Source organism: Cohnella suwonensis (genome assembly GCF_042655365.1).
Taxonomy (GTDB): Bacteria; Bacillota; Bacilli; order Paenibacillales; family Paenibacillaceae; genus Cohnella; species Cohnella suwonensis.
Map to the genome: position 1 here is coordinate 1 of NZ_JBHSMH010000062.1, position 57,671 is coordinate 57,671.

Below are 57,671 nucleotides of genomic sequence, written 5' to 3' on the forward strand. Positions count from 1 at the left end.
GGACCGATTCACGTAAAATGCGCCGAACAAACTGCACTTTAGCATTTTGTTTGCGCGAATCATCGGTAAGGGGACGAACAAGATGTATCTATGCATTTTGTTTGTGCTACGGGGAGGAAAGGTAGCAAAGTGGAAACGGCACGAACGCAAAAAAGGCACCACTGAGGGTGCCAGACGCTTGATCACGTATGATAATACGAGACTTCCCGGGGTTCGAGGCGAATAACGCCGTCGCCCTTTTCCTTGCGCAGCTTCTTCAGCAGTTGAATGCGGGGCGTCAGCAGCCACAAGTGCCAGTAAACGAGAGCGATGACGAGAGCGGAGTGCGCCCATGGATAGAACAGTCCGGCGACGCAGCATCCGACGAGCGCAAGGTGGAAGTGCAGGCGCCTGAACAAGCGGAGCTGCGTATCCAGTATAGGCAATGGGCCGATCCAAGGCCAATCGCGGCGGAACGCCCATCTTTTGTCCGAGAGCTTGTCTACGCGCCTGAGCGTGATCCGCAGGACGAGCGCGTGCACGAGAAGCATGATGACGGCGCCGGTCGCGGCATAGGTCAAACCGAACCAACCGTAGATCAGATAAAGAAAACCTCCCGCCAGAAGAGCGGTCAGCATATAACTATATTTGCTCTCCGGCCGGAGAGCGATTTTGCGGATTAACGTATAATGATAGAAAGTGGCGTCGCGGCTATCAGGCGTTCCTGTTCCAGTATCCGTCAAGACTGCATGTCCTCCTTGCAAAATACGCGTTCTGTTCCTTACTATCGGTTAAAAATCGGAATTTTGTTAGAATGAGATCGTTTTGTCGCTAGGAACGCGTATATTTTCATAGAATTCGGGCATAATAGAGGCATCAATAGGAAAAGGCAGGGATGTTCATGGGAGAAGATGAACGCCAAACCTGCATGGTTTGCGGCGAGCCCAAGGTCGAAGGCATGACGATCGTCACGCAATTCATATGTACTTCATGCGAGAACGAAATGGTACGCACCGAAGTTGAAGAAGAGAAGTATTCGTTTTTCGTACGCAGAATGAGACAGTTATGGGTGAAGTTTCACGCTTGATAGGAACAGGGAACGAAGCGAAGGAGCAACGGCATATCGTTGTTCCTTTTTTTGCTATAATGATATCGATTCGGAAGGAGGCTTGCGGTGTTGACGGACAGACAACAAGCGCCGTTATTCGAAGCTCTTGTCGCGCATGCGAAGAGCGGCAGTACGGCATTCCACGTTCCGGGGCATAAGCAACGGGCGGAACAGGATCATGCATACGGCAATCATTCGTTTACGACGCATCCAGCATTCTATTATCGTTCCTTATTGCCTCTCGACGTGACGGAGTTACCCGATACGGACGATTTGCACCATCCGGAGGGTGCGATCGCTGAATCCCATGCGCTGGCCGCGACATGCTTCGGCGCGGAGGAGACGCGTTTTCTCGTCGGGGGGAGCACGGCTGGTAACTTGGCGATGATCATCGGCGTCTGCCAGCCCGGGGATCTCGTGATTGTCCAACGAAACGTCCATAAATCGATTATTCACGGTTTGATGATGGCGGGAGCGAGAGCGGTTATGCTACAACCGGTCATTGATAGCCTATCAGGATTGGCGCTAATGCCGGACGAGCAACTTCTCGAAAAAGCGCTGGAGCGCTACGGTAACGAGGCGAAAGCCGTTATCCTTTCCACGCCTAACTATTATGGGATGGCTGCAAAATTAGACCCTCTAGTGAAGATTGCTCACTGTTATAACGTTCCGGTACTCGTGGACGAGGCGCATGGCGCCCACTTTGGCTTTCATCCCGATTTGCCGGAGGCGGCGCTTCGGTCGGGAGCGGATCTTGTCGTTCAATCGACGCATAAGATGCTCTCGGCCATGACGATGGGAGCGATGCTCCACATGCAAGGCGATCGCTTGCCTAGGCAGGCGGTCAGGCAGGCGCTCGCGATGGTCCAAAGTTCGAGCCCTTCATACCCGATAATGGCTTCTTTGGATTTGGCCCGAAGAGAAGTGCACGCGGGAGGACCGCAAATATTCGCAGAGCCCCTAGCCGCCGCGTCGCTTGTCGTCGAAGGGCTTGAACGAACGTCGTTCAGGGCGCTAGGTTACGGAGCATACAAGTCTGAAGGGATCGCATACGACCCGCTAAAACTCATCCTGTTCGACGTCACCGACCGGATGAACGGGTTCCGACTGCGGGACGAGCTGGCCGAAAACGGGTGCGCGGCGGAGATGGCGGACGATCGATACGTCGTACTGGCATTCGGTACGGGATCGATACAAGCCGACGGAAGACGACTTCTAGATGCTTTGAAACGAATTTCCGAGGTTTTATTTTCGGAATCAGCCTCTTCCGGAGATATAACGTCACAGATTAAGGAAACCCTTGTATCAAAAGGACCACTTGTCTTGGACGTGTCGGATCCGATTCGATTCGGCAGGGAAACCTATCCGATCGAGTCGGTCGAGCTTGAGGAGTGCGAAGGACGCACGGCGGCGGAATGGGTCATTCCCTATCCGCCGGGCATTCCCGTTCTCTATCCGGGCGAACGGATTACGGCCGACGCCATGAAGGTCTTGCTCAAGTGGAGACAAGCAGGTTCGAGAATTCAAGGCGCAGCGGATACGAGATTGAGGACGATACAAGTCCGATTAGAGGCGCCGACGGAAATATAGAGGGACGGAACATGTTCAAGAGACGCATGAATGCGGATGTTAGGATATACGCGGCTTGGGGAGCCGGTGTCATCGCGATCGGGCTCATCATAAGCTTAATTATGATCCCGCCCATTATCGGCATGGCGGACAGCGGCGATTACGGGCGCGTCTTCGTCGGGACGGGTCTAGTTCCGCTGCATCCGAACGACTCCCGCGACGTGCTTTATTTTCAATATGCACACGAACGATTCGGTTATGGCCATTTCAACTTCGGGGGATACGTCTCGACGCATGTCCTCTTGGTCGCGATCGCTGGAGGCATCGGCCGGCTCTTCGACGCCGGTTCGTTCGACATCCGAATTCTCGGCGCCTGTTACGCGGCGTTATTCGCGTGGGCGACGGTCTTGTTCGTCAGGAACGCGCCTCGGACGGGCGGCCGCAAGGGCACGCTCTTCGTCGCGTTGACGCTGACGGCGGGCATCTTATTCGTATTCGGCGACATCGGGTACTTGGCTTATTTTCAATCGTTCTTCGGTGAGCCTTACGCGCTAACGGGCATGTTGCTCCTCTTCGCGTCGGCATTGGCCGTCGCGTCGGGCGAGCGCCCGTCCGGCAAGCTGATCTGGCTGTTCGTCGCGACGGCGCTCGCCGTAGCCACTTCGAAAATCCAGAACGCGCCGCTCGGCATCGCCTTCGCGCTTCTCGCCTGGAGAATGTCAGGGCTGCGTGCCGACAAAGAATGGAAGCGCCACACCCGAATCGGCGCGGCCCTGCTCGTCCTCGTCTCCGCGCTCATGGTCGTCGCGGCTCCGGACCGGCTTCGGAACACGAACCTGTACCAATCGATCTTCTACGGCGTGCTGAAGGATTCGCCGCATGTGTCGCAGGACATGAAGGAGCTTGGCATTCCGGAGCGTTATGCGGCGCTGGCGGGCACGAATTATTTTCAGGGCGATACGGCCATCCCGCAGAAGGACCCGGTCTTACGGGCGGAGGTGCTGGAGAAACGGAGTCATAAGGACATCGCTTTGTATTATTTGAGACATCCGTCTAGGTTCATGCAGAAGTTGGACCGCGCGGCGGAGAACGCGATGTTCATACGGCCGCATTATCTGGGCAACTACGATCCGTCCGCGGGCAAGCCGCCCGGTGCCCTCTCGTACGCCTACAGCGGGTGGAGCCGATGGAAGGAAACACATATGCCGACAAGCTCCGCTACATACTTTGCCTTGTTCGCGGCGTATTTCGCCGCGCTTGCCGTCGTATGGGGAACGACCGCTTCGCGAAGAATCCGCTTCGGCGCGGAGACGCTCGCGATCGTCGCCCTGGCGGGGATCTTCTCGTGCGTCATCCCGCTGATCGGGGACGGGGAAGCGGACTTGGGCAAGCATATGTTTATGTTTAATGTATGCTTTGATATGATGGTGGTAAGTATGGTGACGGCTGCGGCTTACGGGCTCGCAAGGCTTGTCGAAAGGGGAAGCGTTAGTGCGCGGCGGAATTTTCATAACGATTGAGGGCGGAGAGGGCGCGGGTAAGACGACGCTGATATCACGCCTGGATAAGAAGATTTATCATGAAACAGGTCGAAGAACACTTAGAACACGCGAACCGGGCGGAGTTCCAATTGCGGAGTCTATTCGCAAAATTATTCTCGATCGTAAAAACACCAAGATGGACGCTCGCACAGAAGCATTGTTATATGCGGCTGCACGAAGGCAACACTTAGTTGAGGTAGTACAACCTGCGATTGAACAAGGTAAAGTTGTCATTTGCGATAGGTTTGTGGATAGCAGCTTAGCGTATCAAGGATATGCGCGCGGGCTTGGCATTGAGAAAGTATGGGACATTAATCGATTTGCTACGGAAGATTGTATGCCTGATATTACACTTTATTTGGATATTGACCCTGAGGTGGGTTTAGCTAGAATAGAAGCAAACGAGCAACGAGAAGTAAACAGGCTTGATTTGGAAAGTATTAACTTTCACAAAATGGTTCGAGACGGATATCGAGAGGTCGCAAAAAGATTTCCAGAAAGAATAAAAGTGCTCGATGCTAATGTAGACCCAGATACACTGGAAGATGTAGCGTGGGCAATAATGAAGAAGAAATTGGTGAAATAAGAGCAGTAAAAAGGGTTTTGATGACCGAGTGTCCAATTTATATGAAGTAGACAGACCCCCCATTGCCCAAATAAGAGGAGGCCTGAACGATGAAACTTCTTATTGCCGTCATTCAAGATAAGGATAGCAATCGGCTGTCCAACGCGTTGATTAAAGAAGGATTTCGCGCGACGAAGCTGGCCAGCACCGGCGGATTCCTCCGCGCGGGCAACACGACGTTCCTGATCGGGATCGAGGACGATCGGATTCAGGGCGCGCTCGACGTCATTCGCGCCAATTGCAAAGTTCGCGACCAACTGGTGACGCCGGTATCGCCCGTCAGCGGCGCGGCGGACTCGTATATTCCGTTCCCGGTCGAAGTGCAGGTGGGCGGCGCGGCCGTATTCGTCCTTCCGGTCGAACGGTTCGAGCATTTCTAAAAAGTGCGAGTTCAAAAAGTTCGATGTTCAGCACCGAGAAGGTTGAAAGAAGCACGGGAATGAGGATCGGAGCGTAGGCAAACCTACGTGAGAACCGGAAGTCCCGTGCAGCATTCAAGATTCGACGTCGAATACACTTCCTGACTCACTTCGTGATCAACTTCGGACTTTTTGAACTACCTCTAAAGAAGGCGGGAGTTGAGCGGACTTGAAAATACAACCCGGATTCTATCCGATGAACAAAACGGTGCAGCGGGGAGAGACGCTTGCCCGCCCGACGCAGGCGCAAAATTTCGGCGATCTCATGCAACAACAGGAAGAGCAGCGGACGCACGAGGAACTTCAGCGCAAGCTGGAGGATATTCGGCTTCAGGGGGATCGTCTAACCCGTTCCATGACGGTAAGGGAGCTTGTGATCTATCGCCAGATGGTCAAGGGCTTCCTGGAGGATACGGTGAAGCGGGGCATCGCGCTTAAGGAAACGAGAGGCTGGGACCGGAGAGGTCGCGGCAAAAGATACAAGCTGCTCGAGGAAGTCGACGCCATGCTCGTCGGCATGGGCGAGGAGCTGCTTTCGAGCGAGGAAGGTCGTCTGGACTTGCTGCAGAAGGTCGGAGAAATTCGCGGCATGCTGATCAACTTGGTTTTCTAAGGAGTACGTTTCATGGGTTTTCAACGAATAATCGGGCAAGACCGGGCGAAGGCGCTGCTTCGGAACGCGCTGTCGTCCCGCCGGATCGCGCACGCGTACTTGTTCGCCGGGCCGGCGGGCTCGGGCCGCATGGAAATGGCGGGGGCGTTCGCGCAAGCGCTGTTCTGCGAGAAAGGCGGCAGCGACGCTTGCGGGGAATGCCTTGAATGCCGCAAAGTCGAACACGGCAACCACCCCGACCTTCACGTCGTCTCGCCGGACGGCGCGACCGTCAAGATCGAGCAAATACGCGCGCTGCAGAAGGAATTATCCTATCGCAGCGTCGGAGCGGGATATAAGGTATATATCATTGAAGGCGCGGAGACGATGACGGTTCAGGCGAGCAATAGCTTGTTGAAATTCCTCGAAGAGCCGCCGTCTCCCGTCGTCGCGATTCTGCTCGCGCCTAGCGCTCAAGCGGTTCTTCCGACGATATTGTCGAGAACGCAGCTCGTGGCGTTCGTGCCGGGCGACCGGGAAGCATTGGAAAAGGCGCTCGTGCAAGAGGGCAAATCTCCTCTTCTCGCACGCGCGGCGGTGAATCTGGCATCCGGTCTTAATTCCAGTCGAAAATTGGTAGAAGAGAATTGGTTTGCAGATATCCGAAACGTAGTGATACAATTAGGCAAGGAGAGTCCGGACCGGTTCGCCGCGGGTTTGATACAAGCCCAGCAGCAAGTATTCAAAACCGAACTCTCGGAACATGTCGAAATTTTGCTACAGCTGTTAGCTTTGTGGTATAGAGATATGATTTACGTCATGACCGGCCGTCAGAACCAGATGGTGTTCCCGGATCAAGCGGATTGGATCGCGAAGGCGGCCTGGGGCCGGCACATCCAATCTTGGGTCACGGTAATGGAATCGGCGCTTACGGCGGCAAGGCGCATCAAGGCTCATGTGGCGCCGCAGTTGGCGCTTGAGCAATTTCTGGTGAACGCGCGGGAGGGGTAGATTTGTACGATGTGGTGGGAGTCCGCTTCAAGAAGGCGGGCAAGATCTATTATTTCGATCCCGCCGAGCATCCGGTGTCCAAAGATCAGCATGTCATCGTGGAAACGGCGCGAGGCGTCGAATACGGCAAAGTCGTCGTAGGCCCGAAGACGGTAGGCGAGTCGGATGTCGTTCTTCCGCTTAAGAAAGTGATTCGCGTGGCGGGCGACCCCGACGCGAAGGCGGTCGAAGAGAACCGCAGCGCCGCGAAGAACGCTTTCGCCGTCGGACTGCAGAAAATCAAGGACCACGCGCTGAAGATGAAGCTCGTGGACGTGGAATACACGTTCGACCGGAACAAGATCATCTTTTATTTTACGGCAGAAGGCCGCGTCGATTTTCGGGAATTGGTCAAGGATTTGGCGGGCGTGTTCAGAACCCGCATCGAATTGCGGCAGATCGGCGTGAGGGATGAAGCGAAGATGCTTGGCGGCATCGGGCCGTGCGGCCGCGTGTTATGCTGCTCTTCGTGGCTCGGGGACTTCGAACCGGTGTCCATCAAGATGGCCAAGGACCAGAATCTGTCGCTGAACCCGACGAAGATCTCGGGCTTGTGCGGCCGGCTTATGTGTTGCTTGAAGTACGAGCACGACAATTACGAGAGCGCCAAGGAAGAACTGCCGGCCGTCGGCAAGACGGTCGTCACTTCGATGGGCGAAGGCAAAGTCGTCGGCGTCAATCCGGGAAGCCGAAGCGTGCACGTGCAGTTGTTCGACATGGGTAAGGTAAAAGAATTGCCGTTTGACGATGTCGTCCTGAAGTAGTCGGCATGCCGCGAACGGGCGATGAACGTCGTCGACGCAACCCGTCGCAGCGGTAATTCACGACATAATCGGATGCCTTGAGGTGGATAGTTGTTCATGAAAGATATTTTCCTTCGCATGGATGAGCTCGAATCGCATCTAGGGAACGTTCATTCCGACTTCGGGCATCTCAAGCTGAAGATCAAGGAGCTGCTGGAAGAGAACCAGCGGCTTCGCATCGAGAATCAACAGCTGCGCAAGGTGCTTAAGCGGGAATCGGAGCCCGCGGTCTCCCCGATCCAGGAAGCGGCGGAAGAACCGGCTGCCGTCAAGGGAGACCATTCGCTAGACAACGCCGCGGCGGCTTCGGCCGTCGGCGAGGGCTACGATAATCTGGCCCGGCTGTATCACGAAGGCTTTCACATTTGTAATGTGTACTACGGTCACTTGCGAATGGAAGGGGATTGCTTGTTCTGCTTATCGTTCTTAAGCAAATAGTATTCTTGTTTATTCATGGAGAGGGATGCCGCGACCGCGGCGTCCCTCTTTTGCTACGATTCCGCGAACACTGGCACTTAGGGGCAAAATCGAGTAAGCTAGTTGGCGTAGAGCGAAGGCCGGGCAATCGCCGGGCTTCGAAGAAATCGGAGGACCGCACCATGAGCGAATTCGGAAGTCCGTCGGAAGAAGGCGCTTTGCTGGCCGGAGAACGATTGGACGATCTGCTGACCCACGACTTGAAAATCATCCAAAGCGCCGAAGTGTTCAGCTTCTCGCTGGACGCGGTATTGCTCGCAAGGTTCGCCGGCGTTCCCCCCAGAGGTCGCGTGCTCGATTTGTGCACGGGCAACGGCGTCATCCCGATGCTGCTGACGACGCGCACCGAAGCGGCGATCGATGCGGTGGAAATCCAGCCGAGGCTGGCGGACATGGCGACGAGAAGCGTTAGGCTTAATCGCCTGTCGGAGCGAATCCGTATCGTAGAGGACGATTTGCGCTCGTGGAAGCCGGACGGCGATATTCGATACGACGCGGTAACCGTGAATCCGCCTTATATGCCGGTACGAAGCGGCGAGCATAAGGGAAACCTTCATCAAGCGATGGCCCGGCACGAAATCGGCTGCACGCTGGAAGAAGTCGTCGCGGCATGCGCGAGGCACGTCCGGGCCGGCGGCCGCGTGTCGATGGTTCATCGGCCGAGCCGCCTGGCGGATATTATCGACTTGATGCGCCGATACCGGCTGGAACCGAAGCGAATCCGGTTCGCCCATCCGCGAAGGGACGCGGAGGCGAACATGGTATTAATAGAAGCAACGCTGGGCGGCAAGCCCGAGATCCGTCTGCTTCCGCCGCTCATCGTCTACGAAGAAGACGGCGAATATACGCCGGAGCTGCTCGCGGTGTTCTACGGAAAAGCCGCGGAATTGCCGGGCTTCGTCCGGCCGAACGGCCGGACGGCGATCCCGAGGAAAGAGGACGACAAGGGAGGCGACGCGAAATGAAGACGCGGATAAGCGATAAGACCGAGGATGCGGCGCAAGGAGAGGCCGCGTCCGTGCAGAAGAGCTTCTCCGGCGTTCGGGAAGACGTCGGCACGTTGTATTTGGTGGCGACCCCGATCGGCAATCTCGAAGACATGACGTTCCGCGCGATCAGGATATTAAAGGAAGTCCAACTCATCGCGGCGGAGGATACCCGGCAGACGCGCAAGCTACTTACCCACTTCGAGGTTCAGAACAGGCTCGTCAGCTACCACGAGCACAATCGGGATGCGAGCGGACCGGAGCTGATCCGGCTGTTGCTAGAGGGACAGAATATCGCGCTGGTCAGCGACGCGGGAATGCCGGCGATCTCCGATCCCGGCACGGATCTCGTGCGGGACGCGGTCATCGAAGGCATTCCCGTCGTGCCGGTACCGGGAGCGAACGCGGCGCTGTCCGCGCTGATCATCTCCGGATTGCCGACGGAGCGGTTCCTGTTCCTCGGTTTCCCGCCGAGGGAGCGCAAAGGATTGAACAAGCTGCTCGACGGCGTGGAGCGGGAAAGCGGCACGCTTCTGTTCTACGAGTCTCCGCACCGGGTGAAGAAGACGCTCGCCGTCGTCGCCGAACGGTGGGGCGGGAGGAAGGTCGCGATCGTCAGGGAAATCACGAAACGGCACGAGGAAGCGATACGCGGGACGGCCCGGCAATGCTTGGCGCACGTCGAGACGACGCCGCCGATCGGGGAGTGCTGCATCGCGATCGAGGGGGCGCGGGAATCGGAGCCCGGAAGGTTGGCGGCGGACGGCGTTCCGGGAGCGGTCGGAGACGGGCAGTGGTGGGCCGAGCTGGAATTGGCGCGGCATGTCGCCCATTACGAGCAAGCCGGGCAAAGCCGCAAAGACGCGATGAAATCGGCGGCCGCGGATCGGGGCATCTCGAAGCGGGACGTCTATCAATCGCTCCTGTCGGTTGCGGAGGAAGCGGAAGAAGATTAAGCGGGTTATCCGGATGTGGATAACCCGATCTCGGGGAATGGACCGGCGCAACAACCCGTGAACAAAAAAAAGCCTCCCGGCATCAAGTCCGGGAGGGTGTGCAAGGAGTATAAAAAGGTTGGAATTAACAATTATTAGAATTACATATTTCATTATAAACTATTTTCTTTAATTTGTCACAGGTGAAGGTAAATCCTTCAAACATTCTCTGCAAACAATTTTTCCTTTGAAGTAAGTCACGTTCTCCGCGTTGCCGCAGAAGATGCATGCAGGCTCGTATTTCTTGAGCATGATGCGCTCTCCGTCCACGTAAATCTCAAGCGCGTCTTTCTCTCCGATACCGAGCGTGCGGCGGAGTTCGATCGGAATAACCACCCGGCCCAGTTCATCGACTTTCCGTACAATTCCTGTAGATTTCATCATTTTGGTAAATCTCCTCTCAAAAGGTTAAAATAATTACAAACGGACTTCAGTCGTGCGATAGCTTGTCCGCGTTCGTCAGCATTCGACAAAGTTCACTGTTTTCTGCCTACTATCGTACCAACGATTCCCAAAAAAGTCAACCTATCAAACTCAATTATAATCGACAAAAAAACCGATGAACCTTATAAATAAGGCAATTCGGAGAACTTCCCCGCTGAAATTCTGCTGAAAACGAATGAAAACAAAATTCGACATCAATCGACAAAGATCTACATTATCCGTCGACAATGTCGAAACATAAATATAGAGAGGTGATTGAGGATGCATGACGCGCTGCAAGAGGAGAAGGTATTCAAGGATCCGGTTCATCATTCCGTCTACGTTCAAGATCCGACAATCTGGAAACTCGTCAATACGCCGGAATTCCAGAGATTAAGAAGAATACGCCAGTTGGGCACGTCCTATCTCACTTTCCATGGGGCGGAGCACAGTCGGTTTTCCCATTCCTTGGGCGTATATGAAATTACAAGAAAAATCATTTCGCAATTTGAGCGTAATCGATATGCCGATTGGCCGCAAGAGGAAAAATTGCTGAGCCTATGCGCCTCCTTGCTTCACGATGTCGGGCACGGTCCCTTCTCCCACTCGCTGGAGCAGATTTTCGGAACCGACCATGAGCTATGGACGGCCGAGATCATTCTGGGCGACACGGAAGTCAATCGGGTGCTTCGGGAAGTCGAGCCCGGGTTTCCGGACAAGGTGGCAGCCGTCATTCGGAAGAAGTACGAGAAACCGATCGTCGTTAGCCTCGTCTCGAGCCAACTGGATGCCGACCGGATGGATTATTTGCTTCGGGACGCGTATTTCACGGGAGTGAACTACGGCACGTTCGATCTCGACCGCATTCTAAGGGTGCTTCGTCCGTACCAAGGCAACATCGTCGTCAAGGAAAGCGGCATGCACGCCGTCGAAGACTATCTGATGTCCCGTTACCAGATGTATTGGCAGATCTATTTCCACCCCGTGACACGCAGCTCGGAAATCGTGTTGAGGCAAATTTTCCGCAGGGCCGGCGAGCTGTTCCGTTCCGGATTCCGGTTCCGCTTCATGCTGCCTCCGATTCAAGCATTATTAGAAGGAAAGCTCACGCTCTCCCACTATTTGAAGCTAGACGAAGCGTTGGCGCAGACGGCTTTCGGCCAGTGGGCGGACGAGGACGACGAGCTGCTGTCGGATCTGTGCCGCAGATTCTTGAACAGGCAACTGTACAAATACGCGCCGCTCGGCCCGGAAGACGGCGATTGGCTAGAGGAAGTCGGCCGGGAATGGCTTCGGATCGGGCTTAATCCCGAATACCATATGGAGGTCGACACGCCGATGGATTCCCCATACGACATGTACAAGCCCGGCGCCTTGCCGAACGGCAAGGAGAAGCCTCCGATCCTGCTGCTCGGCGAGCAAGACCGGCTGACGGAGATTTCGATGAAATCCGACATCATTCAATCGATCGCGGGTCTTCACCGCGGCAAATACAACGTGTATTATCCGGAGGATTTGGTGCTTCCGCACGCCCATCGGCTCAGTTCCGAGACGCGCAACAAACTATCTATATAATAGAAGGGAGACAACTTCCGACAATGCTTATCGACACGCACGCGCACCTTGATTCTTCCAAGTTCGACAACGATCGCGAAGACGTCATTTCCCGCGCGCGGGAAGCCGGCGTGGATACGATCGTCAATATCGGCTTTAACCGGGAGACGATTCCGACGACGATGGCCCTCGCGGAAAAATACCCGTTCATCTACGCCGTCGTCGGCTGGCACCCGACCGATGCGATCGACATGAGGCTGGAAGAGGACCTGGCGTGGATCGAAAGGCTGTGCAGCCATCCGAAAGTCGTCGCCATCGGAGAGATCGGGCTCGACTATTATTGGGACACGTCCCCGAAGGATTTGCAGCAGGTCGTGTTCCGCGAACAGATCCGGCTCGCCCGCCGGCTCAAGAAGCCGATCGTCATCCATAACCGGGACGCTCACGAAGACGTCGTCAGATTGCTCAAGGAAGAGAAAGCGGAAGAAGTGGGCGGCATCATGCATTGCTTCTCCGGAAGCTGGGAGACGGCCAAGTCGTGCCTGGACATGAACTTCCATATTTCGTTCGGAGGACCCATAACTTACAAGAATGCCAGGGTGCCCAAAGAGGTGCTCGAAAGGGTTCCGATCGACCGATTGCTCATCGAAACGGACGCCCCGTATTTGACTCCTCACCCTCACCGGGGGAAGAGAAACGAGTCGGCTTACGTTCGTCTCGTCGCGGAGGCCGCGGCGGAAATCAAAGGAATTTCTTTGGAAGAATTAGGTAAAATAACGAGCGAAAACGCGAAGCGCCGATTCGGCCTCACGAGATAAACGGAATATTCGGGAGAAAAACGGAACGATTCTAAGAAAAAACTAGCTTTTTCCGCTCATTCCAACGGAGAACCGCCCGATTTTCCATGAAAATAGGGAAATTCGTCCGATGCACCTTCTTTACACCTATGTTCGATAGAGGTTATGATCGTAGGCAGAAGTTTGAATATGACATTCCTTTTCCAGTGCGCTTAATCTCCCGAAAGGGAGAACGGGGGACCCAACGCGGCGGCGAGCAAGCAATACGTCCAAGGCGGTCCGAGCAATCTTGGGGTGAATATCGCAAGCGGCATGAACGCGCCTCTATCCGAGCTACGCGTCTTGACCGGGAGCGATTAGGGCGACTCTCTTTGCCCGAATCCGACAGCTAACCCCGTAAGCGTTATAGAGAGAGGTCAACTCGTGCCGCGATAACATCCTATCATTCCAACTGCGGAAGCCACGAACAGATCCTCTGTCTCGATGGCTTTTTGTGTTGCGAGCATAACCTTTCCCATACGCCAACGGGTATGAGAGAGGTTATGCGGAGGCCTTTCGGAAGCAAGAGAGAGATGAAAACTCTCGCTTACGAATGGTTCCCCAAAAGGGGTATCCGGCTTGTACGAACGGTACAGGCATGCACGACTGGACAAGGCGGCGCGAATTTCGAGAGCCCATGAAACCGATCGAGGGCGAGCTTCGAAGCGTCGTTAACATTATGGATTAGTCGCGTCTGACAAGTATCATGCATCACAGTCGACGGCGGGGCTATGAGGAGGAACGAGAAAATGGGCAGTATTCCCGTAGCGGATACCCATGATCCACGACCGACCGGCAAGCTTATCGCACTGCGATGGAAGCATGAGCATTTGCGCGTAGCCATTTTGGGCGCAATTCTCGTTTTTGCCATCACGATGACGTTCATGTCGCTCTTGCAAAAGGCGGCCACGAAGAACGTCACGATTATCGATAACGGAGTCGCCTCCGTTATTGCCACCCAGACCAACAACGTCGAAGAGCTGTTCGCGGAACGTAACATCCGCGTCGGACCTTTCGACAGCATGTCGGGGCAACTGACCGACAAGTTGGACGAAGGAACCCGGATCGTCATCGATCGGGCGGTAAGCATAACGGTTAAGGCGGACGGCAAGGAGCAAGTGGCCCATACGACCGCCGACACGGTCGGCGCGGCCATCGGCTCGCTGAATCTCGGTCTCGCGGGGGACGATCGCGTCTCTCCGGCGGCCGGCACGGCGCTCGCCGACGGAATGACCGTATCGGTCGTTCGGGTACGCAAGGAAGTGACCGAAACGAAGCTTCCGATCGCGTTCAAAGTCGTGGAACAGAAGAACGCCGATCTGGAGACCGGCAAGACCAAGGTCATTACTCAAGGCAAAGCGGGCGTCGTCGTCTACAAGACGGAACGCGTCTACGAAGACGGCAAGCTCGTCAGCCAGGAAATGATCGAGAAAACCGTCGCGCAACCGGCCGTACAGAAAGTCGTCGCGGTCGGCACGAAGAAGAAAGCGGAAGTGGCAACGGCCTCTTATACGGGAACGCCGAGCGCCGCCGAAGCCCAATTCGTCAGCTTGAACGGCAAGAAAGTCAAAGTCCGCCGTCTGCTGACGAACGTGACGTTGACCGCGTACTCCGCCGGCTTCGCGTCGACGGGCAAGACGAAAGGCGACTCCGACTACGGCGTCACCTCGTCGGGAGCGATCGTCAAGGAAGGGCGCACGATCGCGGTCGACCCGCGCGTCATTCCGATCGGCTGGTGGGTGTACATCGAGGGCATCGGATTCCGAAGAGCCGAAGATACCGGCGGCGCGGTCAAGGGCAAGAAGATCGACGTCTACTACGACAGCGAATCCCATGCCAACAAGTTCGGCACGAAACGCGGATTCAAGGTGTACGTCATCGGCCCGGTCAAACCGTCCGCGGATTGATCGGCGCAATAATGCGAGTCCAAGAATCGGGGAGAAGCCCATGCGGCTTCTTCCCGATTCTTTTGCCGTAGGGTATAGACTTGATGTATCGGTCAAGTTCATATACGCTTGTAACCATAAAAGAAGCGGCAAAGGCGGTATCGGAAGTTGAATATCCAGGAAATCATCGTCGTCGAGGGCAAAGACGATACGACGGCGGTGCAACGGGCGGTCGGCGCGGACACGATCGAGACGGGCGGTTCCGCGGTCGGCGAGGACGTCCTTCGGCGAATCGAGTTGGCGCAAGCCCGCAGGGGAGTCATCGTGCTGACCGATCCCGATTCGCCGGGCGAGCGCATACGCAAGCTCGTGTCGGAGCGGGTGCCCGGCTGCAAGCACGCGTTCCTGACGAAGGACGAAGCGAGAGGCCGCCGGGGCATCGGCGTGGAGCACGCGACGGACGAAGCGATCCGCAGGGCGCTCGAGCGCGTCAGGAGCCCGGAAGAGCCTTCCGGCGGCGAACCCGCCGCGGAAGAAGGGCTGGAATGGAGCGATCTGCTCGATGCGGGGCTCATCGTTCACGCGTCGTCGGCCAGCCGCAGGGGGCGGATGGGCGAGCTGCTCGGCATCGGTTACGCGAACGGCAAACAATTCTATAAGAGATGCCGCATGTTCCGGATTACGCGGACGGAGTTTCTGGCCGCGCTCGAACAGGTAGAGCGGGAAGGGCGATAGAGGAGCATGAAGGAAACGAAAGAGAAAAGCGCGATGGACAAGGCCGCGATGGAGAAGGCGATCGCGACGTCGGGGCGCACGCGGGACATTATTCGCAAGCACGGCTTCACGTTCAAGAAGAGTCTCGGACAGAACTTCCTGATCAACGCTCGCGTGTTGGACCAAATCATCGAAGCGGCGGACCTGGACGAGACGAAGGGCGCGCTGGAAGTCGGTCCAGGTATCGGTTCGCTGACGGAGAGGCTTGCCAAGGCGGCGGGCAAAGTGACGGCCGTCGAGATCGACCGGCGACTTATTCCTATTCTGCAAGACGTCTTGGACCCTTATGACAACGTCAGCGTCGTTCACGGGGACGTGCTGAAGACGGATCTTCGGGCGCTGTGGGAAGAGCGGTTCGCGGGCTTGGCCGGCGTCAGCGTCGTCGCCAACTTGCCGTATTACGTCACGACCCCGATCATCATGAAGCTGCTGGAGGACCGTCTGCCCCTGGACAACATCGTCGTCATGGTGCAGAAGGAAGTGGCGGTCCGGATGGCGGCGAAGCCGGGGGGCAAAGACTACGGCAGCTTGACCGTCGCGGTCCAGTATTACTGCGAGCCGGAACTCGTCTGCATCGTGCCGGGCAGCTCCTTCATTCCGGCGCCGAACGTCGAATCCGCCGTCATCCGGCTGAAGAGGCGCCGGGCGCCCGCCGTCGACGTGCGGGATGAGGATCGGTTCTTCCGCGTCGTGCAGGCGTCGTTCGCGCAGCGCCGCAAGACGCTAGCGAACAACTTGACGGCGTTCTCCGGCAAGGAGCGCAAGGGAGAGCTAGCCGAGCTGCTTACGGCATGCGGCGTGCAGCCCGAGCGACGCGCCGAGACGCTGAGCCTGCAGGAATTCGCGGCCGTGTACGAGGCGTTGGAGAAAGCCGGTATGTCGGACTGAAAAATTGCGGTCGCAATCGCCCCGATTCGGATTGCGCCCGGACGCGCACAGGCGGGCGCCCGTTTCCATAGGATAGACGAAGAGGTGATTGCCCATGAAGCAGGGGGATCTAGTCGTTCGCAAATCCTATGGCGGGGACGTCTTGTTCCGGGTCGCGGCGTTCGCCGCCGAGCAGGCCGTCCTTAGAGGGATGGATTATCGCTTGCTAGCCGACGCTCCCGTGAATGATCTTCAAACGGTACGGAATCCGGACGAGCTCGGCGGGACGCGCCAGGCGCGCATCCAAGCGAACGAGTCCTTGCGTAGAATGAGCGAGGAGCGCAACCGGCAGACGGGCAGGGCGGGGTTCACGACGGCGCTGGACGACCGTCGGCAGCCGTTCTTCGAGTTACCGGGCAAGGTGCTCCACTTGGACGGGGACGCCAACTACTTGAAAAAGAGCATGCAGGTCTACGGCCAGCTTCGCGTTCCCGCGGAGGGCATGCATTGCCACGAGTCGCAAATGCCGCAGATGCTGCAGCGGATGCTGCATCAGTTCCACCCCGACATCGTCGTCATCACCGGCCACGACGGCGTGCTGAAGCAACGGGAGGATCTCCAGCAGCTCAGCAGCTATAAGAACTCCCTGAACTTCGTGCAGGCGGTTCAAGTGGCCAGGGATTACGAACGGAACCGGGATTCGCTCGTCGTCGTGGCAGGCGCCTGCCAATCCCACTTCGAGGCGCTGCTGCATGCCGGAGCGAACTTCGCTAGCTCGCCGGGCAGAATCATGATCCACGCGCTCGATCCGGTCTACGTGGCCGTCAGGGCGGCGTTCACGCCATTCCGGGACACGGTAAACATCGCCGACGTCATCGCCCATACGATCAGCGGTAGGCAAGGCATGGGCGGCATCGAAACGATGGGGCGTTACCGGATCGGAGTACCGAATTTGAAAACGCAAGCAAGCGAGCAAAATGTGAACATTGTGTGACGAAAATTAAGCTTGTTTCCGAAAAACCTTATATCTTCAAGGAAAATGACCGTTGACACGAAATCGGCATCGTTGATATAATATTCTCTTCATTTGACACCTCCCCTGTTTTTAGATATAATTTACAGGGAAAGAGGTGGTAGTGGATCATGGCTAAAAATGCGCTTCTAGAGATCAAGCGAAGCCTGGAGCCGCACGTCGGTTCCAAAATCATGCTCCGCGCCAACGGTGGCCGTCGCAAGACCATCGAACGCACGGGCGTGTTGGAAGAAATCTACCCATCGGTTTTCATCGTCAAGCTGGACGAGGAACAGCACGCTTTCAAGCGGGTATCCTACAGCTACGCCGATATTTTGACCGAATCCGTGGAAGTCATGCTTTGCAATGACGAGGGTCAGGTTCGAATCAATTATTTATCGCACTGACACGGTTTAATGTACGGGCAGCCGGCGCGCCAATCGGGCGCGGGGCTGCCCGTTTTGCATGCTCGGCGCTCGCCGGGGCATCCTATGCGGTAGGCGCCGCGCGTCGGCGCCAACTTGCGCGCCAGGAGGCGAACGGTCGATGAGCCGAAGAAGAAGCGTCATGTCCGAACAGCTGAAGACGGAGTTGGCCAAGGATCTGGGGTTCTACGGCAAAGTGCAGCAAGAGGGCTGGGGCGGCATTACGACGAAGGATGCGGGCAACATGGTGAAGCGGGCGATCCAGATGGCCGAGCAGGCGGCGGCTCGCTCGCAGCAACCGTAACGGTCGCGACCGGCTTAGCGCGAAGAGGGCGACATCCCGCGGGACGGGATTCGACCTCTTTTTTCGCATTTCGGACCTCTCTTTGTTATAATATGTAAAGGTTTTTTCAGCCTTGTAACGCGGCGTTATCGGACAAGACCGGCTCGGTCCCACATCAGCCCAATCGGTTTTTTTACATAGGAAGCGGTGACTGGAAATGACGAAGATCTACGAGAAAGCCCCGGCCAAGATCAACCTGCTGCTGGACGTGCTACGGAAGCGGGAGGACGGGTTCCACGAAGTCGAAATGATCATGACGATGGTCGACGTGGCCGACCGTCTGGAGATGGAGGAGCTTCCGCGCGACCAAATTCTGCTCACGAGCCAAGTCGGATTCATTCCGCTGGACGAGAAGAATCTGGCGTTCCAAGCGGCGAAGCTGCTCAAGGAACGTTACGGGGTTAAACGCGGCGTCTATATCCATCTCGATAAACAAATTCCGGTCGCGGCGGGTCTCGCCGGCGGCAGCAGCGACGCGGCGGCCGCGCTGCGCGGATTGAACCGGCTATGGGATCTGCAATTGTCGATATCCGAGCTGGAAGCGCTCGGAGCGGAGCTCGGCTCCGACGTGCCGTTCTGCATTCGCGGCGGCACGGCATTGGCGACCGGCCGGGGGGAGCGCCTCGAAAGCTTGCAACCGCCGCCGCAGTGCTGGGTCATCCTCGCGAAACCGCCGATCAACGTATCGACGGCCGACGTGTACGGCAAGTTCCGCGTCAACGATTTGAAATCCCATCCGTCGATCCCGGACATGCTGAGCGCGATCTCGCGCCAATCGTTCCCGGACATGTGCGCCGCTCTCGGCAACGTGCTGGAGTCGGTGACGCTTCACCGGTATCCGGAAGTGAGGCAGATCAAGGATTGCATGATGAAAGCGGGCGCGGACGGCGTGCTCATGTCGGGCAGCGGACCGACCGTATTCGGGCTCGTCTCCAAGGAAATCAAGGTCGCGCGCGTCTATAACGCCTTGAGAGGTTTCTGCAAAGAAGTATTCGTGGCAAGAATGCTAACGTAATGGCGGCATTTGTTTGGTTTTTGTTGAAGAAAACCGTATAAAAATGTTATGATGCTGTTACAATATTCGGATTTGGACGGGGGAGGAGCACGTGAAAAAATTGAAACGCAGCGCCAGGCTCGTTGAAATGACGCAATACCTGTTGGCCCGTCCTCATACGTTAATTTCCCTTACAGCATTCGCGGAGCGCTACCAGTCGGCGAAATCTTCGATCAGCGAGGATTTGGCGATCATCAAGGAAGTGTTCGAGGACGAAGGCATCGGCGAATTAAACACGCTTGCGGGCGCGGCCGGCGGCGTACGGTTCGTGCCGAAGTGCCGCAAGGATTTGGCGATGGAGAAAATGGTGACGATCTGCCGGGAGCTCGAACAGCCCGATCGGCTGCTGCCCGGCGGATATTTGTATATGACGGATTTGCTCGGCCAGCCCGCGCTCATGCAGGAGGTCGGCCGGATGTTCGCGTCCGCTTTCGCCGACCGGAACATCGACGTGATCATGACGGTGGAGACGAAGGGCATTCCCCTCGCGCACGCCACCGCCCAATACTTGAACTTGCCCGTCGTGATCGTCCGCCGGGACCACAAGGTGACGGAAGGCTCCGCGGTAAGCATTAATTACGTGTCCGGTTCGACGAAGCGCATTCAGACGATGTCGCTTGCCCGCCGCGCGCTCAAGGAAGAATCGCGCGTGCTCATCATCGACGACTTCATGAAAGCCGGCGGAACGATTCAAGGAATGGTCGATCTGCTTCACGAATTCCGCGCCGTCGTCGCCGGAGTCGGCGTCTTCGTCGAGTCGGGCGAAGTCGAGAACGAAGAGCGGCTGCTGCACGATTACGTGTCGCTCGCGCGCTTGACCGAAGTGGATCTGAAGACGAGACATATTACCGTGCAACCCGGTAACTTTTTCTGATAGGAAATTCAAAAAGTTCAATGATGATCACGTAGTGAATCAGGAAGCTTACTCGACATCGAATCTTGAATGCTGCACGGGACTTCCGGTTCTCACGTAGGTTTGCCTACGCTCCGATCCTCATTCCCTAGCTTCTTTCAACCTTCTCGGTGCTGATCATCGAACTTTTTGAACTTGAATTGGAAATTAGAACATTTCGAACTAACCTAAATACGGGAGGACACAAGAAATGACGTCCAAGCTGAAGATCGTATCCACGCCGGAAGCGCCTGCCGCTATCGGTCCTTACGCGCAAGCGGTGCTCGTCGGCAACATGCTGTACACCTCGGGGCAAATTCCGCTCACGTCCGCCGGCGAGCTCGTCGTCGGCACGATCCAGGAGCAAACCCATCAGGTGCTGACGAACTTGAAAGCGGTGTTGGCGGCGGAAGGCGCCGACCTGCGAGACGTCGTGAAGACGACGGTGTTCTTAAAGGATATGAACCAGTTCGCGGACTTCAATTCGGTGTACGCGGCGTACTTCGGAAACCACACGCCAGCCCGCTCCACAGTAGAGGTGGCAAGGCTTCCGAAGGATGTTCTTGTCGAAATAGAATTGATTGCGGCGATATCTGTCGAAACTGTCAAGAATTAAAAAAATTATTTGAATTTTAACAATGCTTTTACCATATTTAAGAAGGAATTAGCACTGCCATGTGGAATATTACACCAAGTCTTTCTGAGGGACAAAGGTGGTGAACACAGGTGCAGATTACAGACGTGAGACTCCGCCGCGTCAATTCGGAGGGGCGTATGAAGGCGATTGCTTCCATCACGATAGACAACGAATTCGTCGTACACGACATTCGGGTCATCGATGGAAACAATGGTATGTTCGTCGCTATGCCGAGCAAACGGACTCCGGATGGAGAATTTCGGGATATCGCTCATCCGATTTCTTCGGGAACGCGCGAGAAGATTCAAGCCGCCGTATTGGCAGAATATGAGCGGGCGGCGCAAGAAGAAGAGGTTATGGTCGAAGGGGCATAATAATGTACAATCGAGAAGAGAGCCTGGACAGGCTCTCTTTTCATTTCCATAAGAATAAGCTATGATTCTGGAGAAGCGGGGGAAGAAAGCATACCGGAAGGGGTATATACATCCGATGAAGAAGTTGGCGATCGTGCTTGCCGCGGGACAGGGCAAGCGCATGAAATCGAAGCTATATAAAGTGTTGCATCCCGTATGCGGCAAACCGATGGTCGAGCACGTGCTGGACGCGGTGAGGGGCGCGGATATCCGGCGCTCCGTCGTCATCGTCGGCCACGGCGCGGAAGCGGTGAAGGAAGCGATCGGCGGCGAAGCGGTCGAGTTCGCGCTCCAGGCGGAGCAGCTCGGGACGGGCCACGCGGTCATGCAGGCGAAGGCGCTCATCGGCGACGAAGACGGCATAACCGTCGTCATCTGCGGCGACACGCCACTCGTCAGGACGGAGACGATCGAAGCGATGCTGGCCGTGCACGGGTCGCAAGGGGCGGCGGCGACGATACTGACCGCCGAGCTCGACAATCCGGCCGGCTACGGCCGAATCGTACGCGGCGCGGACGCAGGCGTGCTTAAGATCGTCGAGCACAAGGATTGTTCCACCGAGGAAGCGGCTATCCGCGAGATCAATACGGGAACGTATTGCTTCGATAACCGGAAGCTGTTCGACGCGCTCGCACGGGTGACGAACTCGAACGCGCAAGGCGAATACTACTTGACCGACGTTATCGGCATCTTGAAGGGCGAAGGCGAGAAAATCGTCGCGCACATCGTGGAGGACCCGGCGGAATCGATCGGCGTGAACGACCGTATCGCCCTCGGCGAAGCGGAACGGCTCATGCGCCTGCGGATTAACGCGGGACACCAGGTGAACGGCGTGACTTTCATCGACGCGGCGAATACGTATATTGAAGCGGAAGTAAAGATCGGCTCGGATACGGTCGTCTATCCGGGCGCGGTGCTTAAGGGGCGGACCGAGATCGGCGCGGACTGCTGGATCGGACCCCAGACGGAATTGACCGATACGATCGTCGGGAACGGCGTAACGATCCGCCAATCGGTCGCCGAAGGAGCCGTCATAGGCGACGAAAGCACGGTCGGTCCGTTCGCTTATTTGCGCCCGGGCACGAAGCTCGGCCAGCATGTGAAGGTCGGCGATTTCGTAGAGATTAAGAATTCGGCAATCGGAGATCATAGCAAAGTGCCGCATCTTAGCTACGTCGGCGACGCGGTCGTCGGCTCCAAGGTCAACATCGGCTGCGGGGCGATTACCGCCAATTACGACGGGCATAATAAATCGAAGACGGTCATCGGAGACAACGCGTTCATCGGAAGCAATTCCAACCTGATCGCGCCGGTCAAGATCGGGGACGGCGCTTACGTCGTCGCCGGCTCTACCATTACGCACGACGTTCCGGACAACGATCTGGCGATCGCCCGCGAGCGACAAGTCAACAAACCGGGCTACGCGGATAAATTCCGGGCTCGCGCGCGCGCCAAGAAGGAAAGAGAAACCGAATAAACAAAGGCGGTTATGCGATGGCCTATTCGGATCCAACGTTAAAGCTATTCTCGTGCAGCTCCAACCCCGCGCTCGCGCAAGCGATCGCCGGGCATATCGGCGTCGAGCTCGGCAACGTGGCCATGAAAAGGTTCAGCGACGGCGAGATACACGTTCAGCTCGACGAAAGCGTGCGGGGAGACGACGTGTACGTCATCCAGTCGACGAGCGCGCCGGTCAACGACCACTTGATCGAGCTGCTCGTCATGGTCGACGCGCTAAAGCGGGCTTCCGCGGCGACGATCAACGTCGTCATGCCCTACTACGGTTATGCGCGCCAGGATCGGAAAGCGAGATCCCGCGATCCGATTACGGCGAAGTTGGTAGCGAATCTGATCGAGACGGCGGGAGCGCACCGGGTCATCGCGATGGATCTGCACGCGATGCAGATTCAGGGCTTCTTCGACATCCCGGTCGACCATCTGCTCGGCGTGCCGATATTGGGCGATTATTTTCACGAGAAGAACCTGCCTTCCCCGGTCGTCGTCTCCCCGGATCACGGAGGCGTCGTTCGGGCGAGAAGATTGGCGGATACGTTGCAGGCGCCGCTTGCGATCATCGACAAGCGGCGGCCGGAACCCGGCGTCGTCGAAGTCATGAATATCATCGGCGACGTCTCGGGCAGAACGGCGATCTTGATCGACGACATCATAGATACGGCGGGCACGATCGCCCTCGCGGCGAACGCGCTCAAGCAGGCCGGGGCGCGCGATATTTACGCCTGCTGCACGCATCCCGTCTTGTCCGGCCCGGCCATCTCCCGGCTGGAAGAGTCGCCGATCGTCGAGATCGTCGTTACGGACACGATTCCGCTTAAGGATCCGAACTGCACGTCCAAGATGAAGGTTCTTTCCGTCGCGCCGCTCATCGCCGAAGCGATCGTGCGCATACACCAGAAGGAATCGATCAGCAAGCTGTTCGAGCCGCACGCTTGAAGGCGCTTGCCGCGAAGCCGCATGTTTAATCCCCTCCTCCCTAGGGCAAAACTAGGTCATGCTTATCCGAGGAGGTAGTGACGATGACCGCGACTTTGCAAGCGCAAGCAAGGGAAGCGACGACCAAGGGCGAATTGCGGCGCATTCGCGACGCGGGGAGAATACCCGGGGTCGTCTACGGTAAAGGACTGTCATCCCCGGCATCGATCGAGGTCGACGCCAAAGAACTGGCGAGCTTGTTAAGGGGCCATTCCCATGCGGTGTTGGAGATGGACGTGCCGGGATCCGGCGTACAGCCTGTCATGTTATCGGACCTGCAACGGGATCCGATCTCGCGGAAAGTGCTGCATATCGACTTCCATCGCATCGACATGAACGAGAAGATCTCGACGGTTGCCCGCGTGGACGTCTTCGGCGTCTCCCCGGGGGAGAAGGAAGGCGGCATGCTGCAGCTTATCCTGCACGAGGTGGAGATCGAGTGTTATCCGAAGGACATTCCGGAAGTCATCAAGATCGACGTCGGAAGCTTGGAATTAGGCGAGCATCTGACGGTCGCCGATCTGAAGCTCCCCGAAGAAGTCGAAGCGACGCAAGACCCGGATACGGTCGTCATCGCGGTGCTCGCGCCGCAGAAGGAGCGTTCGGAGGACGAGCTGGAAGCGATGGCGGATGAAGCGGAGGAAGACCGCAAGCATTCGGAAGCCGCGCAAGCGGTGGAGAAGGGTTGAACATACGGACAAAGGGCCGCGCTGCCACAGCGCGGCCCTTTGTCCGTATGCAAAGCTGTTTAATAACCCGGTCGGGAGACGAAGGTAAATTGCTTGCGGTTATAGAAAATATTGTTGACCTGAACGAATTCTTTGCCATAATATTCGATGAACCCGATGTCGCTGTGACGCCTGCCGCAATAAATTTGCACTGGCACTTCGGAACACATATGATCTAAGAAGTGATGATCCTCATAGATCATTTGGCCGTTCATGTACACGTCAATTCACCCCCCTTTCTCTGCAAGATGTCTGCGAATTGTACTTGTACTGATTAGGACACGGGATCGACGACAATCGTTGCACCTCTTTCGCTAAAATTTTCGGTTATTCGAAAAAGCCTGAAATCCAAACACTCTACGAGATATATTGAAGGATGTGGAAAGTTATGCGTTGGATCGTCGGACTGGGAAATCCCGGCGCCAATTATGCCCGTACCCGCCATAACGCGGGCTTCATGGTCATCGATGAATTAGCCCGCCGATGGGGCTCGGAGGTCGGCACGCAGAAATGCAAGGCGCTCGTCGGAGAAGCCCGCGTCGGCTCGGAGAAGGTCGCGTTGATCAAGCCGATGACTTATATGAACTTATCCGGGGAATCGCTCCGCGCGTTCATGGATTATTACAAGACGACCGTCGACGATCTGATTGTCGTATACGACGACCTCGACACCGAGACGGGCCGCATCCGGCTCCGCTATCAAGGCAGCCCGGGCGGACACAACGGCATCAAGTCGATCATTCAGCATCTCGGCACGCAGGCGTTCAACCGGGTGCGCGTCGGCATCTCGAGGCCGAAGCCCGGCATCGTCATCTCCGACTACGTCCTGTCTTCCTTCGCGAAGGCGGAGCAGGATCCGCTGCGGCAATCGATCGAAGAATCGTGCGACGCGATCGAATACGCGCTGCAGCATTCCTTCGAGCAGACGATGGCCAAGTTCAACGCCAAGGCGTAAGCCGGGGCATGAGCCGGTTCGTTTCGGGGAATACTGGAGAAAGAGGCGGCAACCGCCGCATATCCGAACTCCAGGAGGCATACATATATGGCTGTAAACTACGTATGCAGGCATTGCAGCATGGCCCTCGGGCGATTCGAGAGCTCCGAAGTCGCGGAATACCGGCTCGGTCTGCAATTCTTGACCCCCGAAGAACGAAAGCGTATAATAGCGTATAATTCCAACGGGGACGTGACCGTACGGGTCATTTGCGAATATTGCAGCCAAACCTTGGACGCCCATCCGGAGCTTGCTCTGTTGTCCAATCCGCTGCAATGATCGCCGGGTTACTCGTTCCAGCATCAATAAGGAGTCCTTGGCTTGTGCCGGGGCTTTTTTCTTGGTTATTCGGATTGGAAAAGTTTCCAAGCTTGAGGAACCGGTCATGCATAGACGACATTCCGCCGTCCGTCGGACGACGGCGTCCCGTCGTTGATGCGGCCCGGCTCCGCTAGATAAGATCTCTTAAGTGCGCAAGGCGTGTATCGGAGAGGGGAAATGCCATGAAGCCGCTCATTCAATCGCTGGTGACCGACCCGGACTTGGTCAGCGTTATCCAGGGGCTCAAAGGCGGTATGCGGGAACAGCTCGTCGCGGGCCTATCGGGTTCCGCGCGCCAAGCGGCGATTGCCGGACTATACCGGGAATTGCGAAGGCCTATTATTGTTATTACCCATAATATGTTTTCCGCCCAGAAGATGGCGGAGGATCTGCAGGAGTGTCTGACGCCCGAGGAAGTGCTGCTCTATCCCGCCAACGAGCTGATCGCCGCCGAGACGGCCATCTCCAGCCCGGAAACGTCCGCCCGCCGCTTGGAGGTCATCCTCAAGCTCGCGGAAGGCTTCCGCGGCGTTCTTGTCGTGCCGTTCGCGGGGGCTCGGAGGTTCCAGCCCGATCTGAAGACGATGGCGGAGGCGCACATCGACCTGAAGGTCGGAAACACGCTGCCGATGGAGCCGTTCCTCCGGAACATGATCGAGCTCGGCTACGAACGGGTGGACCGGGTCGAGCAGAAGGGGCACATCAGCGTCAGGGGCGGCATCGTCGATTTCTTCCCGCTAGCGTCCGCGATCGCTTACCGCGTCGAATGGTTCGACGACGAGCTCGATTCCATCCGGACGTTCGATCCGACGGACCAACGTTCGATCGACAAGATCGAGCAATACACCGTTCAGCCGAGCCGCGAATGGATCGCCGGCGAGCGCCGGTTCCAGAACGCGGCGCAGCATGCGCACGACCTGCTCGACAAGCAACTGGAGAAAATGACCGACCGGCAAGCGAAAGAGCGGTTGAGCTCCGAAATTTCCCGGGAAATCGAACTTTTGCGACAAAATGTGTACTTTTCCGAAATTTACAAATACATCTCCCTCCTGTATCCGGAACGCCAGACGCTGCTGGATTACGTCCCGAAGGATACGATCCTGCTCATGGACGAACCGAACAGGCTGGGCGAGACCGCGCGGCAGCTGGAACGCGACGAGTCGGAGTGGACGACCCATCTGCTCTCGCAAGGCAAATCGCTGCCCGGCTTCGTCCTTGCGGTGAACGCGGAGCAGGCGCTGTACCCGAAAGGTTTTCAAACCGTCTACCTGTCGCTTTTCGTCAGGCAGATTCCGCATACGCAGCCGCAGAACATCATTAACTTCGTTTGCCGCTCGATGCAGAACTTTCACGGGCAGATGAACGTACTTAAAGCAGAGATGGAACGCTGGCGCAAAAGCGGCGTTCGCATTCTCATGCTCGCCGGCAACGCCGAACGCGCCGATCGGATGCGGCGGGTGCTGGAAGACTACCATATCGATCAGCCGGAAATTTTGCAGGGCAACCTGCAGAGCGGCTTCGAGCTGCCTTCCATTAAGCTCGTCGTCATCACCGAAGGCGAGATGTTCACCCAGAAACAGCGGAAAGCGCGCCGCGTCGACCGCCACTTGGACAACGCGGAGCGGATCAAGAGCTACACCGAGCTGAAGGTCGGCGACTACGTCGTGCATCAGAACCACGGCGTCGGCAAGTATCTCGGCATCGGCACGCTCGAAGTCGGCGGCATTCACAAGGACTATCTTCATATCGTCTATGCGGGCGGAGATAGACTGTCCGTTCCGGTCGAGCAGTTCGACCTGATCCAGAAGTACGTCGGCAACGAGGACAAAGAGCCGAAGGTCGGCAAGCTGGGCGGCGCGGAGTGGAACCGGGTCAAGTCCAAGGTACGTTCTTCGGTCCAAGACATCGCGGACGACTTGATCAAGCTGTACGCCGAGCGCCAGGCGACGACCGGCTTCGGGTTCGGCGAGGATACGCCCTACCAGAAGGAATTCGAGGAAATGTTCCCGTACGAGGAGACGGCCGACCAGCTTCGGGCGATCCGGGAAATCAAGAAAGACATGCAAATCCCGCGGCCGATGGATCGGCTCCTCTGCGGAGACGTCGGCTACGGCAAGACGGAGGTCGCGATCCGCGCCGCGTTCAAGGCGGCGATCGAAGGGAAGCAAGTCGCCGTGCTCGTGCCGACGACGATTCTCGCGCAGCAGCATTACGAGACGTTCCGCGAGAGATTCTCCGGGTATCCGTTCAACATCAAGGTGCTGAGCCGGTTCCGATCCCGCAAGGAGCAGACGGAGACGATGAAAGGACTGAAGACCGGCACGGTCGACGTCGTCATCGGCACCCACCGGTTGCTGTCGCAAGACATCGTCTTCAAGGATCTCGGCATGCTGATCGTCGACGAGGAGCAGCGCTTCGGGGTCACGCACAAGGAGAAGCTGAAAAAAATCAAGACGAACGTGGACGTGCTGACGCTGACGGCGACGCCGATTCCGCGCACGCTCCATATGTCGATGCTCGGCGTGCGGGATCTGTCGGTCATCGAGACGCCGCCGGAGAACCGGTTCCCCGTTCAGACGTACGTCGTCGAATACAGCCCGACGCTCGTCCGCGAGGCGGTGGAGCGGGAATTGGCGCGGGACGGACAGGTCTACTATTTGTTCAACCGCGTGCAAGGAATCTATCAGATGGCGGAGCAGATCAGCGCTCTCGTGCCGGCCGCGCGCGTCGCGGTCGCCCATGGCCAGATGTCGGAGCAGGAGCTCGAGCGCACGATCCTCGATTTCCTGGACGGCGAATACGACGTGCTCGTCAGCACGAGCATCATCGAGACGGGCGTGGACATCCCGAACGTGAATACGTTGCTCGTCCACGACGCGGACAAGATGGGTCTCTCGCAGCTGTATCAGCTACGGGGGCGCGTCGGCCGTTCCAACCGGATCGCGTACGCGTACTTCACGTACCAGCGGGACAAGGTATTGACCGAAGTCGCGGAGAAACGGCTTCAATCGATCAAGGAATTCACCGAGCTCGGCTCCGGCTTCAAGATCGCGATGCGGGACTTGTCGATCCGAGGCGCGGGCAACTTGCTCGGCGCGGAGCAGCACGGCTTCATCGCGTCGGTCGGATTCGACCTGTATTCGCAGATGCTCGCCGAGGAGATCCAGAGCCGGAAGCTGGAGATGGGCGGCGCGGCGCTTCCGCCGCAGCCGGTCAACACGCAGCTCGACCTGGGCGTGGACGCTTATTTGCCTCCGGAATACATCTACGACAGCATCCAGAAGATCGAGATCTACAAGAAAGTGGCCGCGGCCGTTTCCTTGGAGGACGTGGAAGATCTGTTCGAGGAGCTGATCGACCGTTTCGGAGAACCGCCTAAGGCGGTATTGAACCTGATGGCCGTCGCTCGGCTGAAGGTGTTCGGGCGCAAGTTCGGCATCGAGTCGATCGTTCGCCGCGGGGACGAGATGACGATGAAGCTCGACGAGCGCCGGAGAACGGACGTCGACGCGGGCAAGGTGAAGGCATTGGAAGCGAAGTTCCAAGGCCGGGTCGTATCCGGAATCGGCGAGTCGCCGATGGTCGTACGCTTCAAGGTACGAGGGCTCGATGAGAACGCTTTATTAGCGCTTGTCGAAGATTTTCTGATACAATACAAAGAAGCGACAAAATCGAAGGGGGAACTACAGGATGTTGCACCATAAACGCATGTCGTATCGCCGGCTTGCTTTGTTAGCGCTGGCGTCGGTCATGCTCGTCGCGCTGATCGCGGGCTGCGGCAAGAAAGATAACAAGGCGACCGTAATCGCCACGTACACGGGCGGAGAAATTACGGACAAGGACTTCGATAAGTACGTCGCGTTCCAGATGCTCGTGAATCCGCAGAGCGCCATGTACATGTCGATCCCGCAGTTGAAAGAAAACTTCGTGAAGCAGTACGTCGTGACGAAGGTGCTGTCCAAAGAAATTCCCGACGACAAGAAAAAAGAAGCGAAAACGCAAGCCGACGATTTCAAGAAGCAGCTGGAAGAAGCGGTAAAATCGCAAGCGGAAGTGAAGAAGCACCTCGACGATAGCGACTTGTCGGTCAAAGAAGCCGCGGCCTTCTTCGAAGAGCTGGCTTCCTTCCAATCTTATTACGCAGCCAAAGGCGAAGAGATCAAGCCGACCGTCAAGGACGAGGAGATCAAAGCGGAATACGAGAAGGCTCCGACCGATTACAATATCGTTACCGTGCGCCACATTCTGATCGGCACGACGGATCCGAACACGGGCGCCGAGCTGAAGAAGGAAGACGAAGCGCTTAAGATCGCCAAAGACGTCAAAGCGCAGCTCGATGCGGGCGGCGACTGGACGGCGCTGGCGAAGGAATTCTCGACCGATACCGGTTCCAATCAAAATGGCGGCTTGTACGAGAAGCAACTGGCCAAAGGCTGGGTCGAAGAGTTCAAGAAAGCCGCGAACACGCAAGAAATCGGCAAAGTCGGCGATCCCGTCAAGTCGGAGTTCGGGTACCACGTCATGAAGGTCGAAAGCCGCGAAGAGGCTTCTTCCTACGACAAGCTGTCCGACACGGCGAAGGATTCGATCAAGACGGAGCTTGCGACGACGAAGGTCAACGAGTTCTTGACGAAGCAGCAAGAGACGTTGGCGATTAAAGTGACGCTGCCGGCCGAAGAAACGGCGACTCCGTCCGCTTCGCCGAGCGCAAGCGGTTCGGCGTCCCCGAGCGCTTCGCCTAGCGCGTCCGCGTCGCCTTCGGCATCGCCGAGCGCGAGCGGCGCTTCGAAATAAGGTTAGCAGAGCCAATAACGCGTTCCGAACGATCCATCGCCTCAGGCGGGTCGTTCGGGACGCGTTTTTTTGTTTGGCGGCGGGGCGGAGATTAAGGGCAGGGCGGCGCGTGCGTAGGGGTGGAGTGACTGGAATGGTGAATGAAGCGTCGTTGCTACTACGATGTTATTCATCGTTAGGAGCCGGTATTTGGTCGGGATGAGCGTTGCTGTGATGTTATTCATCGCAATGAGGGGGTGATGACGGCGGATTGGAGGGTACATCGATGCTGCTGCGATGTTTTTCATCATAAGGGACTTGGAGTTAGCGAGGAGGGACGCTGTTACGATGTTTTACATCGCATGAGGGTGCGGAAGGCAGTGACAAGTCGTGGCGAGTCCCCGTGTTTGCATCAACCTGCAAATGTGCAGGTATTTTCCCTCGATGTTCCCGCTTTGTGTGTGCAACCTGCATATGTGCAGGTTGTTTTTTGATTTTGGAGAGAAATGGTCGGAATCGGCCCAACAAACTGCACTTTCGCAGGTTGTTGAGGTTATCTGTCCTTATGGCGCCAATCAAACTGCACATTTGCATTTTGTTCGAAAGGCAGACGACGAGAGAGCAGTTACGCGCCGGAAAATCCCTAGCTATCCCAGGGTCCTATGTAACAAAAACACGAAATAGAACAACTAACCTGCCATCAAAGCGGATTTTTCTTTATTTTTTGTAATTATATCTAACATAATAATGACTTCATTATCAAATCCGCTTAATTATCAGAAAATTATGTTAGGTATATTGACATCAAATCTAACATAGCCATATAATGTAATTACGAACGGTTGGGCTGTGGAGAGAACCGAACGTTCGGAAATAGAGAGAAATACCATACTTAGGATTGGGGAGTGGAAGGATGAAGAAGGCAAGTTGGTTAAAGGGACTCGTTCTGGCAACGACGGCAAGCTTGGTATTGGCGGGATGCGGGGGCAACAACAATAATAACGCGGGGGAATCATCGGCTCCGGCATCGTCGGGAGCGGCATCGTCCGCGCCGGCATCGTCGCCGGCGGCAAGCGGAGAGTCGGTCAAAGTCGGCATTCTGCACTCCTTGAGCGGCACGATGTCGATCAGCGAAGTCACGGTCAAGAACTCCGAGCTCATGGCGATCAAAGAGATCAACGCCAAGGGCGGCGTTCTCGGCAAGCAGATCGAAGCGGTCGTCGAAGACGGCGCGTCCGACTGGCCGACTTTCGCGGAGAAAGCCCGCAAGCTTCTATCGGAAGATAAAGTCGCGACGGTATTCGGCGGATGGACGTCCTCGAGCCGTAAAGCGATGCTCCCGGTATTCGAAGAGTTGAACGGCTTGCTCTGGTACCCGGTTCAATACGAAGGCTTGGAATCTTCCCCTAACATTTTCTACACGGGTGCCACGACGAACCAACAGATTATCCCTTCCATCGACTTCCTTCTGGAGAAGGGCAAGAAGAAAGTATTCCTGCTCGGTTCCGACTACGTGTTCCCTCGTACGGCGAACAAGATCATCAAGGCGCAGCTCGCGGCCAAAGGCGGAGAGACGGTCGCCGAAGAATACACGCCGCTCGGTCACACGGACTATACGACGATCATCGCGAAGATCAAGGAAGCGAAGCCGGACGTCGTCTACAACACGCTTAACGGCGATAGCAACGTCGCTTTCTTCAAACAATTGAAGGATGCGGGCATTACCGCCGCGGACTTGCCGACCGTATCGGTCAGCGTCGCGGAGGAAGAAGTGAAAGGCATCGGCGCCGAATACTTGACCGGTCACTACGTCGCGTGGGACTACTACCAAACGACCGACACGCCGGAGAACAAAGCGTTCGTCGAGAACTTCAAGAAAGAATACGGCGCGGACAGCGTAACGAGCGATCCGATGGAAGCCGGCTACGTGGCCGTCTATCTGTGGGCCGCGGCTGTAGAAAAGGCCGGTTCGTTCGACGTGGATAAAGTCAAGGCGGCAGCCAAAGGCATCGAGTTCAACGCGCCGGAAGGCAAAGTTACGATCGACGGCGACAACCAGCACATCTACAAAACGGTTCGGATCGGAGAGGTTAAAGCGGACGGCCAGATCGTGGAGCTGTGGAATTCCGGCGGCCCGGTCAAACCGGACCCGTACCTCACAACCTACGATTGGGCGAAAGGCTTGAGCGAGTAAGACGGATCGGCATTCTATTCGCGGCAATAGACGGGGGAAGCGTTCGGCGGTAGCCGGGCCTTCCCCTCGCTTGTAAGCGGCGCGGCTTAGGCGTCCGAGCTAGGGCGCCGAAGGCACGCCCGCCGGCGGGCATACGGAGCAGGGGGTAACGCCATGGAAATCTGGGTATCGCAATTATTTAACGGATTAAGCGTCAGTTCCATTTTGCTGCTGATCGCGCTCGGCTTGGCCGTTACTTTCGGCCTGATGAGGGTCATTAACATGGCGCACGGCGAGTTCATCATGATCGGCGCGTACGGGGCGTACATGACCCAGCAAGTGTTCAAGTCGAACTTTTCCACTGGCCTATTCGACGCTTATTTTCCCGTCGCGATCTTGTTCAGCTTCGCCATCGCCTTCGCGATCGGCTACTTGCTGGAGATCACTCTCATCCGGTTCCTGTACGGAAGGCCGCTCGACAGCTTGCTCGCCACTTGGGGCGTCGGCCTCATGCTTCAGCAGCTCGCGCGTTCGATCTTCGGCGCGCCTAACGTCGCCGTGGCGAGCCCGTCTTGGCTGGACGGCGGACTGACGATCGCTTCGGGAGTGGTGTTTCCCTATAAAAGACTGTTCATCTTCGCCCTCGTGGCGCTTTGTCTCTTCGCGATGTATTTGTACATCTATCGCAGCGCCGCCGGCCGCCGGATGCGGGCGGTCATGCAGAACCGCGAGATGGCGGCATGCCTCGGCATCTCGACGCGGCGCGTGGATTCGTTCACGTTCGCGATCGGCTCCGGCATCGCGGGCATCGCTGGCTGCGCGCTGACGCTCATCGGCCCGATCGGTCCGTCGATCGGCACGTACTACATCGTCGACGCGTTCATGGTCGTCGTGCTCGGCGGCGTCGGCAAGCTGATCGGCACCGTCGTCGGGGCGCTCGGCATCGGGGTGTTCAACACGCTGTTCGAGTGGGGGACGAACGCTTCGCTGGGCAAGGTGCTCGTGTTCCTATGCATCGTCGCTTTCCTCCAGTGGAAGCCGATGGGGATGTTCGCGGTACGGACGCGATCGCTCGACCAGAACTAGCGGATAGAGATTAACGTAAGGGAGAAGGTGATCGCGGTGCAACTATCTAACCTCTTGCCGCGCCGGATATGGCTGTTGCTCGGTTACGCCGTCGCTGCGGCCGCATTGTTCTCGGCGCCGCTGTATCTCGGCGATTTTCGGTTGAACTTGCTGGCCAAATGCTTGGCGTTCGCCATCGTGGCGCTCGGATTGGATCTGTTATGGGGATATACCGGCATTCTGAGCTTGGGTCACGGCGTGTTCTTCGGGCTCGGCGCTTACGCGATGGCGATGCATCTGAAGCTCGTCGCCGGCGGCTCGCGCCTTCCCGACTTCATGGATTGGATGGGGCTAACGAAGCTGCCGTGGTTCTGGGAGCCGTTCAAGAGCTTCGCGTTCGCGGCGCTCATGGGTATCGTCATTCCCGCGGGTCTCGCGTTATTGCTCGGGTTCTTTACCTTCCGGAACCGAATTCGGGGCGTCTACTTCACGATTCTGACGCAGGCGCTCGTCATTATCACGGTGACGCTGTTCGTCGGCCAACAAGCCTATACGGGCGGCACGAACGGCCTGACGGGGTATACGAAGCTGTTCGGCTACGGCCTCAAGACCGACACGGCCAAGACGATGGTGTACTTGGCGACGGTCGTCGCGCTCATCGTCGCGTTCCTCGTATGCCGCTTCCTCGTGAAGAGCCGCTTCGGCAAGGTGCTTCGGGCGATACGGGACGGCGAGAATCGCACGCGGTTCCTCGGCTACGATCCGTCCCGTTATCAGATGACCGCTTTCGCCGTGTCGGCGGCGCTGGCGGGACTGGCGGGCATGCTGTTCGTCCTTCACGTCGGCATTATTTCCCCGACGATGATGGCGATCGTCCCTTCGATCGAGATGGTGCTGCTCGTCGCCATCGGAGGCCGCGGAACGCTGATCGGCGCGGTCATCGGCGCGATCATCATGACGCAGGCGAAGAGCGAGCTTAGCGCGTCTTATCCGGATTTCTGGTTGTTTTTCCTCGGGGCGTCGTTCATCGTCGTCACGGTGTTCATGCCGGGCGGCATCGTCGGGTTGGCGCGTCTGTTGAATCAAAAACTAACGAGGAGGCGTAACGCGGATGAAGTCAACCTCAATCCTGTCGTGCGAGAAAGTAACGGTGTCGTTTGACGGATTCAAGGCGGTGCAGGACATGAGCTTGGAGCTCGCGTCGGGCGAGCTCCGGTTCTTGATCGGTCCGAACGGGGCGGGCAAGACGACGATGCTGGACGCGATCTGCGGCAAGGTGAAACCGGCGGCCGGCAACGTGACGTTCCACGGCAAGCAAGGGACGGTGGACGTGACCCGCCGAAAGGAGCACGAGATCGCGCAGCTCGGCATCGGACGCAAGTTCCAGACGCCGTCGATCTTCTCGGGCCTGACCGTCGACGAGAACCTGGAGATCGCGATGGCGCAGAACCGGGGCGTCTGGGCGACGCTTCGCGCGTCGATGAAGAAGAGCGACCGGGAGCGGATCGACGCCGAGCTCGAGCTCATCGGCCTCGGCGACAAGAAACGGCTGAGAGCCGGCTTGCTCTCCCACGGCGAGAAGCAATGGCTCGAGATCGGCATGATGCTGCTGCAGGAGCCGGAGATTCTGCTTCTCGACGAGCCGGTGGCGGGCATGACGGACAAGGAAACGGACAAAACCGGCGAGCTGCTGCAGGAGATCGTTCGCAAGCGGACCGTCGTCGTCGTCGAGCACGACATGGAGTTCGTGCGCAACTTCGCGAGCAAGGTGACGGTCATGCACGAAGGCAAGCTGCTGAAGGAAGGCTCGATGGACGAGGTGCAACGAGACGACCGGGTCGCGGAAGTGTACCTGGGGAGAAAAAGGCGGGATTTCGATGCTATCGGTTCAACGGCTTGAGGCGGGGTACGGCGAGAGCGTGATTTTGCGGGACGTGTCGATTACGGTGGAGCCGGGCCAAGTCGTCTGCCTGATGGGGCGCAACGGCGTCGGGAAGTCCACGCTGGTGAAGAGCATCATGGGGCTGCTAAAGGCACGAAAAGGCTCGGTTTCCTTCAAGGGGACGGACGTCACGAAGAAGGCGCCGGGCGAACGCGCGAAGAAGGGCATCGGTTACGTACCGCAAGGTCGGGAGATCTTCTCGCAGCTGTCGGTCTACGAGAATCTTCGGATCGGCTTGGAGGCGCATCCCGACAAGGCGAAGCGCAGGAGCAAGGAGATCCCGGGCGAAGCGATCGAGAAGTTCCCGATCTTGCCGACGTTCTACAAGCGCCGCGGCGGGGACTTGAGCGGAGGGCAGCAGCAACAGCTCGCGTTCGCGCGCGCGCTTATCTCCGAGCCCGAGCTGCTCGTGCTCGACGAACCGACGGAAGGCATACAGCCGTCGATCGTCGACGATATCCAGGACGTCATCCGCTCGATCCGCGACGAAGGGAAGACGGCCATTCTGCTCGTGGAGCAGAGCCTCGACTTCGTGAGAAGCGTGGGCGACCGCTTCTACATCATGGAGAAGGGCGCGATCGTCTGGGAGGGCGGCCGCGAAGACTTGGACGATCCGGCGGTCATGAAGCATCTCACGATATAAGAGGTTGTTCAAAAAGCCCGATTTTGATCACGAAGATTTTCAGGAAGCCGATTCGGCGTCGAATCTTGAATGCTGCACGGGACTTCCGGTTCTCACGTAGGTTTGCCTACGCTCCGATCCTCATTCCCTGGCTTCTTTCAACCTTCTTGGTGCTGAAAACCGAACTTTTTGAACGTTACAGAAAGTTTAAGTTTGCTAAAGTGTTAAAGCAAATGAAAACATTCTGTACTTGGAAAAACTTCCGCTGAACGCGGTCGCCCATCTTCGAGGAACTTCGATAGACGTTTTTCTTTAACGATTCAGAATGTATAAGTTTCACGCTTATCCATTTCTGAATCGTCTCCGCAAAGCTTCTTCAGCGCCCAGAGGACGCCGAAGGCGTTTTTGCTTGCACTCGCGATATAACGATGTTAGTTTTCATAACATTTTAGTTGACGAATCGAAATGGTCGCTGTTAGAATGTAAACAAAGTTAACAACCGTTAACAACTGAATAAAGGTTCCGCAAGTCGGAACGCAAATGTCATCTAGGGTTCCGTTGGCGAAGGTCAAGCTGGTCCGAGAGATGGCGTATGGCATAGAGAGAACGATCGGCAACGTCCGGTCTCCCTGCGCCATATAACACGGAAGGACAAAAGCCTGGGAGACCCCTCCCTCAGGCTTTTGTCCTTTTTTTAATACCCTTCGGCATTCATGCAGAACAAAGATAAAGGAGAGAGATCATCTATGGTGAAAAAAAGGAATGGCTCGAGAAGCCGGTTGTTCGTCGCACTGTCCGTCATGATCGCGGCCGTCACTATCGTATCGGCATGCGGCAACAAGGGGAATTCGGCCGATTCGGACGACCCGATCTCCATCGCGCTGAGCCCGTGGCCGGGCTGGTTTTTCTGGTACTTAGTCGAGGAGAAAGGGTTCTTCGAGAAACACGGCGTCAACGTGAAGCTCGAATGGTTCCCGGTGTACAGCGATTCGCTGCAGGCGCTCGCGACCGGCAAGGTCGACGCCAACAGCCAGACGCTGTCGGATACGCTGCCCGCCGCCTCCAAAGGCATCAAGCTCAAGGCCGTTCTCGTCAACGACAACTCGGACGGCGGGGACGCCATTGTCAGTAAGCCCGACATCGCCAGCGTGAAGGACTTGAAAGGAAAGACTGTCGCGACGGAGCTCGGCACGGTCGACCATCTCCTTCTGCTGACCGCGCTGGAACAGAACGGCCTTAGCGAAAGCGACGTGAATTACGTGAACATGACCGTGAACGACGCGGGTCCCGCGTTCATCGCCGGCAACACGGACGCTTCCGTGCTGTGGGAGCCGTTCCAGACGAAAGCCGTCAAGGAAGGCAAGGGCAAAGTGTTGTTCTCGTCCAAAGAAACGCCGGGCTTGATTCCGGACCTGCTCGTCTTCCGCGAGAGCGTCGTGAAGGATCGTCCGGACGACGTACAGAAGATCGTCGACGCTTGGTTCGACGCGCTGGCCTACTTCAAGGATCACGAAGCGGAGTCGATCGAGATCATGGCGAAGAAAGCCGAGACGACGCCGGAGGACTTCAAGCTGGGACTCGAGAGCATCAAGCTGTTCTCCGCGGCGGACAACGTGAACGCGTTCGAAGTTCGGGAGGAATTGACTTCCTTGGCGTTCACCGGCAAGAAGACGGCCGAGTTCTTGAAGAAACTCGATATGATCAGCGACATTCCGGACGTCGAAGCGTTGCTGGAGCCGAAGTTCGTTCAAAAAGCAGCAGGAGGTTGATGTCTCATGAGCGAACCGAGTCCACCGACGGCGTCGCTGGCGCCCGCCGCCGTTGCCGCATCCAAGGCGCAACCGCCGCAATCGCACGCCGGTAAGAAGGCGTTCGCCGGGAAGAAGCCGAAGAAGCGGCCGGCGTTCCGAATATTCGAAGACATTCCGAAGAGCGGCTTCCTCGCGACGGCGGCATTATCCTTCGTCGTCATGCTGACGGTCTGGTCGGCGCTCAGCTACGGGGGGCTCATGAACCCGGTGTTCATGCCGACGCCGGACAAAGTATTCCGGACGTTCTTCGACCAATTGGGCACGAGCGCTTATTGGCATCAGATCGGCATCAGCGTGTTCCGCGTCATGGCGGGCTTCGTGCTCGCTTGCGTCGTCGCCATCCCCATCGGCCTGTTCGCCGGCACTTACCGGCACGCGGAAGCGTTCGTCGAACCGCCGATGGAGTTCATCCGGTACATGCCGGCGGTGGCGTTCATCCCGCTCATCATGGTGTGGGCGGGCATCGGCGAATCGGCCAAAGTGCTGCTCATCTTCATCGGCTGCTTCTTCCAGATGGTGTTGATGGTGTCCGCGGACACCCGGCTCGTCTCGAAGGATCTCGTTCAAGCTTCCTTTACGCTCGGGGCAAGCCGGTGGCAGGCGATTCAGACCGTCATCATTCCGGCCGTGCAGCCCCGGCTTCTGACGACGATGCGCCTCATGCTCGGCTGGGCGTGGACGTACTTGGTCGTCGCGGAGCTCATCGCCGTCAACAGCGGTCTCGGCTACACGATCATGAAGGCTCAACGGTTCTTGAACACGGAGCAGATTTTCGTGGGCATTATCGTGCTCGGACTGATCGGGTTGATCAGCGACCGGATCTTCGCGTTCTTGAGCCGCCGGTTGTTCCCTTGGGCGTAACGGCGCACATATGACGGCATTGTTGAAGGAGGGAATAGACGATGAGCGAAACGGCGGAAGTGTTGGCGGTCGAGGAAGCGGAGACATCGGCGCAGGACGAAGCATCGGCGGAAAATACGGCGGACGCGTCGGTACCTGAGGCATCATCGGCGGAAAATACGGCGAACGAGACGCTCGGGGCGATCGCGATCCGGGGCGTCGGCAAGTCGTTCCGGTCGGGCAAGAAGAAGGCGGAATTCCGCGCGCTCGACGGCATCGATCTCGAGATCGGGGCCAACGAGTTCGTGACGATTCTGGGGCCGTCCGGCTGCGGCAAATCGACGTTGCTTCGCATCGTGGCGGGCTTGGAGGAAGCGGACGAAGGGGAAGTCGCCGTGGACGGAGACGAAGTCGTCGGGCCGGGCGCGGACCGGGGGATGGTTTTCCAAGGATATACGCTGTTCCCATGGCTAACCGTCCGGCAGAACATCGAATATGGCCCGAAGCTGAACGGCGCGTCGATCCTCGGAAGGCGAGCGATCTCCAATCGTTACTTGCGCATCACCCGGCTCGAGGCGTTCGCGAACCATTATCCGAAGCAGCTGTCCGGCGGGATGAAGCAACGGGTGGCGATCGCGAGGGCGCTGGCCAACGGGCCGAAAGTGCTGCTCATGGACGAACCGTTCGGTGCGCTCGACGCGCAGACGAAGCTGGAGATGCAGGAGACGCTGCTCGACGTCTGGGAGAAAGAGAAGACGACCGTGCTGTTCATCACGCACGACATCGACGAAGCGATCTTCCTGTCCCAGCGAATCGTCGTCATGGGCGCGGGGCCGGGACGCATCCTTCGCGAGTTTCCCGTGACGCTTCCGGCGGAACGTACCGCGGAAGTCCGCGAGCATCCGGAATTCCTGAAGCTCAGACGCGAGCTGGCGGGGTTGCTCAAGCATAAGGAATAAGGCGGCTTAGAACAGGGCAATCGCTTACGAAAACGCGAGACGCTACCCATCCGATAAGGAATAACCGCCAAAATGACCGTTGTCAATAAACAAACGACATCTTAATGGATGGTTAACAGTCAATTGGGCGGTTAAAGTTCCCATTTGCTCTGTCTATTGGGGGTTGTAGAGGACTTAACGGTCAAGATGGCCGTTAAGTAAGGGGGACGGGTTCCATGAACAGTCATAACAGTCAAAATGGCAGTTATCGCATCGGTCGACTTGACCGAAACGGCTCCTGCCGATCCGTTGATCTCGTAAGCGATTGCCCTGCAGCTTAGAAGCAGCAGATTGTCATCATATCTGACATATGCGTTGACGGTAAGGAACGGCGGTTGGTAAAATAGAAAAAAGCGGGCTTGCCCGGGGCCACTACTCCCCCGGGCTTTGTTATTTTATCGGATCAGATCGTATAAGTTTTCGATGTCCTTTTACTCATCTGATCCCTACGCAAAGCTAATTCGTCGTCCTAAGGACAACGAATGCGTGTTTGCTTGTCGGACACCTATCGCCATAAGGGGGGATTCTCGTGCATATTCCGGACGGATTCTTAGACGTGAAGGCTTGCGTGACGACAGGGGCTCTAGGCGCGGGGGCAGTGGCTTACAGCTTAAGGAAAACCCGGCTCACGCTCGTGAAATCGGAAGTGCCGAAGATCGCGTTGATCGGGGCGTTTATCTTCGCGGCGCAGATGCTGAACTTCCCGATCGCCGGCGCGACCTCCGGCCATTTCCTGGGCGGGGCGATGGCCTCAATCCTGTTCGGCCCCGCGGTCGGCGTCGTCATCATGGCGGCCGTGCTGATCATTCAGGCGTTGATCTTCCAAGACGGGGGATTAACGGTGCTCGGGGCCAACATCCTGTGCACGGGAGTCATCGGCTCCTACGTCGGATACGGCGTCTATCGGCTGGGAACGGCCGTGCTGAAGGAACGGGCTTCCCGCGCCGTCGGCTTCGTCAGCGCGTGGTGCTCGATCGTCGCCGCAGCTTGCGGCGTATCGCTCCTGCTCGCGTGGTCGGATACGTTCCCGATCGGCGTGGCGCTGAAGGCGATGGCCGGCTGGCACAGCTTAATCGGGCTAGGAGAAGGGCTGATCACGGCGCTCGTCGTCGCTTATTTGAGAGAACGCAAGGTCGCGTTCGACGATATCGCCCCGGACGCGGCCGCGGGCAAGGAGGCTTCGGCGGGATGAAGGAGAAAGCGACAAGCAACCGCAAGAAGTGGATCGTCGTCGCCGCGGTCACGTTGATCGCCGCCGGCGCGATCTCTTACTTCGCTTCTCCGCATCCGGACGGGCTGGAGCGGGTGGCGATCAATCACGGGTTCATCGACGAGGCCAAGGAGCCGAAGCGGAAAGCTTGGCTTGCGGACTATCAATTCCCCGGCGTAAGCTCCCCCTTCGTAAAGGGCGGTCTCGCCGGTATCGTCGGCGCGGGTCTGCTGTTCGGCGCGTTGTATTTGTTAAAAGGGCTTGCGAAGGACGAGGAGGATAAGGGCGATGGGAAAGGCGATCATCACGCTTCATGAACCGGAACATATTCGCCCTCTGATCGCCAAGCCGAAGCATCGGCTGTGGGTCGTGCTGACGCTACTGGCGCTGGTCGTCATCGCAGGGCGGCCGCTTCCGCTCGGCATCGCGGCGGGAGCGTTCCTCGTTCTCCTGCTGTGGTGCGGCGTCTCCTTCAGAACGATCGTCGGACGTCTGCTGCTCTTGCTGCCTTTCGGCGCGGGGGCGGCTATTTTTATCCCGTTCCATACCGAGGGGACGGCGGCGTTCGAGGTATGGGGGTACGTCGCGACCGACGAAGGCCTTCGGAAAACGACCGTTCTGCTGCTCAAGCTCGTCGGCGCGAACTTGCTGTTGACCTATTTGCTGACGGTGACGCCGTTGTTCGTGCTGCTGCGGAGCCTGAGATCGGTCGGCGTACCGGCGGTCCTGCTGGAGCTGATGCTGCTCATCGTCCGGTACTTCTTCCTGCTTAAGGAGGAAGCGGCCGGCATGATGAAGGCGCAGCGTTCGCGGGGGATGAGCTTCAAGGGGCTGTGGTGGAGCAAGCGCGCTTACAAGCGATTCGGCGAATTGGCAGGCGTGCTCTTCCTGCGCGCCTACGAGCGAAGCAAGCGGATCTACATCGCGATGTCCGCCAGAGGCGGGCTGGAGACAGGCGAGACGACAGGCGTCGCGGCGGGAAGTTCGGTCGATGCGCGGGTCGCGAGAGACGGAGAGGAGAAGAGGACGATGGGCGAGAACGCGATGGCGGCGGAAGTGCGGGGAGTCGGGTTCGCCTACGGCAAAATCAAAGCGTTAAACGGAATCTCCTTCGATATTCCGGTCGGCTCGAAAGCGGCGCTGATGGGACCGAACGGAGCCGGAAAGTCGACGCTGATCTCCTTATTGAACGGATTGGAATTGTCCCAGGCAGGGGAAGTGAGACTGTTCGGAGAGAAGGTCGACCGCCATAACGGGGAAAGGCTTCGCAGAAGGGTCGGCGTCGTGTACCAGGACCCGGACGACCAGATCTTCTCGACGACCGTGGAGGAAGACGTCGCGTTCGGCCCGCGCAATCTGGGGCTGCCCGCGGCGGAGGTCGAGGAGCGGGTAGAGACGGCGCTTCGCCAGGTCGGGATGGGCGAGATGAGAACCCGATCTCCGTTCGAGCTCAGCTACGGGCAGAAGCGCAGAGTCGCCATCGCCGGCGTGCTCGCGATGAGGCCGGACTTCATCATTCTCGACGAGCCGATGTCGTTCCTCGACCCGAGAGGCCGGGACGAGCTGCAGGCGCTGCTCGAAGACATGCAGCGTCAAGGCTTAACGATCTTGATCGCCACGCACGACGTCGACTTCGCGGCGGAATGGGCCGATCGGATTCTGCTCCTCAAGGACGGCAAGCTGCTCGCGAGCGGGACGACGGAGCTGCTCTTCGACGACGCGCTGATCGAGCAGGCGTCGCTGCATCTGCCTCGGTTGGCGCGCCCTTTCCGGATGCTGAGCGGCGCGGAGGGCTACCGTCCCCGTTCGGTGAAGGAAGCGGCGCAGCTGATCTGGAAGCTCGTCCGCATGGGCGGGGGCGCGGAAGCAGCGGAGAGCAAGCCGCGCCAGACGAAGGGGATGCCGCCTTCCTAAAGCGCGACGCGGGGTAAAGCGGTTGCAATTGGGCGTTTTCTCCAGCGGTGGGCGAGCGCATAAGAAAATGGGAGAGGTTGAATACTACATCTACGGTTCAATGTCACCTTTTTCCGATTGTACTAACGTTCGTCATAAAGGCCGGCAAGTCATTCGAAGCCGGCGGCCGCTGTGCGAATACACCAATGAAAGTGGGGCAACACGAGCATGAAAGCAACCGGGATTGTACGCCGTATCGATGACCTAGGCAGGGTCGTTATTCCAAAGGAAATTCGTCGCACGCTCCGGATCCGGGAGGGCGATCCGTTAGAAATTTTCGTGGACCGCGATGGCGAAGTCATCCTCAAAAAGTATTCCCCGATCGGGGAATTGGGCGATTTCGCCAAGGAGTACGCGGAATCCCTTTCCGAGAGCACGGGGCATATCGCCATGATATCCGATCGAGACACCTTCATCGCCGTGGCCGGCGCTTCGAAGAAGGAGTACCTCGACAAGGCGATCGGGAACGTCTTGGAGAACTGCATGGAGAATCGCAAAATCGTGCTGGAGTCCGGCACGGGCAATTACGAGGTGCTGAAGGACGGGAACGAGACGATCGGCGCCTTCGTCGTCGCCCCGATCGTCGCCGGCGGCGACCCGATCGGCACCGTCGTCCTCCTCAGCAAGGACGATCAAGTGACCATGGGCGAGATGGAGAGCAAGATGGTCGAGACGGCCGCGGGGTTCCTCGCGAAGCAAATGGAGCAGTAACGCGGCCTGACGGCTGCGGGAAGAAGTCCTCGGCGCCCTCCGGACGCTGAAGAAGCTTTGCGGAAGTATCGCGCGCACTCGCAAGACCCGGGCTATTGGACGCATCGAACGGATGCGGGGCTCGGGTCTTTTTTGCGCGGCGACGCTGTCGGCCGGCCTGCTGATAAAGCGATGACATCAACTTATCTGACGAGGGACGGACGTTTGCGCGATTCGCCGAAATAGCGTTCCCCCAGATCACTAGCTGATGCGCTTTATTCAAGCGAGAATCACCCGAAGCGAAGTGACGATGCGCGGGCACATTACAGGGTGACGCCGTTGCCGACTAGTTATAATCGATCCATTACACGCACGTTCGTCACCGCCACTAGCGATCTGTTTTGCGACCATGAGCACAGGACGTTCATCCCGAATAAATGGCACGATTCTACAATAATTTGCAAAATACGATTCCCAAGTCGCACATTTCTGGTATAATCAGGAACATAAGAAACACCGATAAAGGCAAACCCACCGCAAGGTGGGGGCGCAAAGTCATGGGTCCCACGTTGGATCGCCAGACCGCCGAAGTTGCAGCCGCATCGATCATTTACGTTGCCGCACGCTTAGGCGTAGCGGCTTTTTTCTTTTTTCGAATATCAAAAGGTAGAGGTGTGTAAGAGAATGAGGAAAAGTAGGCGCAGTGTCCGCAGTTTAGCTTTGGCAATCATCGTATCTTTGCTGTTTGGATTGGCTCCGGCCGCCGTATGGGCGGACGCGGCGAACAGGCTGGGCGACGCGTTTGCCGACTTGACCGCAGGCTCGGGCGGCGAAGCTTGGGTCGACGGGCCTGACATAACGGAAACGCCCCAATATTACACGTTTACCGGCGACAAGGTGCTCGAAGCGCATCCGGACGTCGGACCGATACGCTCAGGTTCAGGCGGACCGAACTTGAAGGCAGCCGACACGCCGGCTTATTTGACGGACGAGGACGAGAAAATGACGTTCTCGTGGAACGACACGCTTCAGAAGTGGATTGCCGCCCAGAAAGCCCAATACGGTGACCCGCAGGGAGCTCCGCCTTCGGGCTACACGGTCAAAGTGAAGCTGGAAGACGTGGCTCAGAAGAAGACCTATACGTTGGTCAACGATCGGGTTGACGTCAACGGTACGAATACATATGTATGGAAAGCGGTTGACGATACAGGGAAAGCTCTCCCAGATGGCTATTATTTCTGGGAGCTATCGGCGGATGCACCGGAAGTTACGTTCGTGAAGCCGCCGGCCAAACCTGGCGACGATCCGACGGAGACGCAGCTGACCGCTCCGAGCTACGATTCGGAGAAGCAATTGGTCGTGCTCGACCGGACCGCGCCGGACATCGTCGGCATCCATCCGCTCGGCGGAGGCCGTCTTGCCGTGGAAGCGCACGATTTCGTCGGCGGGTTGTCCAAGCTGACTGTTTCGGGTGCAGCTAACGTTTCGAAAACCTGGACTAGCAAACAACCGCTGCGCGACGCGGTTTCCTTCCAGCCAAGCGACGGGGAGACGCTGACGATTACCGCAACGGACGCAGCGAACCATGTTACGTCCGTCACGCTGCCAGCGTACCCGTACGTCTCGGGCACAGGCGACGCGGACAACGTGCCGCACGCGGACGGTGTCGTCTCCGGGCAGGACGTGCGCATCAACCTCGCCACCGGTAATGGAACCGAGAAGTTCGACGGGTTCATGCAGCAGCAGGCGGGCACCGATTTGAACTTTTATTTGACGTACAACCACCAGAACCGGATCAATGGGAAGCTCGGGTACGGTTGGAGCTTCAGCCTGGACTCTCGCCTAACCAAATGGGATGACGACAACATCACATGGCAAGGGTTCGACGGGACGTTGTATTGGTTTAAGAAGGTCGGCGATAAAGATTACGTTACCTATGCCAACGGGCAGCAGCAGCATTATCCGAACTTGAGGTTCGACCCAGATTCCAGCTCGGACGATAGAGATGCCTTCATTCTGGAGTGGCCGAATCAACTGCGCTACCGTTTCCATAACGACGGCCGCTTCTGGCTGATTCAGGATCGCTATACGACGCAGCTCTCTTTCCGGTGGGATGAAGTTTCGACCCCGTACGGAACGGATAATCGCATTACGGAAGTATGGGATCACAAACAGGGCGCGATCGCTTACTTTAACTACGCGCCGGATACAGGTGACCTCAAATCCACTGTCATTGCGGACGTCGATGGGCTCGGCAATGAGGTCGGCGGCAACAAACGCAAATTTTTCTTTCTCTACGACCAAGACGGCATGATGATCGGTTACCGTGCGCCTTCGCCCGTTCCGGCACAACCCGAACTCGGTAAAATGACCCGTTTCGTCTACGACAAACTGCTGCACCGGATCGTCAAAGTCATCGATAATGGTACGAACGATCCTGCAATCGAGGGAGAAACGCCGAAATCCGTCACGACCGTCTGGTCGTATGACCATCAGAACCGCGTCACCCGCATGAGCTTGACGCGCACCCAAGACAATACGGAAGAATTCCTGAGCGCCGACTACGATTCGAACACTGCGACGGTCGGTCAGCCGGGACGTAGCTATAAGTTGTCTTGGGATGCCGCTATGCATCCGACGGAGATGACGGAAACGGTGCAGACCGCGGATGGACCGCAGCAGGCGACCACGACGTACGCCTACAGCGGGAACAATCTGATCCGCATGACGGATCCGCTGAACCGTACCACAAGATACCGCTACAACGACGCCGACAACGTGATCGCGGAGCAGAGCCCGTCCGGGCGCATCATGCATTACGTTTACGACGAGGACCAAGACCTGATCGAAGAGACGGGGCCGCTCGACTATGACGTGAAGTACGATCTGGAGAAAGCCTTCCGCAAAATCCTGAAGCGCACGACGACGCAGCAGGCGGTCGACCCGGCCGGAGTGAATGACGATGCGCAAATCGTAACGGTTGAAGAGTACGACAGCTTGGGGCAGCTTTCCAAACGCACCGATGCCGAAGGCAACGTTTTCACCTATACGTATGACGTGAACGGTTTCGTCACTTCGGACGGCTCCCGCAATACGTACGTGAACGATCAGAACGGCAACCAGCGGACCATCACGACGGATGCCGGCACAGCGGACAAAACGGTGGTGACGCAAACGTTTGATGGCATCGGTAATTTGAAGCACCGCGAAAGTCCGACGGGCCTGGTCGAAGACTTCGAGTATGACGCTTGGGGTCGAACGACGAAGGCCACTCAGACGGACAAGAACGATGCAACTCAATCGATCGTTCAAAACTATCAATACGACGATGGCGGGAACCTGATCGAGCAATCGGATGGGTTAACGAAGACGACATATAAAGTAGACGGCGCAGGGAATGTTTTGTCGCAGGTGATGGTGCCTCTCGAGGAAGGTACGGCAGGCCAGCGGGAGGAAACATTCGAGTACGACAGCCGCGGGCTTGTCGTAAAGCGTACCGACTCGCGGGGCGAGACGACCGAGACATGGTTCAACAAAGCCGGGCAACCGGTTAAGACAGTCGTGTCGCCGGACAACTTGACGACAACAATCGAATACGATGCAACGGGACGGCAGAAGGCGGTCATCGCCGCGGACGGCGGACGGGTCGAATACGTCTACGACGCGTGGGATCGGGTCGTTCAGCAGAAGCAGTTCGTCAAGTCGGTGTTCCCGGGTAATGTAACGGCGACTTCCGGCGACATGACGGAGAAAATCGCGGTGACCGAGAGCCGGTACGACAGCGCCAGACGCCTCGTCGAAGAGAAACGCCCGAACGGGTCATGGATGCGCTACGTCTACGACGGCAATGGACAAGTGACGGATGCCTCCGTAGGCGGGCCGATTCCGCAATGGAACGGGGCGTTGCTGAAGACGGGTGAGGACGACGCGTGGTATGAAGGCAACGAGATTCTTCAGAGTCAGCAATATACGTACGACAAGCTGGGCCGCATGCTCAGTTCGACGGACGGTAAAGGGAACAAGACGGAATACCGCTATTCGGGGCGCACCGTCGAGACTTTGACCCCGGCCGTGGATGCAAGCGGAGTGGCCGCCGTATATTCGCGCAAGGATTCTTACGATGCCGCGGGGCAACTTGTACGTACCGTCTCCGAAGCGGGAGACGTGTCGACGTTCGAGTATAACGCTTTTGGCGGGAACGAGCGTTCGGTGAACGAAGAAGGGCAAGTCGTCGCGTCCAAGCTGGATGCGTACGGACGCATGACGGAGCGGACCGAGGCGGTCGATCTCTCCGGGGCCGTCCAGAAGTTTGAGTATACGAACGATGCGTGGGGCAACGTGCGCGAGGAGCGCCGCCAGTTGAACGGCAGCGAATGGGCGACGACGACCTACAGCTATACGCCGCAAGGGGATCTCGCGCGGAGCGTATCGTCTTCGGGGCTTGTTACGATTAACGCCTACGATAAGCACGGCCGACTGACGCAATCGATCGATCGCAACGACGGCGGAAGCGGGGCTTCCGGAGACCGCGTGACGGGGTATTTCTATGACGCCTTGGGTCGCCAAGCGAAGGTTACGGCGCCGGACGGCGGCCAGTCGCAGACGGTCTACGACACGGCCGGCAACGTGTTGCTGTCCATCGATAGCCTCGGCAACATTACCGAGTATCGCCACGACCTCGCGGGCGTGACGACGGAGACGATTCAGTACAGGGAAGGCACGACACAGCTTAACTCGGGGAATATTAGCGCCGTTACGCGCAGCGTCTTCAATGGCGCGGGCAATGCCGTCGTGACGCAGGATCCGAACGGCAATGTTGTCCGGTCTATTTTCGACAGTGTCGGGGCTATAGTGCAAGAAACGCATTACGAGAGCCCGGCCCTATCCAGCGAACAGATCGTTAACGCGTATCGCTACGATCCGCGCGGTTTCATGATCGCCTCCGTGGACGGCAACGGCCATACGACGACGTACGCGTACGACGCCGAGGGGCAGCAGACGATGGAGACCGACCCGGTCGGCCATTACGCGAAGTACGAATATAGCAAGACAGGGTTCATGACGGCGGAGCGCCGTCCGCTTGGGCGCGATACGGAATGGACGTACGATTATCGCGGGAACAAGCTTACCGAGAAAGACGCGCTTGGGCAGATTCAACGTTTCAACCTGGACTTGGATGGCCGCACGGATACGGAATTCAACCGACTGGGAGAAGCGACGCAGTACGACTATGATGCGGCCGGGCGGGTTACGTCCAAGACGACCCCGAACGCCGGCGTATTCTCTTATCAGTACGATGCCGCCGGGAACAAGCTGGAGGAAGTCCGTCCGGTGTACGGTGCCGTCAGCTATGACTACGATAAGCGAGACAGCTTGACGGCTGTCGTCGAGCCGCAGGCGAACACGCATTATACGTACGACTCGGAGCTGAACCGGACGAGCCAGCAGGATGGCAACACGCAGCTGACTTCTTACGATTACGACGCGCTCGGCCGCCGTCTGCAGAAGGTCGTCGTCAGACCGGAGAGCGGACAGGATGTTTTCGAATATCAATACGATCCTAATGGCAACGTCGTGCTCGAGAGAAAACCGGGCGGCTTGACGACGACTTATCGCTACGACTTCATGGATCGCAAGACTCGGGAGGATTATAGCGACGGCACATGGGTGGCCTATACGTACGACAAGGCGGGGAACGTGCTGTCGAAGTCGAACGCCGATGGGACGGTAACCTACGCGTACTACGAGAACAACCAGCTCAAGGGCGTCGTCTATCCGAACGGAGACACCGTCGGGTACGAATATAACGAGAACGGCGAGCTGTCTGCGGAGACGACGAACGGTAAGAGAACCGAAGTCGTGAACGATGCCGCAGGACGTCCGACGAGCTACACGGATTCGAACGGGCATACGTATACGTACGAGTACGACGCGGATGGCTACGTGACGGGCATCAAGTATCCGAACGGCACGGTCACATCGATCGGGTATCAACCGGGACACCTTGTCGGCACGCAGCAGACGGCGGATGCGAGCGGCACGGGACTGCACGCTAGCAGCTATACGTATAACGCTCGCGATTTTATTACCGGGATGCAAGATCATCAGGACAAGTCCGGCTACGCTTATAATGATCGCGAGCAGTTGATCCGCGTCGAGACGCCGGAAGGCGACGTCATGCAGTACGAGTACGACGGCGCGGGCAACCGGACCGTCCGCAAGACGACGATTCAGGGCGTGGCGGAGGACAAGAACAAGGTCATAACGTCGGACGAGCTCGTCGAGATGGTGCTTGCCTCGTTCGGCATGAAGGTGCCTGAACAAGCGGAAGAGCCTTCCGAGCCGGGGAATGATGATCCTTGCACGGACAAGGGCAATAACGGCAATGCCTACGGCCATGACAAAGATAACGGCAACGGTAACGGCAAGAAGGATGCGTCGATCGACGGCGTGAAGATTGCCTCCACGAGCATGGATTTCCTAGCTGCGAACGGCAATGGCGGCGGGAATGGCAACGGCAATGGTGGCGGGAACAGTGACGGCAACGGAAATGGTAATAGCGGTGGGAATGGAAATGGAAACGGAAATGGAAATGGCAATGGTAACGGTAACGGCAATGGTAACGGCAAGGACAAAGAGTCGAACGCAGCCGATGGCTGCGGCAATGGCAACGGCAAAGGGAACGGCCAAGGCTGGATGAAAGCGCTGGAGAACGGCAACGGCAAGAAGCTGGGGCTGTATAAGAAGCTGAGCAAGTTGAACGGATCGGATCTAGAGATCGATTCGCTGTTCGAGACCGGCAAAATCGAGCATCTCCTCGCTGCTGTCGATAACATCGTCAACGGCGAAGTCAACCTGCCGCCGGGCGAGCAAACGAAGCTTTTTGAACGGATTCGTTCCGTCGGCAAAGGATATACCGTCATCGGCACGAAATATACGTATAACTCTCGTAATCAGCTCGTTCATCGCGAGAATCTGATCCGTTACGAGGAATACGACTACGCGTACGATGCCGCAGGCAGCTTGCTGACCGACAGCCGCAGCAAGTACGAGTGGAACGCCCGCGGGCAACTGACGAAAGTCACGTTCCCGGACGGCTTCGGCGAGAAATACACGTACGACATGCTCGGCCGCCGCGTCACCAAGACGCAATTCAATCACACCGGCAGCGATCAACAGACGACAACCTATCACTACAAGGGCGACACGTGGGCGCTGACCGAAGAGATCGTAAGTGGCGATAGCGACGACGGCGAATCTAGCAAAACGTACACGTACGACGCGAACGATAGACCGCTGTCGATTACATTCAAAGGCGAGACGTTCTGGTACGTCTACAACGGCCACGGCGACGTCATGGCGCTCACCGATGAAAAAGGCGAAGTCGCCGCCCGTTACGAGTACGACGCATGGGGTCTCGTCACCCGCATGTACAACCGCTACGGCGAGCGCGTCCGCGAAGGCATCGGCTGGATAGGCGACCTTGGCACCGGCAACGGTACCCCGGGCTCCATGCAAGGGCCGGAAGACGGTAGCGGTAATATCGATCCGGACTATCATCCGGGGATTGGCAACCAAGATAAGACCAACGGAAACGGTAACGGTAAAGGCAATGGTAAAGCGAAAGATCAGAGCCAGAGCTCGACCACCGAGACAAGCGCCACCGTTGAAGAAGCTACACCAGCAATGGGCGGAATCACGCTGGACAGCATTTTAACCGACGATACCGCCGAGCCATCCGAAGACATCACGACGGATCTCGTGAAAGAGAACCCGATCCGCTACGCCGGTTACTATTGGGAACGGAAGACGCAATACTACTATCTCCAAGCCCGTTACTACGACCCTCGCCCGGCTCGGTTTATTAGCGAGGATACGTATGAGGGTAAGGTTAACAATCCGCTTAGTTTGAATCTCTATACGTATGTGGAGAATAATCCGTTGAAATATACGGATCCAAGTGGGCATAGTGCCTGTGACGAGAATGGAGAAAATTGTGTTCGTCCAACTCCTCCGCAACAACCTAAACAAGATAGTGATAGTAATAAGTCGACCTATAGCGAAACATACACTTATGTAGACAAAAATGGGAATACTGTAAAAAAACAATGGAAAATTTCTGATGAAGAATTCGAGAATTCAAGCGCACTTGATTTGGAACAGATATCTGAGATACTAAACAAACGCAATTCTGAATTAGTAAAAAGAGGTTTCGACAAAGCCATACACGAATTTGCAGTTAAGAAAAAAGTAAATCCAAAGGTGATATTAGCGACACTTGCACAAGAGCAAAATTGGGTCAAAAATGGAAGATATGACAAAGCTTTTGGAGTTGGCCCAGGTGGAAATCCCTCATCATTTGCGGAAAATGAAAAGGGGGGTCTGGCAATAGTAGTAAATACGTATATTAAACATTATAAAATAGGTAAAAAAATGGAGGTAAACGGTGGTTTAAAGCCTATGCTTGTAAATCGCGACATGAAACCTTATCCTGAGACCACTGCTGTTTTCGGAAAAAAAACCAAGGACTGGCAAAAGAAAAATCCCAAATATGTTAAATACATGGAGAAAGGACAATATGTATTACCCGTAAACGCTGTAATGTACGCAAAGTTAAAATACACGCCATGGGTTGATTTTCCACCACAAAGTTCGCATCCATTAGATGATTGGCATAAAATATTCATGTCTTTTTAAAGGATGGTGATTTGAAATGAACGCTTTGAGAATACTAATTTTTTTAATAGTGATTGTTTTGCAATCTTCTTGCTTAAATAAGAATGGTAATGATATTACTCAGCAAACACAGCAAACAAGCGAGCAAGTACAAAGTAAAGAATCAACTAATAATGTACCTACATCAAGTAATTACTCCAAGCCCAATGATAGTAATAATACCTTTGAAGTTATCCATCAATTTTTGAATATCAAGAGGGGAGATGCTCTCAAATTATCAAAAACTGATAGTAGTGAAGATACGATTGCAATTATGGAGTCACATATGACTTTTCCATGTGTATTCGTTGAAAATTTAGGAGTTACCATTATTTATCCGGATTTTTCGGAAGATTCATTCCCTGTATACATTTTGATAAATTCAGACACGAATAGTAGCGGTATCAGTGTAAGAGATGCAAAGCCGGGTATGAACTTCGCGGAAATAAAGAAGATAATGGGAGAAAAAAAAGTGAAAAAAACTTGGATATCTTCCGAAGAAATTACGGCCTACGCTTTGGAGTATATTGATAATGGATTCAACTTCAGTTTCCAATCCGATCAGGAAGATGGTGAAGCATCAGAACTATATATTTCTGAAGTATAATTTCTCTTGAACTTAATTGGTTTAGGCATTGTTGCCACATGCGAGTGTAACAACTCCATGTGGTTTCTTTTTGCCTCAGCACTTCAATAGAGATCAGTTCAAATAGAAAAACCGTCCGACAGCGGTTCAGTCTGGACCTGAACGGCCGCACGAATACGGAATTCAACCGTCTGGGAGAAGCGACGCAGTACGATTACGATTTAGCCGGGCGGGTCACGTCCAAGACGACCCCGAACGCCGGCGTGTTCTCGTATCGTTACGATGCCGCGGGGAACAAGCTGGAGGAAGTCCGTCCGGTGTACGGCGCCGTCAGCTATGACTACGATAAGCGGGATAGCCTGACGTCGGTCGTCGAGCCTCAGTCGAACACGCATTACACGTACGACTCGGAGCTGAACCGGACGAGCCAGCAGGACGGCAATTCGCAGCTGACTTCTTACGATTATGACGCGCTCGGCCGCCGTCTGCAGAAGGTCGTCGTGAGACCGGAGAGCGGACAGGATGTTTTCGAATATCAATACGATCCTAACGGCAACGTGGTGCTCGAGAGAAAACCGGGCGGCTTGACGACGACTTATCGCTACGACTTCATGGATCACAAGGTTCGGGAAGATTATAGCGACGGCACATGGGTGGCCTATACGTACGACAAGGCGGGGAACGTGCTGTCGAAGTCGAACGCAGACGGCACGGTAACTTACACGTACTACGAGAACAACCAGCTCAAGGGCGTCGTCTATCCGAACGGAGACACCGTCGGGTACGAGTACAACGAGAACGGCGAGCTGTCTGCGGAGACGACGAACGGCAAGAGAACCGAAGTCGTGAACGATGCCGCAGGACGCCCGACGAGCTACACGGACTCGAATGGGCATACGTATACGTACGAATACGACGCGGATGGCTATGTAACGGGCATCAAGTATCCGAACGGCACGGTCACGTCGATCACGTACAAGCCGGGTCATCTCGTCGCCTCGCAGCAGACGGCGGATGCGAGCGGTACGGGGCTGCATGCTAGCAGTTATGCGTATAATGCGCGCGATTTTATAACCGGGATGCAGGACCATCAGGATAAGTCAGGGTATGCGTATAACGATCGCGAGCAATTGATCCGCATCGAGACGCCGGAAGGCGACGTCATGCAGTACGAGTACGACGGCGCGGGTAACCGGACCGTCCGTAAGACGACGATCCGGGGAGTCGCGGAAGATAAGATGAAGGTCATTACGTCGGACGAGCTCGTAGAGATGGTGCTCGCTTCGTTCGGCATGAAGATGCCTGAACAAGCGGAAGAGCCTTCCGAGCCGGGGAATGATGATCCTTGCACGGACAAGGGCAATAACGGCAATGCCTACGGCCATGACAAAGATAACGGCAACGGTAACGGCAAGAAGGATGCGTCGATCGACGGCGTGAAGATTGCCTCCACGAGCATGGATTTCCTAGCTGCGAACGGCAATGGCGGCGGGAATGGCAACGGGAATGGCGGAGGGAACAGTGGCGGCAACGGAAATGGTAATAGCGGTGGGAATGGAAACGGAAACGGAAATGGCAACGGTAACGGCAACGGTAACGGCAACGGTAACGGCAATGGTAACGGCAAGGACAAAGAGTCGAACGCAGCCGATGGCTGCGGCAATGGCAACGGCAAAGGGAACGGCCAAGGCTGGATGAAAGCGCTGGAGAACGGCAACGGCAAGAAACTGGGGCTGTATAAGAAGCTGAGCAAGTTGAACGGATCGGATCTAGAGATCGACTCGCTGTTCGAGACCGGCAAGATCGAGCACATCCTTGCCGCCATCGATAACATCGTCAACGGCGAAGTAAACTTGCCACCGGGCGAGCAAACGAAGCTTTTTGAGAGAATCAGAGAAGTCGGCAAAGGATATACCGTCATCGGCACGAAATATACGTATAACTCTCGTAATCAGCTCATTCATCGTGAGAATCTGATCCGTTACGAGGAATACGACTATAAGTACGATGCCGCAGGCAGCTTGCTCACCGACAGCCGCAGCAAGTACGAGTGGAACGCCCGCGGGCAACTGACGAAGGTCACGTTCCCGGACGGCTTCGGCGAGAAATACACGTACGACATGCTCGGCCGCCGCGTGACCAAGACGCAATTCAACCACACCGGAAGCGACCAACAAACGACGACCTATCACTATAAGGGCGATACATGGGTGTTGACCGAAGAAGTCGTAAGCGGCGATGACGACGAGGAATCTAGCAAATCGTATACGTACGACGCGAACGATCGACCGCTGTCGATTACATTCAAAGGCGAGACGTTCTGGTACGTGTACAACGGCCACGGCGACGTCTTGGCGCTTACCGACAAGGACGGTAAAGTCGCGGCTCGCTACGAGTACGACGCATGGGGACTCGTTACCCGCATGTATAACCGCAACGGCGAGCGCGTCCGCGAAGGCATCGGCTGGATCGGCGACCTCGGCACCGGCAACGGCACCCCGGGCTCCATGCAAGGGCCGGAAGACGGCAGCGGCAATATCGATCCGGACTATCATCCGGGGATCGGCAATCAGCCTAGTACCGATGCCGCCACGACTGAATCCAGCGCATCGGCCGCCGAAGCGACAACGGATTCGACGGGCATTACGGCGCTGGACGCCATCCTGACCGACGACACCGTCGAGCCGACCGCAGACATCACGACGGATCTTGTGAAAGAGAATCCGATTCGCTACGCCGGCTACTATTGGGATCGGAAGACGCAATACTACTATCTCCAAGCTCGCTATTACGACCCTCGCCCGGCTCGGTTTATTAGTGAGGATACGTATGAGGGGGAGATTGAAAAGCCTCAGAGCTTGAATCAGTATGTTTATGTTGAGAATAATCCGGTGAATTATGTCGATCCTACGGGGCATCAGCTTGCTTCTCCAGAAGGGCCTGGTGAAAAAAATAATTTAGGGACACGTTACAATGCCACGTTTCAAACTATTAATGCCCAAATTGCTGCCCTACTTCCAGCGCAATACAAAGAAAGAATAAGACTTGAGCTGATACAATTAGAAGCAGATATGTCTTATGCTCGTGAAGCTGGTACGAAAAACAATGTATACTGGGTAATCAAAAAATACTGGGGGATAAAATTTAAATATCCATGGGATGCTCCTCCATATAAACAAGAAAAGTCTCCTAGGGTTATTCCTTTTGACAAGAATAATGAACGATTTAAATACTTTTTTATTCTAGCTACCAAAACAAGTAAATATAATTCCGAAAATTCAGATGGCATGGCAAAATTAGCTACAAAGAAACTGATGGGGTATTGGGAAGAATATTATGATAATGAAGGATTTGAGTGGTATCAATATACACTTGCAGCGGGGGAGGCAGCAAATCTAGGGGGGTTATCTGGAAAATCTTCTCCACCAGTTCCAAAGCCCGCTGGTGGAGGTGGCCCTAGTACTACAGTAGTCAGAGTAAAGGAGATACTCCCTAAGAGTGCGGGGAATGGTAGTACAGGTAGGAATCTTCTCAACTCTACAAATCCCCAAGATTTCCTAGACGAAGCGTTAGGGCGACAGGGTATGACAACTGTACCCAAGGGGCTTAAAGAGACTTGGACAGCAGATGGTTATGTATACGAGGTAAGAATACACCCTAGCAATAGTCAACACACCAATGCTGGAAGTATTTATCGAGTTTCAAGAAAGTCAGCCCCGAGTTCTGACCCTAAAGTACAGGGAAGTGGCACTGAGTATTTGGGGACGGATGGAAAGTGGTACAAGGAAAGTACCTTGAAAGAGACCTATAGGGACGGAACCCAAAACCCCAATTTTAATGCTACCGGAGCAAAGAACACACACATTGATTTACCATAGGAGATGATTTTTCTGTTTTTAATGAGTTTAGAAGAGGTTAATTCAGAGATTGACAAAATCAATGCTTATTTAAGTCAATGTTTATGGATGGATTTTGAGTTTTGTCGTATGAACGCAGGGCAAATTGTTTTATCAGGCAGCATAGATCAAAGCAGTAACGAGTATGCGATAGATATTGAATTTGAACAACCGTATTTTGTTTCTACTTTGTTTTTATGGCATACGGATACGTCCAAAGTATTTATTGAATTAGCAAATGCTGATGAAACAATTGAAATGAATCAAAAGTACAAGGTAGAGTTTGGGAATTACATCTTTAAAATAGGTGTGGAAGATTTTGAAAGCCCACCGATTTTCGTGGCAGCAAAAAAAATATCATGTAAAATTCTAAACGATAATCCTTTTCCAAAACATTAGGGCCAATACGGAAGCACTCGACAGGCCGCTTCCCCACTCACAGCCTGCCGCAAGCGACTGGCAAGCGCAGCACCGCCAGCACGCTCACGGGCGGCCAACCCGCCGCCCTCCGGGCGAGCCACGCCTACCGGCGATCCCAAACCTGGGCGCTCCGCTCGCTTCTCCGCTCCTGCTTTTTTACTTCGCGTTTGGGGATGGGGCTGAC

General features: G+C 56.4%; 49 protein-coding genes and 3 riboswitches. Of the genes, 46 read left to right on the plus strand and 3 right to left on the minus strand.

Features of this window, described 5'->3' with window-relative positions:
• Positions 1 to 182 precede the first annotated feature (182 nt).
• The gene (locus tag ACFPPD_RS16910; protein WP_209750012.1) at positions 183 to 722 is read right to left on the minus strand and encodes a transposase; all 540 of its coding nucleotides are present in this window, start codon (positions 720 to 722) and stop codon (positions 183 to 185) included.
• Positions 723 to 907: 185 nt separating this feature from the next.
• Here ACFPPD_RS16910 and ACFPPD_RS16915 point away from each other — a divergent pair, with 185 nt between their 5' ends.
• The 11 genes from ACFPPD_RS16915 (at position 908) to rsmI (ending at position 10,105) form a co-directional block, all read left to right on the plus strand.
• The gene (locus ACFPPD_RS16915; RefSeq protein WP_378082700.1) at positions 908 to 1,066 is read left to right on the plus strand and encodes a sigma factor G inhibitor Gin; all 159 of its coding nucleotides are present in this window, start codon (positions 908 to 910) and stop codon (positions 1,064 to 1,066) included.
• 87 nt (positions 1,067 to 1,153) lie between these two features.
• Positions 1,154 to 2,677: an aminotransferase class I/II-fold pyridoxal phosphate-dependent enzyme gene (locus ACFPPD_RS16920; protein WP_209750010.1), complete on the plus strand. Its 1,524-nt coding sequence runs from the start codon at positions 1,154 to 1,156 to the stop codon at positions 2,675 to 2,677.
• An 11-nt stretch (positions 2,678 to 2,688) separates the two neighbouring features.
• Positions 2,689 to 4,176: an ArnT family glycosyltransferase gene (locus ACFPPD_RS16925; RefSeq protein ID WP_209750009.1), complete on the plus strand. Its 1,488-nt coding sequence runs from the start codon at positions 2,689 to 2,691 to the stop codon at positions 4,174 to 4,176.
• Positions 4,148 to 4,783 (plus strand): dTMP kinase, encoded by a 636-nt coding sequence (gene tmk / locus ACFPPD_RS16930; RefSeq protein WP_209750008.1) that lies wholly within the window; start codon positions 4,148 to 4,150, stop codon positions 4,781 to 4,783. The genes ACFPPD_RS16925 and tmk overlap by 29 nt, the downstream gene beginning before the upstream one ends.
• Positions 4,784 to 4,872: 89 nt before the next feature.
• Positions 4,873 to 5,202 carry a cyclic-di-AMP receptor gene (locus ACFPPD_RS16935; protein WP_135153486.1) on the plus strand — a complete coding sequence of 110 codons (330 nt, stop codon included), beginning with the start codon at positions 4,873 to 4,875 and terminating at the stop codon, positions 5,200 to 5,202.
• A gap of 208 nt (positions 5,203 to 5,410) precedes the next feature.
• A complete protein-coding gene (locus tag ACFPPD_RS16940) occupies positions 5,411 to 5,854 on the plus strand; it encodes a YaaR family protein (RefSeq protein WP_209750007.1) in 444 nt (147 codons plus the stop codon).
• Between the two features lie 12 nt (positions 5,855 to 5,866).
• Complete coding sequence (gene holB / locus ACFPPD_RS16945) at positions 5,867 to 6,844, plus strand: DNA polymerase III subunit delta' (RefSeq protein WP_209750006.1); 978 nt, start codon at positions 5,867 to 5,869, stop codon at positions 6,842 to 6,844.
• Positions 6,845 to 6,846: 2 nt separating this feature from the next.
• Positions 6,847 to 7,647, plus strand: coding sequence for a PSP1 domain-containing protein (locus ACFPPD_RS16950; protein WP_209750005.1), 801 nt, complete (start codon positions 6,847 to 6,849; stop codon positions 7,645 to 7,647).
• A gap of 96 nt (positions 7,648 to 7,743) precedes the next feature.
• On the plus strand, positions 7,744 to 8,124 hold the full coding sequence (locus tag ACFPPD_RS16955) for an initiation-control protein YabA (protein WP_378082690.1): 381 nt from the start codon (positions 7,744 to 7,746) through the stop codon (positions 8,122 to 8,124).
• Between the two features lie 161 nt (positions 8,125 to 8,285).
• Positions 8,286 to 9,128, plus strand: coding sequence for a tRNA1(Val) (adenine(37)-N6)-methyltransferase (locus ACFPPD_RS16960; RefSeq protein ID WP_209750003.1), 843 nt, complete (start codon positions 8,286 to 8,288; stop codon positions 9,126 to 9,128).
• Positions 9,125 to 10,105 (plus strand): 16S rRNA (cytidine(1402)-2'-O)-methyltransferase, encoded by a 981-nt coding sequence (rsmI, locus tag ACFPPD_RS16965; RefSeq protein ID WP_209750002.1) that lies wholly within the window; start codon positions 9,125 to 9,127, stop codon positions 10,103 to 10,105. The genes ACFPPD_RS16960 and rsmI overlap by 4 nt, the downstream gene beginning before the upstream one ends.
• A 168-nt stretch (positions 10,106 to 10,273) precedes the next feature.
• On the opposite strand, the gene ACFPPD_RS16970 is transcribed toward rsmI, so the two are convergent.
• On the minus strand, positions 10,274 to 10,528 hold the full coding sequence (locus tag ACFPPD_RS16970) for an AbrB/MazE/SpoVT family DNA-binding domain-containing protein (protein ID WP_027086730.1): 255 nt from the start codon (positions 10,526 to 10,528) through the stop codon (positions 10,274 to 10,276).
• Between the two features lie 321 nt (positions 10,529 to 10,849).
• Here ACFPPD_RS16970 and ACFPPD_RS16975 point away from each other — a divergent pair, with 321 nt between their 5' ends.
• The 15 genes from ACFPPD_RS16975 (at position 10,850) to ACFPPD_RS17045 (ending at position 24,439) form a co-directional block, all read left to right on the plus strand.
• Positions 10,850 to 12,142 carry an HD domain-containing protein gene (locus ACFPPD_RS16975; RefSeq protein ID WP_209750001.1) on the plus strand — a complete coding sequence of 431 codons (1,293 nt, stop codon included), beginning with the start codon at positions 10,850 to 10,852 and terminating at the stop codon, positions 12,140 to 12,142.
• 23 nt (positions 12,143 to 12,165) lie between these two features.
• A complete protein-coding gene (locus ACFPPD_RS16980; RefSeq protein ID WP_209750000.1) occupies positions 12,166 to 12,939 on the plus strand; it encodes a TatD family hydrolase in 774 nt (257 codons plus the stop codon).
• A 178-nt stretch (positions 12,940 to 13,117) separates the two neighbouring features.
• Positions 13,118 to 13,336: riboswitch (cyclic di-AMP (ydaO/yuaA leader) on the plus strand.
• Between the two features lie 370 nt (positions 13,337 to 13,706).
• Complete coding sequence (locus tag ACFPPD_RS16985; protein ID WP_209749999.1) at positions 13,707 to 14,864, plus strand: ubiquitin-like domain-containing protein; 1,158 nt, start codon at positions 13,707 to 13,709, stop codon at positions 14,862 to 14,864.
• A 147-nt stretch (positions 14,865 to 15,011) separates the two neighbouring features.
• The gene (gene rnmV / locus ACFPPD_RS16990) at positions 15,012 to 15,578 is read left to right on the plus strand and encodes a ribonuclease M5 (RefSeq protein ID WP_209749998.1); all 567 of its coding nucleotides are present in this window, start codon (positions 15,012 to 15,014) and stop codon (positions 15,576 to 15,578) included.
• Positions 15,579 to 15,584: 6 nt separating this feature from the next.
• Positions 15,585 to 16,505, plus strand: a complete 921-nt coding sequence (rsmA, locus tag ACFPPD_RS16995; protein WP_378082692.1) for a 16S rRNA (adenine(1518)-N(6)/adenine(1519)-N(6))-dimethyltransferase RsmA — start codon at positions 15,585 to 15,587, stop codon at positions 16,503 to 16,505.
• A 94-nt stretch (positions 16,506 to 16,599) separates the two neighbouring features.
• A complete protein-coding gene (gene yabG / locus ACFPPD_RS17000) occupies positions 16,600 to 17,478 on the plus strand; it encodes a sporulation peptidase YabG (protein ID WP_209749997.1) in 879 nt (292 codons plus the stop codon).
• 149 nt (positions 17,479 to 17,627) lie between these two features.
• Positions 17,628 to 17,903, plus strand: a complete 276-nt coding sequence (gene veg, locus ACFPPD_RS17005) for a biofilm formation stimulator Veg (protein WP_209749996.1) — start codon at positions 17,628 to 17,630, stop codon at positions 17,901 to 17,903.
• Positions 17,904 to 18,042: 139 nt separating this feature from the next.
• Positions 18,043 to 18,225 (plus strand): small, acid-soluble spore protein, alpha/beta type, encoded by a 183-nt coding sequence (locus ACFPPD_RS17010; RefSeq protein ID WP_209749995.1) that lies wholly within the window; start codon positions 18,043 to 18,045, stop codon positions 18,223 to 18,225.
• Positions 18,226 to 18,421: 196 nt separating this feature from the next.
• Positions 18,422 to 19,279: a 4-(cytidine 5'-diphospho)-2-C-methyl-D-erythritol kinase gene (ispE, locus tag ACFPPD_RS17015; RefSeq protein WP_209749994.1), complete on the plus strand. Its 858-nt coding sequence runs from the start codon at positions 18,422 to 18,424 to the stop codon at positions 19,277 to 19,279.
• A gap of 91 nt (positions 19,280 to 19,370) precedes the next feature.
• Entirely contained in the window at positions 19,371 to 20,192 is an 822-nt protein-coding gene (gene purR, locus ACFPPD_RS17020; protein WP_209749993.1) for a pur operon repressor, read from the plus strand.
• Positions 20,193 to 20,421: 229 nt separating this feature from the next.
• Positions 20,422 to 20,826, plus strand: coding sequence for a RidA family protein (locus ACFPPD_RS17025; protein ID WP_209749992.1), 405 nt, complete (start codon positions 20,422 to 20,424; stop codon positions 20,824 to 20,826).
• A gap of 110 nt (positions 20,827 to 20,936) precedes the next feature.
• Positions 20,937 to 21,221: a septation regulator SpoVG gene (gene spoVG, locus ACFPPD_RS17030; RefSeq protein WP_115995948.1), complete on the plus strand. Its 285-nt coding sequence runs from the start codon at positions 20,937 to 20,939 to the stop codon at positions 21,219 to 21,221.
• Positions 21,222 to 21,336: 115 nt separating this feature from the next.
• A complete protein-coding gene (gene glmU / locus ACFPPD_RS17035; protein WP_209749991.1) occupies positions 21,337 to 22,737 on the plus strand; it encodes a bifunctional UDP-N-acetylglucosamine diphosphorylase/glucosamine-1-phosphate N-acetyltransferase GlmU in 1,401 nt (466 codons plus the stop codon).
• 17 nt (positions 22,738 to 22,754) lie between these two features.
• Entirely contained in the window at positions 22,755 to 23,711 is a 957-nt protein-coding gene (locus ACFPPD_RS17040; RefSeq protein WP_209749990.1) for a ribose-phosphate diphosphokinase, read from the plus strand.
• 83 nt (positions 23,712 to 23,794) lie between these two features.
• Positions 23,795 to 24,439: a 50S ribosomal protein L25 gene (locus ACFPPD_RS17045; protein ID WP_209749989.1), complete on the plus strand. Its 645-nt coding sequence runs from the start codon at positions 23,795 to 23,797 to the stop codon at positions 24,437 to 24,439.
• Positions 24,440 to 24,498: 59 nt separating this feature from the next.
• On the opposite strand, the gene ACFPPD_RS17050 is transcribed toward ACFPPD_RS17045, so the two are convergent.
• A complete protein-coding gene (locus ACFPPD_RS17050) occupies positions 24,499 to 24,693 on the minus strand; it encodes a hypothetical protein (protein WP_209750014.1) in 195 nt (64 codons plus the stop codon).
• Between the two features lie 173 nt (positions 24,694 to 24,866).
• Between ACFPPD_RS17050 and pth the strand changes: the two genes are divergently transcribed.
• From pth to ACFPPD_RS17150, 20 genes are all read left to right on the plus strand, one after another.
• Entirely contained in the window at positions 24,867 to 25,433 is a 567-nt protein-coding gene (pth, locus tag ACFPPD_RS17055) for an aminoacyl-tRNA hydrolase (protein WP_209749988.1), read from the plus strand.
• An 87-nt stretch (positions 25,434 to 25,520) separates the two neighbouring features.
• On the plus strand, positions 25,521 to 25,751 hold the full coding sequence (locus ACFPPD_RS17060) for an anti-sigma-F factor Fin (RefSeq protein ID WP_209749987.1): 231 nt from the start codon (positions 25,521 to 25,523) through the stop codon (positions 25,749 to 25,751).
• A 224-nt stretch (positions 25,752 to 25,975) separates the two neighbouring features.
• Positions 25,976 to 29,497: a transcription-repair coupling factor gene (mfd, locus tag ACFPPD_RS17065; protein ID WP_209749986.1), complete on the plus strand. Its 3,522-nt coding sequence runs from the start codon at positions 25,976 to 25,978 to the stop codon at positions 29,495 to 29,497.
• A complete protein-coding gene (locus ACFPPD_RS17070) occupies positions 29,484 to 30,587 on the plus strand; it encodes a peptidylprolyl isomerase (protein WP_209749985.1) in 1,104 nt (367 codons plus the stop codon). The genes mfd and ACFPPD_RS17070 overlap by 14 nt, the downstream gene beginning before the upstream one ends.
• 892 nt (positions 30,588 to 31,479) lie before the next feature.
• Complete coding sequence (gene urtA, locus ACFPPD_RS17075) at positions 31,480 to 32,760, plus strand: urea ABC transporter substrate-binding protein (protein WP_209749984.1); 1,281 nt, start codon at positions 31,480 to 31,482, stop codon at positions 32,758 to 32,760.
• A gap of 153 nt (positions 32,761 to 32,913) precedes the next feature.
• Complete coding sequence (gene urtB / locus ACFPPD_RS17080) at positions 32,914 to 33,825, plus strand: urea ABC transporter permease subunit UrtB (protein ID WP_209749983.1); 912 nt, start codon at positions 32,914 to 32,916, stop codon at positions 33,823 to 33,825.
• Positions 33,826 to 33,861: 36 nt separating this feature from the next.
• Positions 33,862 to 34,965: an urea ABC transporter permease subunit UrtC gene (gene urtC / locus ACFPPD_RS17085; protein WP_209749982.1), complete on the plus strand. Its 1,104-nt coding sequence runs from the start codon at positions 33,862 to 33,864 to the stop codon at positions 34,963 to 34,965.
• Entirely contained in the window at positions 34,916 to 35,704 is a 789-nt protein-coding gene (gene urtD / locus ACFPPD_RS17090) for an urea ABC transporter ATP-binding protein UrtD (RefSeq protein ID WP_209749981.1), read from the plus strand. Before urtC ends, urtD begins: the two co-directional genes overlap by 50 nt.
• Positions 35,682 to 36,389, plus strand: a complete 708-nt coding sequence (gene urtE, locus ACFPPD_RS17095; protein ID WP_209749980.1) for an urea ABC transporter ATP-binding subunit UrtE — start codon at positions 35,682 to 35,684, stop codon at positions 36,387 to 36,389. The genes urtD and urtE overlap by 23 nt, the downstream gene beginning before the upstream one ends.
• 515 nt (positions 36,390 to 36,904) lie before the next feature.
• Positions 36,905 to 37,036, plus strand: a riboswitch (guanidine-I (ykkC/yxkD leader).
• A gap of 78 nt (positions 37,037 to 37,114) precedes the next feature.
• Positions 37,115 to 38,137 carry an ABC transporter substrate-binding protein gene (locus ACFPPD_RS17100; RefSeq protein WP_378082694.1) on the plus strand — a complete coding sequence of 341 codons (1,023 nt, stop codon included), beginning with the start codon at positions 37,115 to 37,117 and terminating at the stop codon, positions 38,135 to 38,137.
• A 6-nt stretch (positions 38,138 to 38,143) separates the two neighbouring features.
• On the plus strand, positions 38,144 to 39,040 hold the full coding sequence (locus tag ACFPPD_RS17105; protein WP_209749979.1) for an ABC transporter permease: 897 nt from the start codon (positions 38,144 to 38,146) through the stop codon (positions 39,038 to 39,040).
• Positions 39,041 to 39,081: 41 nt separating this feature from the next.
• Positions 39,082 to 39,978, plus strand: a complete 897-nt coding sequence (locus tag ACFPPD_RS17110; RefSeq protein WP_209749978.1) for an ABC transporter ATP-binding protein — start codon at positions 39,082 to 39,084, stop codon at positions 39,976 to 39,978.
• A 568-nt stretch (positions 39,979 to 40,546) separates the two neighbouring features.
• The gene (locus ACFPPD_RS17115) at positions 40,547 to 41,209 is read left to right on the plus strand and encodes an energy-coupling factor ABC transporter permease (protein WP_209749977.1); all 663 of its coding nucleotides are present in this window, start codon (positions 40,547 to 40,549) and stop codon (positions 41,207 to 41,209) included.
• Positions 41,206 to 41,544 carry a PDGLE domain-containing protein gene (locus tag ACFPPD_RS17120; protein WP_209749976.1) on the plus strand — a complete coding sequence of 113 codons (339 nt, stop codon included), beginning with the start codon at positions 41,206 to 41,208 and terminating at the stop codon, positions 41,542 to 41,544. The genes ACFPPD_RS17115 and ACFPPD_RS17120 overlap by 4 nt, the downstream gene beginning before the upstream one ends.
• On the plus strand, positions 41,516 to 43,141 hold the full coding sequence (gene cbiQ, locus ACFPPD_RS17125; RefSeq protein WP_209749975.1) for a cobalt ECF transporter T component CbiQ: 1,626 nt from the start codon (positions 41,516 to 41,518) through the stop codon (positions 43,139 to 43,141). The genes ACFPPD_RS17120 and cbiQ overlap by 29 nt, the downstream gene beginning before the upstream one ends.
• 207 nt (positions 43,142 to 43,348) lie before the next feature.
• Positions 43,349 to 43,891: a stage V sporulation protein T gene (spoVT, locus tag ACFPPD_RS17130; protein ID WP_209749974.1), complete on the plus strand. Its 543-nt coding sequence runs from the start codon at positions 43,349 to 43,351 to the stop codon at positions 43,889 to 43,891.
• 493 nt (positions 43,892 to 44,384) lie between these two features.
• A riboswitch (cyclic di-GMP riboswitch) is annotated at positions 44,385 to 44,460 on the plus strand.
• A 130-nt stretch (positions 44,461 to 44,590) separates the two neighbouring features.
• A complete protein-coding gene (locus ACFPPD_RS17135) occupies positions 44,591 to 52,567 on the plus strand; it encodes an RHS repeat-associated core domain-containing protein (RefSeq protein WP_209749973.1) in 7,977 nt (2,658 codons plus the stop codon).
• 16 nt (positions 52,568 to 52,583) lie between these two features.
• Positions 52,584 to 53,192: a hypothetical protein gene (locus ACFPPD_RS17140; RefSeq protein ID WP_209749972.1), complete on the plus strand. Its 609-nt coding sequence runs from the start codon at positions 52,584 to 52,586 to the stop codon at positions 53,190 to 53,192.
• Positions 53,193 to 53,251: 59 nt separating this feature from the next.
• The gene (locus tag ACFPPD_RS17145) at positions 53,252 to 57,049 is read left to right on the plus strand and encodes an RHS repeat-associated core domain-containing protein (RefSeq protein ID WP_209749971.1); all 3,798 of its coding nucleotides are present in this window, start codon (positions 53,252 to 53,254) and stop codon (positions 57,047 to 57,049) included.
• A gap of 21 nt (positions 57,050 to 57,070) precedes the next feature.
• Positions 57,071 to 57,466 carry a hypothetical protein gene (locus ACFPPD_RS17150; RefSeq protein WP_209749970.1) on the plus strand — a complete coding sequence of 132 codons (396 nt, stop codon included), beginning with the start codon at positions 57,071 to 57,073 and terminating at the stop codon, positions 57,464 to 57,466.
• Positions 57,467 to 57,671 lie beyond the last annotated feature (205 nt).

Bases quoted from the DNA above. Each gene is read 5' to 3' on its own strand.
- ACFPPD_RS17140 (WP_209749972.1), top strand. From the start codon at position 52,584: ATGAACGCTTTGAGAATACTAATTTTTTTAATAGTGATTGTTTTGCAA.
- ACFPPD_RS16915 (WP_378082700.1), top strand. From the start codon at position 908: ATGGTTTGCGGCGAGCCCAAGGTCGAAGGCATGACGATCGTCACGCAA.
- ispE (WP_209749994.1), top strand. From the start codon at position 18,422: ATGACGAAGATCTACGAGAAAGCCCCGGCCAAGATCAACCTGCTGCTG.
- ACFPPD_RS16985 (WP_209749999.1), top strand. From the start codon at position 13,707: ATGGGCAGTATTCCCGTAGCGGATACCCATGATCCACGACCGACCGGC.
- ACFPPD_RS16960 (WP_209750003.1), top strand. From the start codon at position 8,286: ATGAGCGAATTCGGAAGTCCGTCGGAAGAAGGCGCTTTGCTGGCCGGA.
- ACFPPD_RS17150 (WP_209749970.1), top strand. From the start codon at position 57,071: ATGAGTTTAGAAGAGGTTAATTCAGAGATTGACAAAATCAATGCTTAT.
- glmU (WP_209749991.1), top strand. From the start codon at position 21,337: ATGAAGAAGTTGGCGATCGTGCTTGCCGCGGGACAGGGCAAGCGCATG.
- ACFPPD_RS17060 (WP_209749987.1), top strand. From the start codon at position 25,521: ATGGCTGTAAACTACGTATGCAGGCATTGCAGCATGGCCCTCGGGCGA.
- urtA (WP_209749984.1), top strand. From the start codon at position 31,480: ATGAAGAAGGCAAGTTGGTTAAAGGGACTCGTTCTGGCAACGACGGCA.
- ACFPPD_RS17010 (WP_209749995.1), top strand. From the start codon at position 18,043: ATGAGCCGAAGAAGAAGCGTCATGTCCGAACAGCTGAAGACGGAGTTG.
- ACFPPD_RS17105 (WP_209749979.1), top strand. From the start codon at position 38,144: ATGAGCGAACCGAGTCCACCGACGGCGTCGCTGGCGCCCGCCGCCGTT.
- urtE (WP_209749980.1), top strand. From the start codon at position 35,682: ATGCTATCGGTTCAACGGCTTGAGGCGGGGTACGGCGAGAGCGTGATT.
- mfd (WP_209749986.1), top strand. From the start codon at position 25,976: ATGAAGCCGCTCATTCAATCGCTGGTGACCGACCCGGACTTGGTCAGC.
- ACFPPD_RS17070 (WP_209749985.1), top strand. From the start codon at position 29,484: ATGTTGCACCATAAACGCATGTCGTATCGCCGGCTTGCTTTGTTAGCG.
- ACFPPD_RS16975 (WP_209750001.1), top strand. From the start codon at position 10,850: ATGCATGACGCGCTGCAAGAGGAGAAGGTATTCAAGGATCCGGTTCAT.
- cbiQ (WP_209749975.1), top strand. From the start codon at position 41,516: ATGGGAAAGGCGATCATCACGCTTCATGAACCGGAACATATTCGCCCT.
- pth (WP_209749988.1), top strand. From the start codon at position 24,867: ATGCGTTGGATCGTCGGACTGGGAAATCCCGGCGCCAATTATGCCCGT.
- ACFPPD_RS17040 (WP_209749990.1), top strand. From the start codon at position 22,755: ATGGCCTATTCGGATCCAACGTTAAAGCTATTCTCGTGCAGCTCCAAC.
- urtB (WP_209749983.1), top strand. From the start codon at position 32,914: ATGGAAATCTGGGTATCGCAATTATTTAACGGATTAAGCGTCAGTTCC.
- ACFPPD_RS16955 (WP_378082690.1), top strand. From the start codon at position 7,744: ATGAAAGATATTTTCCTTCGCATGGATGAGCTCGAATCGCATCTAGGG.
- ACFPPD_RS17100 (WP_378082694.1), top strand. From the start codon at position 37,115: ATGGTGAAAAAAAGGAATGGCTCGAGAAGCCGGTTGTTCGTCGCACTG.
- rsmI (WP_209750002.1), top strand. From the start codon at position 9,125: ATGAAGACGCGGATAAGCGATAAGACCGAGGATGCGGCGCAAGGAGAG.
- ACFPPD_RS17045 (WP_209749989.1), top strand. From the start codon at position 23,795: ATGACCGCGACTTTGCAAGCGCAAGCAAGGGAAGCGACGACCAAGGGC.
- ACFPPD_RS16970 (WP_027086730.1), bottom strand. From the start codon at position 10,528: ATGATGAAATCTACAGGAATTGTACGGAAAGTCGATGAACTGGGCCGG.
- yabG (WP_209749997.1), top strand. From the start codon at position 16,600: ATGAAGCAGGGGGATCTAGTCGTTCGCAAATCCTATGGCGGGGACGTC.
- ACFPPD_RS16980 (WP_209750000.1), top strand. From the start codon at position 12,166: ATGCTTATCGACACGCACGCGCACCTTGATTCTTCCAAGTTCGACAAC.
- rsmA (WP_378082692.1), top strand. From the start codon at position 15,585: ATGAAGGAAACGAAAGAGAAAAGCGCGATGGACAAGGCCGCGATGGAG.
- ACFPPD_RS17025 (WP_209749992.1), top strand. From the start codon at position 20,422: ATGACGTCCAAGCTGAAGATCGTATCCACGCCGGAAGCGCCTGCCGCT.
- ACFPPD_RS16925 (WP_209750009.1), top strand. From the start codon at position 2,689: ATGTTCAAGAGACGCATGAATGCGGATGTTAGGATATACGCGGCTTGG.
- urtD (WP_209749981.1), top strand. From the start codon at position 34,916: ATGAAGTCAACCTCAATCCTGTCGTGCGAGAAAGTAACGGTGTCGTTT.
- spoVT (WP_209749974.1), top strand. From the start codon at position 43,349: ATGAAAGCAACCGGGATTGTACGCCGTATCGATGACCTAGGCAGGGTC.
- holB (WP_209750006.1), top strand. From the start codon at position 5,867: ATGGGTTTTCAACGAATAATCGGGCAAGACCGGGCGAAGGCGCTGCTT.
- veg (WP_209749996.1), top strand. From the start codon at position 17,628: ATGGCTAAAAATGCGCTTCTAGAGATCAAGCGAAGCCTGGAGCCGCAC.
- ACFPPD_RS17050 (WP_209750014.1), bottom strand. From the start codon at position 24,693: ATGAACGGCCAAATGATCTATGAGGATCATCACTTCTTAGATCATATG.
- ACFPPD_RS16935 (WP_135153486.1), top strand. From the start codon at position 4,873: ATGAAACTTCTTATTGCCGTCATTCAAGATAAGGATAGCAATCGGCTG.
- ACFPPD_RS17110 (WP_209749978.1), top strand. From the start codon at position 39,082: ATGAGCGAAACGGCGGAAGTGTTGGCGGTCGAGGAAGCGGAGACATCG.
- ACFPPD_RS17120 (WP_209749976.1), top strand. From the start codon at position 41,206: ATGAAGGAGAAAGCGACAAGCAACCGCAAGAAGTGGATCGTCGTCGCC.